54 protein-coding genes and 2 pseudogenes are annotated in these 57,671 nt (G+C 39.4%); 28 read left to right on the top strand and 28 right to left on the bottom strand.

Annotation, left to right across the window (positions count from 1 at the left end; translation table 11 throughout):
* Window positions 1-125: 125 nt before the first annotated feature.
* Window positions 126-812 carry a hydrolase gene (locus HMPREF0014_RS10460; RefSeq protein ID WP_004887601.1) on the bottom strand — a complete coding sequence of 229 codons (687 nt, stop codon included), beginning with the start codon at window positions 810-812 and terminating at the stop codon, window positions 126-128.
* A 195-nt stretch (window positions 813-1,007) separates the two neighbouring features.
* Between HMPREF0014_RS10460 and HMPREF0014_RS10455 the strand changes: the two genes are divergently transcribed.
* Entirely contained in the window at window positions 1,008-1,898 is an 891-nt protein-coding gene (locus HMPREF0014_RS10455; RefSeq protein WP_004887602.1) for a LysR family transcriptional regulator, read from the top strand.
* A gap of 39 nt (window positions 1,899-1,937) precedes the next feature.
* Here the strand turns inward: HMPREF0014_RS10455 and HMPREF0014_RS10450 are convergent, their stop codons facing one another.
* The gene (locus HMPREF0014_RS10450) at window positions 1,938-2,687 is read right to left on the bottom strand and encodes a GntR family transcriptional regulator (RefSeq protein ID WP_006580986.1); all 750 of its coding nucleotides are present in this window, start codon (window positions 2,685-2,687) and stop codon (window positions 1,938-1,940) included.
* 398 nt (window positions 2,688-3,085) lie between these two features.
* Here HMPREF0014_RS10450 and HMPREF0014_RS10445 point away from each other — a divergent pair, with 398 nt between their 5' ends.
* Window positions 3,086-4,555, top strand: coding sequence for an NCS1 family nucleobase:cation symporter-1 (locus HMPREF0014_RS10445; protein WP_004887604.1), 1,470 nt, complete (start codon window positions 3,086-3,088; stop codon window positions 4,553-4,555).
* Window positions 4,552-5,286: an aspartate/glutamate racemase family protein gene (locus HMPREF0014_RS10440; RefSeq protein WP_004887605.1), complete on the top strand. Its 735-nt coding sequence runs from the start codon at window positions 4,552-4,554 to the stop codon at window positions 5,284-5,286. The genes HMPREF0014_RS10445 and HMPREF0014_RS10440 overlap by 4 nt, the downstream gene beginning before the upstream one ends.
* 67 nt (window positions 5,287-5,353) lie before the next feature.
* Here HMPREF0014_RS10440 and tauD read toward each other — a convergent pair whose 3' ends face one another.
* Genes tauD through tauA form a run of 4 tightly spaced genes read right to left on the bottom strand, consistent with a single transcriptional unit; the run spans window position 5,354 to window position 8,954 of the window.
* Window positions 5,354-6,235 (bottom strand): taurine dioxygenase, encoded by an 882-nt coding sequence (tauD, locus tag HMPREF0014_RS10435; protein WP_004887606.1) that lies wholly within the window; start codon window positions 6,233-6,235, stop codon window positions 5,354-5,356.
* An 8-nt stretch (window positions 6,236-6,243) separates the two neighbouring features.
* Window positions 6,244-7,113, bottom strand: a complete 870-nt coding sequence (gene tauC, locus HMPREF0014_RS10430) for a taurine ABC transporter permease TauC (RefSeq protein WP_004887608.1) — start codon at window positions 7,111-7,113, stop codon at window positions 6,244-6,246.
* Window positions 7,110-7,904 (bottom strand): ATP-binding cassette domain-containing protein, encoded by a 795-nt coding sequence (locus HMPREF0014_RS10425; protein WP_000114465.1) that lies wholly within the window; start codon window positions 7,902-7,904, stop codon window positions 7,110-7,112. Before HMPREF0014_RS10425 ends, tauC begins: the two co-directional genes overlap by 4 nt.
* Window positions 7,905-7,913: 9 nt before the next feature.
* Entirely contained in the window at window positions 7,914-8,954 is a 1,041-nt protein-coding gene (gene tauA / locus HMPREF0014_RS10420; RefSeq protein ID WP_006580984.1) for a taurine ABC transporter substrate-binding protein, read from the bottom strand.
* A gap of 441 nt (window positions 8,955-9,395) precedes the next feature.
* Here tauA and HMPREF0014_RS10415 point away from each other — a divergent pair, with 441 nt between their 5' ends.
* Entirely contained in the window at window positions 9,396-10,580 is a 1,185-nt protein-coding gene (locus tag HMPREF0014_RS10415) for a hypothetical protein (RefSeq protein ID WP_004887613.1), read from the top strand.
* Between the two features lie 61 nt (window positions 10,581-10,641).
* Here HMPREF0014_RS10415 and HMPREF0014_RS10410 read toward each other — a convergent pair whose 3' ends face one another.
* The 4 genes from HMPREF0014_RS10410 to HMPREF0014_RS10395 form a co-directional block, all read right to left on the bottom strand.
* Window positions 10,642-12,108 (bottom strand): MFS transporter, encoded by a 1,467-nt coding sequence (locus HMPREF0014_RS10410; RefSeq protein ID WP_004887614.1) that lies wholly within the window; start codon window positions 12,106-12,108, stop codon window positions 10,642-10,644.
* Between the two features lie 194 nt (window positions 12,109-12,302).
* Complete coding sequence (locus tag HMPREF0014_RS10405; protein ID WP_004887616.1) at window positions 12,303-13,694, bottom strand: LLM class flavin-dependent oxidoreductase; 1,392 nt, start codon at window positions 13,692-13,694, stop codon at window positions 12,303-12,305.
* Window positions 13,695-13,873: 179 nt separating this feature from the next.
* Complete coding sequence (locus HMPREF0014_RS10400) at window positions 13,874-15,166, bottom strand: acyl-CoA dehydrogenase family protein (RefSeq protein ID WP_004887618.1); 1,293 nt, start codon at window positions 15,164-15,166, stop codon at window positions 13,874-13,876.
* 118 nt (window positions 15,167-15,284) lie between these two features.
* Complete coding sequence (locus HMPREF0014_RS10395; RefSeq protein ID WP_004887619.1) at window positions 15,285-16,103, bottom strand: hypothetical protein; 819 nt, start codon at window positions 16,101-16,103, stop codon at window positions 15,285-15,287.
* A gap of 654 nt (window positions 16,104-16,757) precedes the next feature.
* On the opposite strand from HMPREF0014_RS10395, the gene HMPREF0014_RS10390 reads away from it, so the two are divergent.
* From HMPREF0014_RS10390 to HMPREF0014_RS10360, 7 genes are all read left to right on the top strand, one after another.
* Complete coding sequence (locus tag HMPREF0014_RS10390) at window positions 16,758-18,203, top strand: cytochrome ubiquinol oxidase subunit I (RefSeq protein ID WP_004709299.1); 1,446 nt, start codon at window positions 16,758-16,760, stop codon at window positions 18,201-18,203.
* On the top strand, window positions 18,196-19,200 hold the full coding sequence (gene cydB, locus HMPREF0014_RS10385; RefSeq protein WP_006580981.1) for a cytochrome d ubiquinol oxidase subunit II: 1,005 nt from the start codon (window positions 18,196-18,198) through the stop codon (window positions 19,198-19,200). The genes HMPREF0014_RS10390 and cydB overlap by 8 nt, the downstream gene beginning before the upstream one ends.
* Window positions 19,201-19,214: 14 nt before the next feature.
* Window positions 19,215-19,349: a hypothetical protein gene (locus HMPREF0014_RS10380; RefSeq protein WP_000749814.1), complete on the top strand. Its 135-nt coding sequence runs from the start codon at window positions 19,215-19,217 to the stop codon at window positions 19,347-19,349.
* 98 nt (window positions 19,350-19,447) lie between these two features.
* A complete protein-coding gene (locus tag HMPREF0014_RS10375; RefSeq protein ID WP_004887624.1) occupies window positions 19,448-20,866 on the top strand; it encodes a PLP-dependent aminotransferase family protein in 1,419 nt (472 codons plus the stop codon).
* Between the two features lie 297 nt (window positions 20,867-21,163).
* Window positions 21,164-22,351 carry an MFS transporter gene (locus HMPREF0014_RS10370; protein WP_004887625.1) on the top strand — a complete coding sequence of 396 codons (1,188 nt, stop codon included), beginning with the start codon at window positions 21,164-21,166 and terminating at the stop codon, window positions 22,349-22,351.
* 160 nt (window positions 22,352-22,511) lie between these two features.
* The gene (locus tag HMPREF0014_RS10365) at window positions 22,512-23,342 is read left to right on the top strand and encodes an oxidoreductase (RefSeq protein WP_004887626.1); all 831 of its coding nucleotides are present in this window, start codon (window positions 22,512-22,514) and stop codon (window positions 23,340-23,342) included.
* Between the two features lie 39 nt (window positions 23,343-23,381).
* The gene (locus HMPREF0014_RS10360; protein WP_004887627.1) at window positions 23,382-24,374 is read left to right on the top strand and encodes an AraC family transcriptional regulator; all 993 of its coding nucleotides are present in this window, start codon (window positions 23,382-23,384) and stop codon (window positions 24,372-24,374) included.
* A 3-nt stretch (window positions 24,375-24,377) separates the two neighbouring features.
* Here HMPREF0014_RS10360 and HMPREF0014_RS10355 read toward each other — a convergent pair whose 3' ends face one another.
* Both HMPREF0014_RS10355 and HMPREF0014_RS10350 read right to left on the bottom strand, forming a co-directional pair.
* Complete coding sequence (locus HMPREF0014_RS10355) at window positions 24,378-24,971, bottom strand: GNAT family protein (RefSeq protein WP_004887628.1); 594 nt, start codon at window positions 24,969-24,971, stop codon at window positions 24,378-24,380.
* Window positions 24,972-25,013: 42 nt separating this feature from the next.
* Window positions 25,014-25,649, bottom strand: coding sequence for an FMN-binding negative transcriptional regulator (locus HMPREF0014_RS10350; RefSeq protein WP_004887629.1), 636 nt, complete (start codon window positions 25,647-25,649; stop codon window positions 25,014-25,016).
* A gap of 115 nt (window positions 25,650-25,764) precedes the next feature.
* On the opposite strand from HMPREF0014_RS10350, the gene HMPREF0014_RS10345 reads away from it, so the two are divergent.
* A complete protein-coding gene (locus tag HMPREF0014_RS10345; RefSeq protein ID WP_006580980.1) occupies window positions 25,765-27,255 on the top strand; it encodes a PLP-dependent aminotransferase family protein in 1,491 nt (496 codons plus the stop codon).
* Window positions 27,256-27,262: 7 nt separating this feature from the next.
* On the opposite strand, the gene HMPREF0014_RS10340 is transcribed toward HMPREF0014_RS10345, so the two are convergent.
* Entirely contained in the window at window positions 27,263-27,952 is a 690-nt protein-coding gene (locus HMPREF0014_RS10340) for an LrgB family protein (RefSeq protein WP_004887631.1), read from the bottom strand.
* Window positions 27,953-27,965: 13 nt separating this feature from the next.
* Window positions 27,966-28,397, bottom strand: coding sequence for a CidA/LrgA family protein (locus HMPREF0014_RS10335; RefSeq protein ID WP_004709330.1), 432 nt, complete (start codon window positions 28,395-28,397; stop codon window positions 27,966-27,968).
* Window positions 28,398-28,507: 110 nt separating this feature from the next.
* Between HMPREF0014_RS10335 and HMPREF0014_RS10330 the strand changes: the two genes are divergently transcribed.
* The 3 genes from HMPREF0014_RS10330 (at window position 28,508) to yghU (ending at window position 31,054) form a co-directional block, all read left to right on the top strand.
* Window positions 28,508-29,413 carry a LysR family transcriptional regulator gene (locus tag HMPREF0014_RS10330; protein WP_004887632.1) on the top strand — a complete coding sequence of 302 codons (906 nt, stop codon included), beginning with the start codon at window positions 28,508-28,510 and terminating at the stop codon, window positions 29,411-29,413.
* Between the two features lie 120 nt (window positions 29,414-29,533).
* Complete coding sequence (gene yfcF / locus HMPREF0014_RS10325) at window positions 29,534-30,160, top strand: glutathione transferase (protein ID WP_004887634.1); 627 nt, start codon at window positions 29,534-29,536, stop codon at window positions 30,158-30,160.
* A 33-nt stretch (window positions 30,161-30,193) separates the two neighbouring features.
* Complete coding sequence (yghU, locus tag HMPREF0014_RS10320; protein WP_004887637.1) at window positions 30,194-31,054, top strand: glutathione-dependent disulfide-bond oxidoreductase; 861 nt, start codon at window positions 30,194-30,196, stop codon at window positions 31,052-31,054.
* A gap of 37 nt (window positions 31,055-31,091) precedes the next feature.
* Here yghU and HMPREF0014_RS10315 read toward each other — a convergent pair whose 3' ends face one another.
* Window positions 31,092-32,012: a LysR family transcriptional regulator gene (locus HMPREF0014_RS10315; protein WP_006580979.1), complete on the bottom strand. Its 921-nt coding sequence runs from the start codon at window positions 32,010-32,012 to the stop codon at window positions 31,092-31,094.
* A 125-nt stretch (window positions 32,013-32,137) separates the two neighbouring features.
* Here HMPREF0014_RS10315 and HMPREF0014_RS10310 point away from each other — a divergent pair, with 125 nt between their 5' ends.
* The 5 genes from HMPREF0014_RS10310 to HMPREF0014_RS10290 all read left to right on the top strand — a co-directional run bounded on the left by HMPREF0014_RS10310 (window position 32,138) and on the right by HMPREF0014_RS10290 (window position 37,709).
* Window positions 32,138-32,875 (top strand): SDR family oxidoreductase, encoded by a 738-nt coding sequence (locus HMPREF0014_RS10310; protein WP_004887643.1) that lies wholly within the window; start codon window positions 32,138-32,140, stop codon window positions 32,873-32,875.
* A 238-nt stretch (window positions 32,876-33,113) separates the two neighbouring features.
* Window positions 33,114-33,623 (top strand): rhodanese-like domain-containing protein, encoded by a 510-nt coding sequence (locus HMPREF0014_RS10305; protein ID WP_004887645.1) that lies wholly within the window; start codon window positions 33,114-33,116, stop codon window positions 33,621-33,623.
* 18 nt (window positions 33,624-33,641) lie between these two features.
* Complete coding sequence (epsC, locus tag HMPREF0014_RS10300) at window positions 33,642-34,583, top strand: serine O-acetyltransferase EpsC (RefSeq protein WP_082187626.1); 942 nt, start codon at window positions 33,642-33,644, stop codon at window positions 34,581-34,583.
* A 257-nt stretch (window positions 34,584-34,840) separates the two neighbouring features.
* Window positions 34,841-35,773 carry a family 2A encapsulin nanocompartment shell protein gene (locus HMPREF0014_RS10295; RefSeq protein ID WP_004887649.1) on the top strand — a complete coding sequence of 311 codons (933 nt, stop codon included), beginning with the start codon at window positions 34,841-34,843 and terminating at the stop codon, window positions 35,771-35,773.
* A complete protein-coding gene (locus HMPREF0014_RS10290) occupies window positions 35,748-37,709 on the top strand; it encodes a family 2A encapsulin nanocompartment cargo protein cysteine desulfurase (protein WP_004887650.1) in 1,962 nt (653 codons plus the stop codon). Before HMPREF0014_RS10295 ends, HMPREF0014_RS10290 begins: the two co-directional genes overlap by 26 nt.
* A gap of 469 nt (window positions 37,710-38,178) precedes the next feature.
* Here the strand turns inward: HMPREF0014_RS10290 and HMPREF0014_RS10285 are convergent, their stop codons facing one another.
* Entirely contained in the window at window positions 38,179-38,817 is a 639-nt protein-coding gene (locus tag HMPREF0014_RS10285) for a LysE family translocator (protein ID WP_004887651.1), read from the bottom strand.
* Between the two features lie 91 nt (window positions 38,818-38,908).
* On the opposite strand from HMPREF0014_RS10285, the gene HMPREF0014_RS10280 reads away from it, so the two are divergent.
* Entirely contained in the window at window positions 38,909-39,838 is a 930-nt protein-coding gene (locus tag HMPREF0014_RS10280; RefSeq protein ID WP_004887652.1) for a LysR family transcriptional regulator, read from the top strand.
* 48 nt (window positions 39,839-39,886) lie between these two features.
* Here HMPREF0014_RS10280 and HMPREF0014_RS10275 read toward each other — a convergent pair whose 3' ends face one another.
* From HMPREF0014_RS10275 to HMPREF0014_RS10255, 5 genes are all read right to left on the bottom strand, one after another.
* A complete protein-coding gene (locus tag HMPREF0014_RS10275; protein ID WP_000209985.1) occupies window positions 39,887-40,753 on the bottom strand; it encodes a cysteine ABC transporter substrate-binding protein in 867 nt (288 codons plus the stop codon).
* Window positions 40,754-40,836: 83 nt separating this feature from the next.
* On the bottom strand, window positions 40,837-41,697 hold the full coding sequence (locus tag HMPREF0014_RS10270) for a transporter substrate-binding domain-containing protein (RefSeq protein WP_000476797.1): 861 nt from the start codon (window positions 41,695-41,697) through the stop codon (window positions 40,837-40,839).
* Between the two features lie 30 nt (window positions 41,698-41,727).
* Window positions 41,728-42,459 (bottom strand): amino acid ABC transporter ATP-binding protein, encoded by a 732-nt coding sequence (locus HMPREF0014_RS10265; protein WP_001130362.1) that lies wholly within the window; start codon window positions 42,457-42,459, stop codon window positions 41,728-41,730.
* A gap of 2 nt (window positions 42,460-42,461) precedes the next feature.
* A complete protein-coding gene (locus HMPREF0014_RS10260; protein ID WP_000418067.1) occupies window positions 42,462-43,127 on the bottom strand; it encodes an amino acid ABC transporter permease in 666 nt (221 codons plus the stop codon).
* Window positions 43,117-43,776, bottom strand: coding sequence for an amino acid ABC transporter permease (locus HMPREF0014_RS10255; RefSeq protein WP_001104469.1), 660 nt, complete (start codon window positions 43,774-43,776; stop codon window positions 43,117-43,119). The genes HMPREF0014_RS10260 and HMPREF0014_RS10255 overlap by 11 nt, the downstream gene beginning before the upstream one ends.
* A 63-nt stretch (window positions 43,777-43,839) precedes the next feature.
* On the opposite strand from HMPREF0014_RS10255, the gene HMPREF0014_RS25345 reads away from it, so the two are divergent.
* Window positions 43,840-43,953, top strand: coding sequence for a hypothetical protein (locus tag HMPREF0014_RS25345; RefSeq protein WP_078225548.1), 114 nt, complete (start codon window positions 43,840-43,842; stop codon window positions 43,951-43,953).
* A 106-nt stretch (window positions 43,954-44,059) separates the two neighbouring features.
* Here HMPREF0014_RS25345 and HMPREF0014_RS10250 read toward each other — a convergent pair whose 3' ends face one another.
* Window positions 44,060-44,344: a GNAT family N-acetyltransferase gene (locus HMPREF0014_RS10250; RefSeq protein WP_001025680.1), complete on the bottom strand. Its 285-nt coding sequence runs from the start codon at window positions 44,342-44,344 to the stop codon at window positions 44,060-44,062.
* A gap of 263 nt (window positions 44,345-44,607) precedes the next feature.
* On the opposite strand from HMPREF0014_RS10250, the pseudogene HMPREF0014_RS10245 reads away from it, so the two are divergent.
* Window positions 44,608-45,813 (top strand): annotated as a pseudogene (locus tag HMPREF0014_RS10245) (MFS transporter).
* Here HMPREF0014_RS10245 and HMPREF0014_RS10240 read toward each other — a convergent pair.
* Window positions 45,791-46,681: a LysR family transcriptional regulator gene (locus HMPREF0014_RS10240; protein ID WP_004887659.1), complete on the bottom strand. Its 891-nt coding sequence runs from the start codon at window positions 46,679-46,681 to the stop codon at window positions 45,791-45,793. The pseudogene HMPREF0014_RS10245 and the gene HMPREF0014_RS10240 overlap by 23 nt on opposite strands.
* A 286-nt stretch (window positions 46,682-46,967) precedes the next feature.
* Here HMPREF0014_RS10240 and HMPREF0014_RS10235 point away from each other — a divergent pair, with 286 nt between their 5' ends.
* A complete protein-coding gene (locus tag HMPREF0014_RS10235; RefSeq protein WP_004887661.1) occupies window positions 46,968-47,444 on the top strand; it encodes a cyclophilin-like fold protein in 477 nt (158 codons plus the stop codon).
* A 45-nt stretch (window positions 47,445-47,489) separates the two neighbouring features.
* A complete protein-coding gene (locus tag HMPREF0014_RS10230; protein WP_006580976.1) occupies window positions 47,490-48,560 on the top strand; it encodes an alpha/beta hydrolase in 1,071 nt (356 codons plus the stop codon).
* 46 nt (window positions 48,561-48,606) lie between these two features.
* Here HMPREF0014_RS10230 and HMPREF0014_RS10225 read toward each other — a convergent pair whose 3' ends face one another.
* The gene (locus tag HMPREF0014_RS10225) at window positions 48,607-49,566 is read right to left on the bottom strand and encodes a response regulator transcription factor (protein WP_004887665.1); all 960 of its coding nucleotides are present in this window, start codon (window positions 49,564-49,566) and stop codon (window positions 48,607-48,609) included.
* The gene (locus tag HMPREF0014_RS10220; RefSeq protein ID WP_006580975.1) at window positions 49,563-53,027 is read right to left on the bottom strand and encodes an ATP-binding protein; all 3,465 of its coding nucleotides are present in this window, start codon (window positions 53,025-53,027) and stop codon (window positions 49,563-49,565) included. The genes HMPREF0014_RS10225 and HMPREF0014_RS10220 overlap by 4 nt, the downstream gene beginning before the upstream one ends.
* A 195-nt stretch (window positions 53,028-53,222) precedes the next feature.
* Between HMPREF0014_RS10220 and HMPREF0014_RS10215 the strand changes: the two genes are divergently transcribed.
* Complete coding sequence (locus HMPREF0014_RS10215) at window positions 53,223-54,839, top strand: allantoin permease (RefSeq protein WP_004709366.1); 1,617 nt, start codon at window positions 53,223-53,225, stop codon at window positions 54,837-54,839.
* 58 nt (window positions 54,840-54,897) lie between these two features.
* On the opposite strand, the gene HMPREF0014_RS10210 is transcribed toward HMPREF0014_RS10215, so the two are convergent.
* Window positions 54,898-55,353, bottom strand: a complete 456-nt coding sequence (locus HMPREF0014_RS10210; protein WP_000376211.1) for an Lrp/AsnC family transcriptional regulator — start codon at window positions 55,351-55,353, stop codon at window positions 54,898-54,900.
* A gap of 156 nt (window positions 55,354-55,509) precedes the next feature.
* On the opposite strand from HMPREF0014_RS10210, the gene HMPREF0014_RS10205 reads away from it, so the two are divergent.
* Complete coding sequence (locus HMPREF0014_RS10205; protein ID WP_002048382.1) at window positions 55,510-56,121, top strand: LysE family translocator; 612 nt, start codon at window positions 55,510-55,512, stop codon at window positions 56,119-56,121.
* A gap of 72 nt (window positions 56,122-56,193) precedes the next feature.
* Here the strand turns inward: HMPREF0014_RS10205 and umuD are convergent, their stop codons facing one another.
* Window positions 56,194-56,805: a translesion error-prone DNA polymerase V autoproteolytic subunit gene (gene umuD, locus HMPREF0014_RS10200; protein WP_001124839.1), complete on the bottom strand. Its 612-nt coding sequence runs from the start codon at window positions 56,803-56,805 to the stop codon at window positions 56,194-56,196.
* 282 nt (window positions 56,806-57,087) lie between these two features.
* Between umuD and HMPREF0014_RS10195 the strand changes: the two genes are divergently transcribed.
* Window positions 57,088-57,324 carry a hypothetical protein gene (locus HMPREF0014_RS10195; protein WP_004709372.1) on the top strand — a complete coding sequence of 79 codons (237 nt, stop codon included), beginning with the start codon at window positions 57,088-57,090 and terminating at the stop codon, window positions 57,322-57,324.
* 62 nt (window positions 57,325-57,386) lie between these two features.
* On the opposite strand, the pseudogene HMPREF0014_RS25170 reads toward HMPREF0014_RS10195, so the two are convergent.
* Window positions 57,387-57,671, bottom strand: a pseudogene (locus HMPREF0014_RS25170) (stress-induced protein); the annotation flags it as partial.

Raw genomic sequence — 57,671 nt, 5'->3', positions numbered from 1 at the left:
ATTACAATCTTTTTCAGATTTTGTCCTGCCTCGAACAGTTGCAGATGGCTTTTCCGCTTATCCAATATAGTCAAAAATCGAATAAATCAACTTAAATATCGAAATACCCTTAACTCAACTATTTCTTATTTTGCAGGAACTGGTGCAAGTACTTCGTGTTTTGAAGTTGTACGTTCAGGTGCCTTATGTACCATGGTATAAGCATAGTCCACACCCATACCGTAAGCCCCTGAATGTTCGCGTACAATTGCCATGACTGCATCATAAGTATCGCGATTTGCCCAATCACGTTGCCACTCAAGTAATACTTGTTGCCAAGTTACTGGAACAACACCTGCTTGAATCATACGTTGCATGGCATAGTCATGTGCTTCTTTCGATGTACCACCAGAGGCATCTGCGACCATATAAATTTCATAATCACCTTCAAGCATGGCACCAAAAGCAAAGGTGTTATTGCACACTTCAGTCCACAAACCTGAAACGATTACTTTTTTACGATTATTTTTTGCAAGTGAATCACGTACTTTTTGGTCATCCCATGAATTCATTGAAGTACGTTCTAGTAATGGAGCATCTGGAAATACGTCTAAAAGTTCTGGATAGGTATGACCAGAGAAGCTTTCAGTTTCAACCGTGGTAATAGTGACAGGAATATTGAATGTTTTAGCTGCTTTTGCTAACCCGACCGTATTATTTTTTAATACTTGGCGATCTATTGACTGTACCCCAAAAGCCATTTGTGGCTGATGATCAATAAAAATAACCTGACAATTCGTTGCTGATAGTTGTTCTAAAAGTGATTTATTCATGGGTAAACTCCATTATTCCTTAATTGAGGCTTTTAAAACTGCCTTCTGCTTATTATCAAAACAGATAAAAATGTAAAAACATAGACAGCAAATCAGCTCGAATCTGTATGCTGTACGAATACAATCAAAACAATGATTGCTTTTTAATTTTTATAGTTTAATCATTGATATATATTTTTTACCTTTCGCTTATCCATGGATCGATTAGACTGTATTTCCACTTTTGTAAGTGTCGTAGAACATGGGAATTTTAGTAGCGCAGCCAGAGCACTCGACATCTCTCGTGACTTAGTGGCCAAACGTGTTTGCTACCTTGAAAATGACCTTAGAACTACACTATTAACCAGAACAACAAGACAGATGAACCTGACCTCTTGTGGGGAAAAATTTTATCAACATAGCAAAGTCATTTTAAGTGAGTTTGAATGGGCTGCATATGAAATTAGCTACAATCAGCAGTACCCTGAAGGCGAACTCAAGCTTAATACACCAATGTCTTTTAGCAATATTTTTCTTCAACATATTATTTCAGACTTTATAGAGAAATATCCCAGCATTAAAATTGATTTATTCATGACTGATCAGCTATTAGACACGAATAATAATAAATTTGATTTAACAATCCGTGTTGATGGTTCTCCTCCAAATTTGGCAAATAGTAAAATTTTGAATACCTATCAACGATATTTATATGCAACGCCTGAGTATTTTAATCAGCATGGATTACCAGGCTCATTAGAAGAACTTAAAGAACATAAGTTTCTGATTTACTATCAAGATAGCCGACATAAAAAATTGATTTTTCAAAAAGATCACAAAGAAGTGTCTTTTAATTGCTTCCCTGTGATGACCTGTAATAATGGTGAATTATTATTAGATATGTGTCTAAAGAATCACGGTATTGTTTTTCTTCCAGAGTTTATTGCAGAGCCTTACTACAAAGAAGGTAAATTACAGAAGTGTTTAGAGGATTACACTAGTCAGCCACTTCACTTATATGTGACATGGCCAAACCGTAAGATTTTATCGAAGAAAGTAAAACTATTTATTGATTTTTTAACACGTCAAATCATTCCCATAAAATAACCAATCTGGGCCTTTTCCATAGGAATTGGCCCATGATTTTTAGTTAGTTTGAGGCATTTCAATCTTCTTATTTTTAAATAAATTTAATAAATTTTGCTCTGCAGACACTGTGCTGTTTTCTTCAATAAATGTAGTTGCGTAGTGTTCTAAATGCTCTTCCATCAATTGAGTTGCGCGCTTTTCATCGCCTTGTTCAATGGCTTCTAAAATTGCACGGTGTTCATCTGCCGAACAGTTATTATGTTTTGGAATCTCATACAATCCAATTAATAACGAAGTTCTCGCAATAAGCGTCTGCAAATAACTGGACATGATCGAATTTTGATTAGCTTCAATCAGCTTTAAATGAAATTGACCTGATAGCTTAATCCACTCAGCCCAATTTCCAGCTAAACGCTCTTTAGACTCTTGATCGACCAAGCCTCGAAGCTCACTAAAATCTAAGTGATGAGACTTTTGAGCCAGCTTTTTTACAGTGGCAATTTCAAGCATGCTGCGCGCTTCAAAGACCTCTTTTGTTTCATGAGCACTATGTTTTGCGATGAGTGCCCCACGATTGGGCTGAATTTCAATAACCTTATCATGGGCAAGTTTGACAAAAACACGTCTTAACACGCCTCGTGTTACACCGAAAGCTTCACATAAAGGTGCTTCAACTAAACGTGCACCAGGGGCAAGTTGTCGATTTAAAATAGCATCTACAATAGCGTTATATATATGGTCATCAATTTCATCATTGCTCATTTCTACGGCTTTTTTTGGTGCACTCGATGACATTGATTTCTCCATTTTTATTAACGTCTCCTCTTTTTAGAACTTTATCTATTTTGAATAGTGTAAGTTTAACTTAAGCATTTGGAAATATTTCTCTAACTTTCACAATATCTATACTGAGCTGAATAATTCAATATTAGATCTCTAAATATCTACTTATACACCTAAATTTATTTACTTTTTATAAAAAATTAAGCACGTCTCAGTTTATAAATTTGTCTATTCATATCCCGAAATCGTATCAAGCTAAATCACTCATCAATACTACATCTCAAGTTTGGCATAACTTTTGCTCAATGAATTGTGCACAATCTAAATAAAACATTGTGCACAATTTTAATTTCATTCTTTTAGTCAGTATTTCAAGCTGCTGAAGAACGTGCCCGCCCAACATAGGGAAGTGAGTGTTCAAGATGAATAATACCGAAGCAATAATTAAACCTTCTTATGATGCAAAGCTAACAAATCAAGACTTAGCTCCTTTAAAAAAGCAAACTTGGGGTGCTTATAATATTTTTGCCTTCTGGATGTCTGATGTTCATAGTGTCGGCGGTTATGTTATGGCTGGAAGCCTTTTTGCACTAGGGCTAAATAGCTGGCAGGTACTTCTATCTTTACTGATCGGCATTGCAATTGTTCAGTTTTTTACAAATCTGATTGCTAAGTCTAGCCAACAAACTGGTACACCCTATCCTGTGATTTGCCGTGCCACTTTCGGTGTGCTTGGTGCAAATATTCCTGCTGTTATCCGCGGTCTTATTGCTGTGGCTTGGTATGGCATTCAAACCTATCTGGCCTCAAGTGCTTTCTTATTGGTCATTTTAAAATTCTTTCCAGAATGGACAGCTTATGCCGATGCTTCAACTTACGGCTTTCTCGGGCTTTCCTATTTAGGATGGGTTGGCTTCATGCTGCTTTGGCTACTGCAAGCGATTGTTTTCTGGTCTGGCATGGACAGTATTCGTAAGTTCATTGACTGGGCGGGTCCGGCTGTCTACGTTGTAATGTTTGCGATGGCAGTATGGCTCATTTGGAAAGCTGGTTGGCAAAATATTGATTTAAACTTGAGTGGTGTTCAATACGACGGGTTTGCGGTTGTACCAGTCATGATTGGTGCTATTGCGCTTGTTGTTTCATATTTTTCAGGGCCTATGCTGAACTTTGGTGACTTTTCTCGTTATGGCAAAAGTTTTAATGCCATTAAAATGGGGAACTTTCTTGGACTACCGATTAACTTCTTAGGCTTTTCGTTACTTACTGTGGTGTGTATTGCGGCAACGCTTCCAGTATATGGCAAGCTCATTACCGACCCTGTCGAGATGGTTGGAAAACTTGATAATACATTTGTAGTCATTTTAGGTAGTTTGACCTTAATGATTGCTACCATTGGGATTAATATTGTTGCGAACTTTGTCTCACCTGCCTTTGATTTTTCTAATGTTTCACCAAGCAAAATTAGCTGGCGTATGGGTGGAATGATTGCAGCAGTAGGTTCAATTTTCATTACCCCATGGAATTTGTTCAATAACCCTCAAGTGATCCATTACACCATTGATATTTTAGGTGCATTTATCGGTCCACTTTTTGGTGTATTGCTCGCCGATTTTTACCTCGTTAAAAAACAGAAAATCGTGGTAGATGATTTATATACTTTAGATACTCAAGGCTCGTATTGGTACAAAAATGGTTATAACCACTCTGCTTTTTATGCCTTAATTCCAGCTTCATTAATTCCTATTCTCTGCGTACTTTTACCACAACTATCGGGGCTAGCTAATTTCACATGGTTTATTGGTATGGGATTTGGTTTTGTTATTTACCGATTTCTTAACCAACCGCTTAGCCATGCTAAATCAGCAATGACTAAGGTAAAAGTACAATGAAAATTAAAATTATTAATCCCAATACTACTCAAAGCATGACAGACAAAATTGCAGCATCAGCAAATATAGTTGCAGGTTCTGGTACTCAAATTATTGCTGTGAGTCCTCAAATGGGCCCTGCAACGATTGAAAGTTATTATGATGAAGCACTAAGTGCCGTAGGTGTGTTAGAGGAAATCCGCCAAGGTGAACAGCTAAATGTAGATGCCTATATCATTGCCTGTTTTGGTGATCCCGCGCTTTATGCTGCCCGTGAAATGACGTCAGCACCGGTGATTGGGATTGCCGAAGCAGCTATGCGAACTGCAAGTTATGTAAGTACTGGTTTTAGTGTGATCACCACCTTACAACGTACAGTGAATATGAGCTGGCATCTGGCTCATCGCTATGGTGCTCACCCCTTTTGCAAAAATGTTCGGGCATGTGACATTGCAGTTGAAGAGTTGGAGCTTCCTAACTCAGACGCTTATCGGACCATACGAGATGAGTGCAAAAAAGCGCTCGTTGAAGATAAAAGCGATGCGATTGTTTTGGGCTGTGCAGGTATGAGTGATTTATGTCTAAAGCTACAAAACGAGTTGGGAGTAATCGTTATTGACGGCGTTGCAGCAGCCGTTAAACAAGCTGAAATGTTAGTCCAGTTAAATTTAAAAACCAGCAAAATTGGTGATTGGGCTTCACCTCCTGTAAAGAACTACACAGGCATATTGTCAGGATTTGGAATGCGCTAAAGAGTTATTGTTTCAATTCCAGCTCAAAATTCAGAGTTGGAATTGAAACAAAGAATAATTAAAAGAATTAAGCCTCTGCTAACTCTGGCTGTTGTTCTTCTTTATAAAATGGCACATCACCATTAATAGTTGCGCGGTGCATAATTCGATGGGCATCGCCATAATCAAATAATGCTTTATGTTGTGTGCAACGGTTATCCCAAATCGCGACGTCACCGTCTTGCCATTTCCAGCGTAAATGAAATTGCTCTTGGGTCGCATGTTCAAACAAGAAATTAAGTAATTGCTCACTTTCTTGTTCAGGTAACTCATTAATATGTGTGGTAAAACCCTCACTTACGAACAACAAAGGCTCACCTGTAACCGGATGAGTACGCACCACTGGGTGAACCACTGGCGGGTTACGCTTAAAGGTTTGCAAAAGCTTTTCACGTTCTTCTTCGTTATGGGCAAAACGTTCAAGTGGAAAAGACTTACGAATATCGTGTGTTGCAGTTAAGCCACGCAATTTTTGCTGTAACTCAAGCGGGAGTCCTTTAAAAGCTGCTGTGTTGCTCGACCATAATGTATCGCCGCCTACAGGTGGAATTTTAATGGCTTGCAACACACAACCTAAAGGTGGAGTTTTACTAAAAGTCACATCTGTGTGCCAAAGTTCATTATCACGCAAATCTTGTTTCCAACTGTCGAGCACCATCACCTCAGGTACATCTTCAATTGAAGGATAAATCGGGTGCACATGTAAGGTGCCAAAACTACGTGCCAAGTCTGCTTGTACTTGTGGTGCTAATTGTTGCTTTCGAAAAAAAATGACCTGATGATCAAGCAAAGCCTGCTGGATTTGTTGCGTTGTCTGTTCATTTAACGCATTCAAATCAATATCGTGAATAATTGCGCCAATGGTAGGCTTGATCACTTCTATATTTAAGTTTGCCACTACTGTATTCATCTTCTTTACTACAACTGCTGACCATACCAAGGAGAAAACTGTTTTTGTAACCAACGTAAAAACAGCTCAAAACTAACTGCGACAATCGCAATCACAATAATGCCCAGAATCACCGTATCGGTAATTAAGAACTGCGCTGCCGATTGCACCATAAAACCAATACCGCGGTCCGCTGCAACCAATTCTGCTGCAACTAATGTTGACCAGCCCACCCCAAGACCAATACGAATACCGGTAATAATATGAGGTAAAGCCGTTGGTAAAATGACATGCCAAAAGACTTGTGACTGACTTGCCCCTAACGACAATGCCGCACGTTCACGATTCAACTGATGGCTTAATACACCGTGCGCACTACTAATAATCACAGGCGCCAAAATCGAGAAGAAAATCAAAAGTACTTTTGTGGTTTCGCCAATACCGAACCAAATCACGAGTAACGGCAAATAAGCTAACGGTGGAATTGGACGTAATAATTCAACCAAAGGATCTAGAACAGCGCGAACCCATTTGTTCAGCCCCATCCATAGACCTAGTGGTACACCAATCACTACGGCTGCAATCAAAGCCAAAAATACACGTGAGATACTGGCTGCCAAGTGTTGCCACAAAGTTGCCTTCATAAAGCCTTCTTGGCTAACCGATATAAATTTTTGCCATACTGCCTGTGGACTCGGTAAAAATAGTTCAGGTACAACATGCAAAGCAGTAATGAGGAACCAGAGTGCAACCACACTTCCTACACTGATTATGCTAACTGCCAAAGTGTGGTGCTTTTCAAAAAATGACGATAAAAATGAAGCTTTTTCTGTTTGCACATCTGGCTTAATTTTTAGCTCTGCTTTGTCATATTCATAGACGTTATCTTTAGTGTTCATGTAGGTAACGCCTCCTTACCGCTTTGTTTTTGTGCCCTTAAACTTTCAAACAGCTGTTCTCTGAGCTGAATAAATTGAGGGTCCGATTTAATTGAGCGAATAGACTCGCCCTGACGATATCGATTAGCAAAATCGAGATGTAGAGTTTCTACAATTTTGCCCGGGTGCGCTGTCATTAGTACCAGCTGATTGCTGAGCAATAATGCTTCTTCAATGTCATGAGTAATTAAAAAGAAGCTTTTATTTTGTTGAATCCATAAATCGAGCACTAACTGCTGCATGTTTTCACGCGTAAAAGCATCTAATGCGGCGAAAGGTTCATCTAATAAAATAAACGGCGCGTGACTGATCAAAGCTCTAGCAATACCAACACGTTGTTTCATACCACCGGAAAGCTCCCAGATATTGGCTTTTTCAACGTGACTTAAACCCACAATTTTTAAAATTGCGCTCACTTGTTTCTCAATCTCTGCACGCTTTAAACCTTTTAACTGCAAAGCGAAGCCAACATTATCTGCAACATTCAACCAAGGGAGTAAGGCGTGATCCTGAAATACAACAGCACGAGTTACATCTGGTCCAGTTACGACTTCATGATTTACAAGCACATCACCAGAACTCGGCTTTTGAAACCCTGCCAAGATATTAAGCAAAGTTGTTTTGCCACAACCCGACTCACCTAAAATCACGGTTAAAGAACCTTCTTCAATGGTTAGGTTAATGTCTTGTAAAACTGGCTTTTGCTGTTTAGGAAAAGTCAGATGAATATGTTTGGCTTCTAATACGCTCATGACAACTCCTTAAGGCTGCAAAAATGAAGAATTCACATTGCCTTTATAATCGGCTTTAAGTTGATCGACTTTGCCCTGACCTTTTAAGAATTTCGCTGTATCAAAAATATTTTGTGCGAATTCACCATCTAACGTTTGTTTTTGCTGAGCATGGTCAAGGTAAATATTTCCACTTAATAAAAGCGGGATATCTTTTGAATCAGAACCTGTGAGCTGCGCAATTTTTTGCAAGTTATCGGTATCTTTAACGTAAGAAGCTGGGTCTTGGTTATATTTTTCGAGTTGCTCTAGTGTGGTTTTAACAAAAGCTTTTAAGAAGTCAGGATTTTTCTCTGCAAAATCTTTACGTACAACCCATAAGTCATAAGTTGGAGCACCCCATTCACCGACTTGTTTCGAGTCAGTTAAAACCGTACCAGATGCTTTGGCTTTACTTAAAGCAGGTTCCCAAACATATGCTGCATCAATATCACCACGTTCCCACGCCGCTGAAATTTCAGGTGGACGCAAGTTAATAATTTTTACTTTGTCTTCTGGAATGTTCCAATGTTTAAGTGCAGACAAAAGGCTGTAATGGGTTGTTGAAACAAAAGGTACAGCAATGGTTTTGCCAATTAAATCTTGAGGAGTTTTAATGCCTGATTTATTACTTACCACGAGTGCTTCAGACGCACCAAGTTTTGAAGTAATTAAGAATACTTCAATTGGTAAATCACGGCTTGCCGCAGCAGCAAGTGGGCTTGAACCAATATTACCAAGTACGACATCACCTGATGCCAGAGCGTTAACAACGTCTGAGCCTGCATCAAATTTTTTCCATTTAATATTACGTTGACTATTTTTTTCGTAGTCTCCGTTAGCCTGTGCAACTTTGCTTGGGTCAACCCCTGTTTGATAAGCAATCACGACAGGTTTGTTGTCACGAACTGAAGCACTTGTATTATTGTCTTTTTTATTTTGCCATACGATAAATGCAACTATTGCTACAACCACAATTGCCGTGATAATCAACGGTTTGGTCTTTGTGCTCATAATTTCATGATCTTTCAATAATATAAGCTCATGGTATGCAGCTGGCTTTATAATGAAAAATAAAAAAATATGAGTTGCTTATCTATTTTTGATAAATAACTTTTTCATATAAGTTTTTATCTTTTGGTAAAAAGCAAATATCAAGCAAACTTACAGATTAGCCATAAAATTAAAATACTTATATATCAATAATTAAAAAGGATATTCAAAAAACACATGATGAGAAAAACCTGACATACCTACTCTAATTATTTTATCCTACTCATTTCGTCATTTTTATTTTTTGCTTATCGCATCCAGAGTTTTGCATCTAATTAATTTTCATTCTTTTATATAAACTTAAGATTTTATTATCTTTTTATCTTAAAACTTCTGCAAATATTAAGATTTGGACAAATCTTTTTCTGGTTTATACATGACGCAAATTTAATTTTTATTTTTAAGAGGAGAAAAATTCTTTTGTTTAAACATTCTCAATTTTTGAAAAAAACATTAATTACAGCGTCTTTAATTACATTTAGCCTTTCAAGTCATGCGGCTCTCACCTTTGGTAATGCTGAAGAAGGTCAACTTAAAGTGAGTGGTACTGTTCGAGCTAAATATGTTTATGATTTTGACTCTGACCCCACTACCAGTAAATTTTCCTTTAATGACGCGGTATTATGGCTAGATTACAACTCCCCAAAATGGATTGGCCGCCTAGATTATCGGGTTTATGAATATTACGGGCGTTTAGGCGATGCCAATTGGCTTACCGATGCGTGGTTGGGTTATAAAATTAATGACAATAGTAAAATTATTGCTGGCTTAAACCCCGTTCCTTTTGGCTTGGGTCGCTTTTGGGGAAATACTTATTATTTAGGCATTGCCAATAGTGCTGGTTGGGAAGATGTACACAACCTTGGGGTGAAATATGATTTCAATGATGGAATCAATGAAGCACAACTCGCCTTTTATCCTACCGATGGTGGCACCTATAGAGGTAAAAGCAAAGACTCGAGTCGATTTAGTATCAACCCTGTCAATGCAGATGACTCAGTACCACAAGGTACCAATACCAAAGAAAAGAACTCCATTGTTGTTCGTGGTGCTCATACCTTTAAGAATGTATTAGGCCAAGAAAATTTCTCTACCCAACTGGGCGCCTCTGCATGGTATTCCACCATTGAAAATAAACGTTCAGGGCAAGATGGCGATCGCCAAGTCTATTCAGTTTTTAGCAATACCAATTATAACCAATGGAATTTACAGCTTTTGGCTGGTTATCAAGACATTGATAATGCCGACAATGAATATAAAGATCATCTGACTTTGGGCGGTTTCGATTATTCATTTAATTCGGCAACCAAAGGTCAGATTTATTCAGCCGAACTGAGCTATCTATTTCCTCAGCAGTTTGGACCAATTACTTCTGTTCGCCCGTATTTAAACTATAGTTCTTATCGAAAAGAGCAAGATGGCTTTAAAGATTCAACCCGTTTTATTCCCGGCATTGCCTTTAACTATCAAAAATTGACAGTACAAGCTGAGTTACTAATGGGTAAACATGATCCATATCTAGGAGACAGTGAAGGCCTTGCGGCTGGTGGAACTAATGATAAATGGAATAAAAAAGCATTTGTAATTTTTGCTTATTACTTCTAACTCGAAAAATAAAGGCCAACAGATGTTGGCCTTTGTTTTTATCTAGATATTTATTTTTACTCTAATCGATTACTGGTGAATTATTGAGAGGAAGTTCTGTTTTATCTTCATCTATAACATCGACATCTTGGGCGGTAGGCTCAAACTTAATCAGTAGCCCAATCACAATTAAAGGAATAAACGCAAAAATAGAAATAATCAGGTAAACATCAGTTTTATATCCCGCCATCCAGATTGGTAAAACAAACAAAGCAATTGCTTGAGCAACACCCGTTACTGCACGGTTAAAGCCAACACCAACACCACGAATCGAAGCTGGATAAGCCATAGTTGGATAAACCATCATTTGTGCACCTGGCCCAAAACCTTCAGCAAAAAGCCACAAACCGAGCATGCCAATTGCGGTGTAGAGTAAAAAGCTATTACCCGGTTCACCAATGAATGCTAAGGCAATGAGGGCTATAAACTGGAGTAAAAAGCCTGTAAGCAACACATGACGAGATTTAAATCTGCTAGCAACAAATACACCTAACAGCCCGCCCGTAAATGCAAACAGCAAATTGAGTCCGAGTGTTGTAGTAAGGGTCGTCAAGACATCTGTATGAAAGAATCGCGTTAAAATAGAAGGTAAAAAGAAGGCAATGGTCGTGTACTGAAATGCCACCGAAATATGAATCACAATGGCCACAATAGTTCTTGGCAAATAGGTTTTATTAAATAAAACCGCAAACCCCTCGCGCTTTTTCTTTTCAGCAGTTCTTTCTACTTTTTCAACTGTAGCGACTGCATTAATTGCATAGGAATCTTGTAGAACTTTAGCTGCATCTTTTAAATCGCCTTGATTTGCAAGCCAAATGGGTGATTCAGTTAAATATTTACCACGAATAAAAATAATGAGTAACGCTGGCACTGCTCCAAAAATTAAAGATGCTCGCCATAGCCAGTTGCTATGCTCAGGGGGTAAAAGAAAATAAAGCGCCAGAACTAGACCAAAACAGACCGAAGAAGCGGCATACCACATTGGGCACCATGCAGCTAAACGCGCTGCCTTGTTGCTACTCCCGTTAAATTTGGAAAACTCAGATAAGTATGACATTGCCACCGGCAAATCAATACCAACACTAATTCCCATAATAAATCTGGCTAAAATCAAAACCCAGACATTCGGTGCAAAACCAGCAACAATTGCAGCAATGACAAAGAGCACCATGTCCGCCATAAAGACCCGATAACGGCCAATTTTATCTGTCAGCCAACCACCAATCAGGTTACCAACAATGGTTCCGCAGACAATTGCTGAAGCCACCACACCAGTCATGACAGGGCTTAAAGAAAACTCTGAGATAACTTGCTCAATACCAAAGGACAGCGTTGTTAAATCATAGGCATCAATAAACACCCCAATCAGCGCCAACCAAATAACTTTATTCGATTTACCCTTCCCTGCAAATTTTGAAATTAATTGTGAAACATCATCGGGAGATTTAATTTCATAACGATGGTTATGATCGAGTTCTTGTGTGCTCACTTAATAATTCCTAAACTTTAATAACAGGAACAAAATAATGATTATTCACATAATACAAAAACAAATTAATCTGATGTTTTAATCTAAATTATAGAATTATCTTTTCATTATTAACTCAGCAGTAAAACCGATATAAAAAGACAAAATAAAAGCTGGTATTTAACCAGCTATTTATTTAAAGAATTTCCAAAATATTAACTCGCCTCAGCAAGTTTCAGCTCTTTTAGATTACGATATTTTGCACCGCGGTGATTTTCAGGCAAATATGGCCCAGCACCAAATAATTTTTCTCTTAATGTTCCTTGTGCATACGAAGTTTGATATACCCCTCGTTTTTGCAACTCCGGAACAATAAACTCAACCACATCGGCAAAGGTTTGATGAGCCAAAATATAGGCAAGGTTAAAGCCATCGACATCTGTATCTTCAACCCATTGCTGTAGAGCATCCGAAACGGTTTCTCCCGAACCCACTAACACAGGCCCATTACCGCCTAAGCTGTTCCAGTTTGCAATTTCTTCAATGGTCCAAACACGTTCTGGATCTGCATTTACATAAGAATCTAATAAAGATTGAATGGCGTTGGTTTGAATATATTCAACTTTATCGGTGGGTTGATATGGTGAAAAATCAACACCCGACCAGCCAGATAGCAATGTTAAAGCGCCATCGTAGCTTCCATAGCTTTGATATTCTTTAAACTTAGCCTGTGCTTTTGCATCGGTTTCATCAGTGACAATCGACAAAAGTGCATAAATTTTAACTGAGTACGGGTCGCGGCCTTCTTGAGCCAATTTTTGGCGAATGCCCTGTACCACTTTTTTAGTGGCAATTTTAGACGGCGCCGCTATGAATACGCACTCGGCATTTTGACTGGCAAACTTCTGCCCGCGTGAAGATGCACCTGCTTGGTAAAGTACTGGTGTTCTTTGCGGTGATGGTTCACAAATATGGATGCCCGGTACAGTAAAGTATTTACCTTCGTGCTGAATTGGATGCACTTTTTTATGGTCAGCAAAGATACCGCTTTCACGGTCACGAAGTACCGAACCTTCTTCCCAAGAACCTTCCCAAAGTTTGTAAAGGACTTCTAAGTATTCATCAGCAATATCATAACGATTGTCATGATTGACCTGAGTTTTCAGGCCCAAGTTTTTCGAACCACTTTCCAAATAAGACGTCACGATATTCCAACCCACTCGCCCTTTGGTTAAATGGTCTAGCGTGCTAATACGCCTAGCAAAAGGATAAGGATGTTCAAAGGAAATAGAGGTAGTGACACCAAAACCCAAGTGCTTTGTGACTGCTGCCATCGCAGGCACGATCTGTAGCGGATCATTGACTGGAACTTGTACTGCACCGGTTAAGGCATGTTCAGCACTTTGATGATAAACGTCATAAATACCAAGCACATCTGCAATAAAAATACCGTCAAAAAAACCACGCTCAAGAATTTGTGCTAAATCTGTCCAATATTCTAAATCTTTATATTCAACAGATCGATCTTGAGGATGTCGCCATAATCCAGGAGATTGGTGGGCAATACAATTCATTTCAAAAGCATTAAAACTAATTTTCTTAGTCATAAAATATCAACCAGCATTTTATTTAATTTTTATACTAAAGCAATTTTTACATTTTCTTTATAATATATACCCCAAACAAAATATGATTTTATTCTAATAGATTTTTATAATTTAATTTTAATAATCAAAATAATATTAAGCCGCTAAAAGTAGCAGCTTAATATCTATATTATCAATTATTATTTAGTGACATTGCCTATTCGCCATTGATACGGTGGTAATGTACCGTTCACACTAAAATCACCAATAATTCGATTTTTAAATACTCTCGGGTTATGTGAAGATAAAGTTCGTACGTTACGCCAATACCGATCTAGACCTAAATCTTTGTCTGTTGCAGAAGCACCCAAAGCATCAAATAAAATTGTAGAGGCATTTAAAATTAGATCGGTAATGACCGTTTGGGACTGCGCACTTTCAAGCTCGGCAAGTGCATTTTGCTCTTCTTCAAATTGCTCATTATTTTGAAATGCAGCTAAGTAAGCACGCTGTAAGCTTTGTGCAACTTTTTCAACAATCGCTCCTGCACTATAAGCTGCGCCACGAATTTGTCCTACGACTTGTAAAATTTGGGGATCTTGTTTTACAAATTGAGCATTTGCATGCGTGTAGTTTCGGGTACGTTTTGCTACAGCTTGAGAAACATCATAGGTTGCAGCACGCCCTAGACCTGTAATGATTGCCAGTTGGACCAGTTGATAATAAGCCGCCGAATATTTAAAACGGTCATCGTCAGGTAAAATTTCAGCTTCATCGACCAATACATCATGGAAATATGCCGTACCACTTGCAGTGAGCTGCTGTCCAAAGCCATTCCAGTCATCGACAATTTCGACGCCTTCATCTTCACGGCGAACAACAACTGAGCCAGACTCTCCTTTTAAATCTGTTACCCCAACATCCACCCAGTCTGCATATAGGCTCCCTGTGGTGTAGTATTTTTTGCCTTTAACGCGAATTTTTCCGTCACTGTCTCGATATAAATGTGTTTCAAACTGATCGATTGACTCTTTGCCGCCTTCAGACCATGCACTACCGACAGTTTCCCCATTGGCAATTCGGCTCAGCCAACGCTGTTGAAACGCTTTATCTTTACTTACCAAGACATCCTCAGTAAAACCAAAATGCACACGTAAAGCTTGCGGTAAGTTTGAGTCGGCCTCTGCAAGTTCAATAAGCAATGCAAATAGTTCAGGAATAGTTGCATCAAAACCACCATGAGCTTTTGGAAGTCGTAACCGTGTAAAGCCAATATCTTTGAGCCACTGAAGTTGCTCATACGGCAAAATATGCTGCTGTTCACGGATTAAAGCCCCTTCTTTAATACGGGCAAACGTCGGTCTGAAGTTACTTGCCAATTCATCATAACGTGGTGACGGCCCCTCACCCCATACCCGCGAAATGATTGAAGCCTGGCTCAGTGCAGCGTGAGTTAATGAACCGAGATGATGCTCAAAATTTAAATTTGTCATGTAAGTAAAACCAATATTGCTTTGCTTTTACCATAAAATATTTATTTCACATGAAAACGATTATTTTTTTATAACAGTATTCAATCTTGATATAACACCAATTAAAAGCATGACAGCCCTAAGCGATCTCTTTCTTGGTAAGACTATGCTGACTTTGCAATAAGGTTTGCATATATTCTGAATAGACAGAAAGTTTTTCGAAAATATGCTCTGAATAAAACATATCATCGATTAAGTGCGTCATTTGACTAGTAGTAAAGGTATCGCATAGCCCGACCAGTGCTGCATTCATTTGCGCAAAATGAGCACATAACTGTACATATGCTTCATCTTTATTTTTAAATAATAATTTTCGCATATCCAACTGATCTACACCTTTTAGACCCTCATCTTTTACGACTTTTACCCAATGAATTTTTATTTTTAAGAACTGTTCAAGTTGCTTTAAAGCCTCTAAATCAAGCTCTAAATGGGTGATTAAAAAAACTGTAGAGATATCACTTCGGCACAATGCTTTGATTAATTTTAAATAAATAAAGTCAGCTTCTCCCATCTCTATTAATTCTAAATCAAGATATATTTTTAGGCTTTCTAAAACTTCATCTATCTTAAATACGACCTTCTTGTCTGCTTGATAGTATTTATTCAGAATAGTAAGCACAGGTGGTGTTGCAGGTGTTGTATAAATAGCAGCCTTGTTTAAGTTCGCAAAAATAAATGGCGAGAATAGATAAGCCAGACTACTTTGCTGTGGCTCAATATGCGACTGAATTAAATACACGATTTGAGTTTTAGAAAAATCCCTGAGTACTTTCGCTCTAAGTAGGGTTGCTTCAAGATTCACATAAGACTGTTCCAACTGATCTACTACCGAAGTGGAAATAGACTGATTTTTAATAATTTTATGAATGATATTCAGTTGAGACGTGATAAACATTTTTTAACATCCAAGCTATTTTAGAAGCGCTACACTTACACTTAGGTCTTTAAGAAACACGCAGCAACCGGACCCTACGCAAAACAACAATGGAAATAGAAAAGAAGAACATAATCATGTGCTTAAATAAAATCTAAAGCAGCGTTCACATTGAGTCTTGAAAGTTGGTTTAGGTCGACGGTAAATCCTGTTCATTTTTATTCTGAACTTTAGAGGACTGAATATATAGCTACAGATGATTGAAAAAAAACTATAGCACACCTTCGAAACCATACTGAACTGTTATAGTTTTATAAAAAATTTCTGTATCTACATATACAAATAGAGCGAGTGCATGATTAAGAAAACTTCTTAAGGTAGGTAGTTTTCATGAGACGATCTATTGCATATCGCCAGATATTTCATCAATGTTTCAATGCAACATGCATTTTTACAAATGCAACATCAAGCATAAACTTTGCTAACAGATTGAAAACAATCAATCGCCCTATTCTATTGAAATATCAAGCAATTATATTGCTTTACCCTGTTGGCATTTTACTTGCTAAGAACATTTATCACAGAAGTAAGTTTAATCGCCAGAGTACTTTTTTGCCTGAAAATAAGTATTTAACTCATTCAATCATCATCAGCTAGTTCACAGGGGGAAAGTTTATGAGCCTCGGTCTAACCGCTCTAGAATTAGCGCGAATACAATTTGCTTTCACAGTATCCTTCCATATTATTTTTCCGGCCACATCCATCGGACTTGCCTGCTTTTTGGCAGTTTTAGAGTGGAAATGGTTAAGAACGCAAAACCCAATTTATAAAGATCTATTTAAATACTGGATTAAGATCTTTGCTGTTGCGTTTGGTATGGGAGTGGTTTCCGGTGTCGTAATGAGCTATCAGTTTGGTACCAACTGGAGTGAATTTTCACGAGTAGCCGGAAGTATTACTGGTCCTTTACTTACCTATGAAGTGTTAAGTGCCTTCTTCTTAGAAGCAGGTTTCTTAGGCATTATGCTGTTTGGCTGGGGCCGTGTTGGTCCTAGAGCCCATTTCTTTGCAACGCTTATGGTTGCCATCGGAACATGTATTTCAATGTTCTGGATTTTATCGTCCAATAGCTGGATGCAAACACCGCAAGGTTTTGCCATCGAAAATGGCATTATTGTGCCAAAAGACTGGCTAGCTATTGTCTTCAACCCGTCCTTCCCTTACCGCTTTGCACATATGGGTGCTGCTGCCTTCTTGGTTTCATCTTTATTGGTGGTGGGAACATCTGCTTGGCACTTGGTAAAAGGTCGTCGTGATGAATTGGTTAAAAAATCATTCTCGATGGGTCTTTGGATGGTGCTTGTGACTTCTTGTTTACAAGTGGTGATTGGCGATAACCACGGTTTAAATACTCGTGAGCATCAGCCTGCCAAACTTGCTGCAATGGAAGGTCACTGGGAAACCAATCATAACGAGCCTATGCCGTTACTGTTATTTGCCATTCCAGATATGAAAGAAGAACGAAATCACTTTGAAGTGGGTGTTCCATATTTGGGTAGTTTAATTTTGACTCACAGTTTAGATGGGCAAGTGACTGGCTTAAAAGAATTCGCACCTGAAGATCGTCCAAACTCGACCATTATTTTCTGGAGTTTCCGAGTCATGGTGGGACTTGGCGTTCTTATGGTCACCTTGTCACTTATTGCTCTTTGGCTGCGTAAAAGTGGAAAACTCTATGAAACATCATGGTTTCATAAATTTGCTGTAGTGATGGGGCCTGCAGGTTATGTCGCAATGCTGGCTGGGTGGATTACTACCGAAGTAGGCCGTCAACCTTGGGTGGTATACGGCATTATGCGCACCAAAGATGGTTTATCGCATACTGTTTCGGCAGATCAGGTGGGTCTAAGTCTTTTTATTTTTGTTGTGGTTTACACCATCGTTTTCGGTAGTGGTATCTACTACACCTTAAAACTCATTAATAAAGGCCCTGTATTTATCGACACACCAAATATGGAAACAGGTGGCGTAGGTCACTTCAAAACACCGATGCGTCCACTTAGTGCAGTCGATGAAAATATTGACAGCAAACAAAACTCTGGGGAGAACCGTCATGATTGATCTTTCTTTAATATGGGTCGGTATTATCGGTTTAGGTGTTTTAATTTACGTGGTCATGGATGGCTTTGACTTAGGAATCGGGATTATGTTTCCCTTCATTAAGAATAGCCAAGAACGTGACGTGATGATGAATACCGTTGCTCCTGTCTGGGATGGCAATGAAACCTGGATGGTACTTGGGGGTGCTGGCTTGTATGCAGCCTTCCCACTGGTCTATTCAACGGTTTTATCTGCGCTCTACCTGCCTATTATTTTCATGGTGATTGCCTTGATTTTCCGTGGAGTTGCTTTTGAATTCCGTTTTAAAGCTCATCGAACCAAACATCTTTGGGACCTAGCTTTTATTTGGGGTTCGGTTTTAACAAGCTTCCTCCAAGGGATTATTTTAGGTGCCTATATTCAAGGCATTAAAACCGAAAACGGTATTTTTGCCGGTGGTCCTTTTGACTGGCTTACTGCATTCTCCATTTTCACAGGTATTGGTGTAGTTGCGATGTATGCCACTTTAGGCTGCGGTTGGCTCATTTTGAAAACTGAAAAAGGCTTGCAGCAACGTATGTATGAGCTTATGCCAAAGTTAATTATTGCGCTGCTCATTATCTTTGGTGCCGTTAGCTTATATACACCTTTAACACACCCTGAAATTGCAGATCGCTGGTTCTCTTTACCAAATCTGTTCTATTTTAGTCCTGTGCCTATTTTGGTCTTATTGTTTGTTGGCCTGATTTTATCAGCATGTAAAGAGCAGCAGGACCATAAACCATTTATATATACCTTGGCATTGGTCTTCCTTGCCTTTACTGGTTTTGTAATTAGCTTATGGCCAAATATCATTCCACCATCAGTTACGATTTGGCAGGCGGCAGCGCCTCATTCCAGCCAGATGTTTGCTTTAGTGGGTGCACTTATTCTGATTCCAATCATTATTACTTATACGGTTGTGTCTTACTGGGTATTCCGTGACAAAGTTCGTGTAGGTGATGAAGGTTATCATTAAGGTCCGGGGGTGTTATGAAAAAGTCGTCAGTTAAACTCAGTCAAACCCAATGGTTTATTCTGTTATGGCTTGGTGGTTTTTTAGCCTTAGCTGTGATTGCAGGTTTGTTTAAAGTGATATTGATTTATGCTGCCCCTTACTTAAAGTAAACCCATCCTTATAAAAAAATGCCGTTTGTAGATTCTACAAGCGGCATTTATTATGGGTTCAGTGCATCTTTTATTTTATTCTTTCGTGCAGCTCATACATGTATAAATCAGAACAACTCGCGCATAGCATTCGCCAACTTATTGAAAGTGGTACTTTAAGTGCACATGAGAAATTACCTTCATTAAGAGATCAGGTCCAACGTTCTGGGTTTAGCTTAATGACTGTGATGAATGCTTACCAAGAACTTGAATCACAAGGGCTGATCTATTCAAAGGAAAAGTCTGGCTACTTCGTTGCCGAGCAAATTGCACTAAAGCCACTCGAGCAATATTCAGTTGTTTCACTAAACTCTAAAATCGAAATTAACTCATTAGTTTTTAAATACCTTAAGTCAATTCAACATGAATCTGTCGTAGCTTTTGGTTCAGCTTTTCCAGATAGTCAGCTTTTAGCTGCTCCCAAACTTATTCAAATTATGGGACAACTTGCTCGGCAAAGACAAAGCTATGACCAGACAGCAAGCCTACCTCCCGGTAATTTAGCGTTAAGAAAACTGATTGCTCAACGCTACTGTATGCAAGGCATACAGACCGATCCAGATGACATTGTCATTACATCTGGAGGATTAGATGCACTCAATCTTTCTTTACAAGCAGTTGCTAAACCGGGTGACTATATTTTATTGCAACAAACCGTGTTTTACGGTGCTTGGCAGGCTGCTGAACGTTTAGGACTTAAGGTCATTACCATTCCCGAACATCCTCAATATGGTTTTGACTTAGAAGCTTTTGAGCAAGTTATTCAAACATATCCTATCAAGGTGTGTTGGCTCATGCTGAATACCCATAACCCGATTGGATTTACGGTCAGTGATGAGATTAAATATAAAATTGCCAAACTACTTCATGAACACCAGATTTACTTAATTGAAGATGATGTGTATGAAGAGCTTTATTATGGCGGGCAAAAACCACTTTCGATGAAGTATTTTGACCAACAAAATCTGGTACTGCACTGCTCTTCATTTTCTAAAACTTTAGGGGCAGGTTTTCGGGTAGGTTGGGTCTATGCGGGTAAATTTTCGGACCATATCCAACACTTGCAGCTCATGAGTACTATTTCAGTGAATGCACTCATCCAAAATGCCTTGGTTGAGTTCTTGTCTCATCATCATTATGAAAAGCATTTGCGCACACTTAGACTTTCACTTGAACGTTATAAAAAGCAGTTTTACCACTATTTGAAGCAACATCTGCCACCGAGTTGCGAGATTTATTATTATCCAAGCGGTTATTTTCTATGGGTTAAATTGCCTTATAAGCTTGATAGCATGCAAATTTATGAAGAACTCATCCAACGAGACATTGGCGTTGCCCCAAGCCCACTCTTTAGTGTTTTACCCGCACAGCAACATTATTTAAGAATCAATTGTTCATTTGAGTGGAACGAAAAAATTCAAGTTGCTTTAGATCAAGTCATCAAAACTATTCAACAAAGAGTTGAAGCAGGTTTATAAGAAGGTACGACGCCTTAATGAAATCGAGAGAATACAAACAACATCCCCTATGTAAATGGACTTATTTAGGGAAATTGGGGCTTCGACTGTTTTGTATCAAACTATCAGATGATAGAATATTAAGTCTGATAATTCAGCTGCAATTACTTGATAAAAAATAGTTTAGGCCAAAGAAATATTGTTATCTCTACCGCCAAGAACGCCTCAACATTTTCAAGCTGAGCTGTTGATACTTTCTTCCTATGTAAAAACGCAGCATCCAGACTCATCGATTAACACATATAATTAAAGGCTCTCATGCTTCAAAATACGATGCACCGCCAAGTTCTTATTTTGGCGAGTTCTCAGTCACTTTATCAAACCGTATCGATCATGGTCATGACGATTGGTGGTTTGGCTGGGGCAAATATTTCTAATACACCGATACTTGCAACTTTACCCATCGCATCTATGTTTTTGGGTACAGCCTTAATGATGTTCCCTGCATCAATGTTGATGGCACATGTAGGACGGCGTAAGGGTTTTCTTTTCGGCGCTTTTTTAGGTGTAATTGGCGGTATTATTGCCGCCATTGGTATCTTTTATAGTTCACTTACTCTCTTAGCCTTAGGCACGTTATGTGTCGGAGCCTACCAATCCTTTGCCCAGTTTTATCGTTTCGCTGCCAGTGAAGTAGCAGATGATGCATTCCGTTCACGTGCTATTTCTTGGGTTATGGCAGGTGGAATTGTTGCCGCACTGATTGGTCCGACTTTGGCGCGCTTTGGTGGCCCATTATTTCAACATTTAGAATATATCGGTTCATTTTTAATTATTAGTATCATTTCACTTGTGGCAATGGGCATTTTATCTAGCCTACATATTGCCAATACAGTTGAGCAAAAATCTAATTTTACTGCTGGTCGCCCATGGCAAAAGATTGTTTTTCAGCCTACCTATTTAGTTGCTTTGTTTGGTGCCGTAACAGGCTACGGCATCATGATTTTAGGTATGACCGCAACACCCATTGCTATGCGACATTCACACCATGAACTAGGCACGATTACAACTGTCATTCAGCTTCATGTGCTTGGTATGTTCCTACCTTCATTCTTTACTGGACATTTAATCGCCCGATTTGGTGTGCTTAAAATCATGTTTGCAGGTCTTTTATTATTTGCCTGCTATATCGGATTTGCTCTCTCCGGTATTCAGTTCGCATCGTTTGCAATCTCACTCATTTTATTAGGTGTGGGATGGAACTTTTTATTTATTGGTAGTACTTCTTTGCTTACCGGAACGTATACAGCGGCTGAAAAAGCCAAGGCCCAAGCCATTAACGACATGACTGTTTTTGTTGTCGGTTTAATCTGCTCTTTTAGCGCTGGTGCTTTACTTGATTTATTTGGCTGGGAAGCAATGAATATGGCTTTAATACCGTGGCTGGCAATTGCAGCATGCTCATTACTATGGTTAAGCAAAAGACGACCAAAAGCTTTAATTTAACTTTGTGTATCTGCTCTTATGTCCAGAAAATGATATTTTAAAAATTTGGCGTACTTTGATTAAACATTGTCGCCATTCGATTTGGGTAAATATCGTTCAAATTTCTATGATGTCTCTATCGAAAAGCAAGTTCCTTAAAACTTTAGTTGAGAGACAGAATATGAACACAGTTAAAGAAAAAATCGTTCTCATCACAGGCGCATCATCTGGTATGGGAAAAGCATTTACCAAAGCATTACTCAAAGAAGGTGCAACTGTTTATGCCGTTGCTCGTCGCGTTGATGCTATGCAAGAACTAAAAGCACTTGGTGCTCATACATTAAAAATGGATATTACCAATCAGGATGATATCGACCAAGTTGTGAAGACTATTGAAAAAGAAACCCATGGTGTTGATATTTTAGTTAACTGCGCAGGCTTTGGTATGTATGGTGCTATGGAAGATACCACCCTTGCCGATGCACGCTATCAATTTGAAGTGAATCTGTTTGGTATGGCCTATTTAACTCAAAAGGTTCTACCTAGTATGCGTAAAAAAATGCAGGGTAGAATTATCAATATTTCATCAATGGGCGGGAAAATTTATACACCACTTGGTAGTTGGTATCATGCGAGTAAACATGCTGTTGAAGGTTGGTCTGACTGTCTACGTTTAGAGTTAAAATCATTTAATATTGATGTTGTCGTCATTGAACCCGGTGCTATCGCAACTGAATTTGCAGATGTAATGGTCCAACCTATGCTGGAACGTTCAGGACAAAGTGCGTATAGCCATATGGCAGCCGCGGTTGCTAATGCAACACATACCTCTGTTGAAAAAGGTGAGCTTTCAAACGTGCAAGTTGTCGTTGATATGCTGATGAAAGCCGTCCATGCATCCTCACCTAAAACACGTTATGTGGGTGGCAAATATGCCAAACTGATGATATTTGTACGTAAATGGTTTGGTGACCGTGTGTTTGATCGTATGGTGATGTCAGTTATTAAATAAATTAAGTGCCCCTTATAAGTTTAATGTTGAGATGCTCAAATGAAATATGCTTCAAATTTTGCCCTAAATACCAACTGGAAATTATTACTGAATGACCTAGGCATAAATGTTGAAGATGCATTACGTTTGGCATCTCTACCGTTTGATTTATTCAACCGTAAAGATGCAAGCCTTACGCCTGTTCAATATTTCAATTTTTGGCACGCAATTGAACAACTTGCTGGAATAAATGACTTACCTTTAAAAATTGGTCAAATGATTACAGTTGAACTGTTTGACCCAGCGATTTTTGCTTGTATTTGTAGCCCTAACTTTAATATTGCGATACAGCGTCTATCTGAATTTAAAAGACTCGTTGGGCCAATGCAGTTACAAGTAGCAATTGATAACGACACCACAACGCTAGAACTCAAATTTTATAATGTATCTACGCCAACGCCACAAAGTCTTGCCATGTCAGAACTGGTCTTTTTTGCTCAATTAGCAAGAATATGTACAAGGCATCAGGTTATACCTTTGAAAGTTACACTGCCCGATTTACCTAATAATCTGGCAGAATACAAAACATTTTTTGGCGTACTTCCACAAAAAAGTGAACACATTTCGATTGTCTTTTCACGCCAAGATGCTGAACGTCCTTTTTTAACAGTCAACCCAACCATGTGGTCTTTTTTCGAGCCAAACTTGCAACGTAGTCTTATACAACTTGATGAAGATGCAACAGTTAGTGAAAAAGTTAAAGCAATACTTTTAGAAAACCTACCTGCTGGACTATGTACGATAGAAGATGTTGCTCAACGACTCGCGATGAGCAAACGTACACTACAACGGCTACTTTTAGAAGAGCGAACTAATTTTAAAACGCTTTTGGATGCGACACGTCAATCTCTTGCCCAACATTATTTAGAAAAATCATCAATGAGCACGGGTGAAATTTCATTTCTATTGGGCTTTCAAGAGCACAACTCATTCAGCCGAGCATTTAAAAACTGGACGGGTAATACTCCGCAAGAATATAGACTTATGCATTAATTCCTAACGCGGCTTGTTCAACATCCATTCCAGATTTTGGCGAACCGCAGGCCACTCATGTTTTAAAATGCTATAAACGTGAGTGTCCCGTAAAATATCATCTTTCACAATTTGATGGCTTCTTAGCACACCATCGAGCTTTGCACCTAAGCGTACAATCGCGGCTTGACTTTGAACATTTAAAGAAGATGTGCGTAACTCAACCGCAATACAGTTTAAAGTCTCAAATGCATGAGCTAACAGTAGTTTTTTACATTCAGTATTGACAGGTGTACGCTGTGCAGATTTGCGGTACCACGTCGAACCAATTTCGACACGGCGATGCGCTTCTTCAATATGCATTAAAGTTGTCATGCCCAGCGCTCGTCCCGTTTTTCGGTCTTCAATATAAAAAGGCAACATAGAACCAGATTTTTGTAAACCAAGACGTCTTTCAATTTCAGCAGTCATCTGTTCAGGTCTTGACACACGGGTATACCAAAGATTATAGAGTTCCCCATCGCAAACGGCCTCTGCCAGTGATTCAGCTTGAGTGACATCTAGCGGCTTTAAAATAACGTGTTCGCCTACCAACTCAACAGGTGTAATCCAAGCCATCTTTATCTCCTCCATTAATATTAAGCTTTTATATTTCCAAAGTTATTTATTTAAATCAGCCACACTATACATAGCGTCTGCTATGGTTTGATGACCAGATTTTGATAGGCCATCTGCCGCACCTAAAATGTCTCGACGTTCTTTGTTTTGCCCCAATTTTAATTGGCCTTGCAGCTTAGTAATTTCAATTTCTATTCCCACAATCGCCTTTAACATCGGTTCAAGATAGTCCTTTGGTGCATCTGACATTTTCCAGGGTTCAGGTTGAGAAGCTTCATGGCTACGGGTTAAACGAGCCACCACACCGCGAACATAACGTTCATCATCGTGAACTGTTACTTTGCCATGAGCATGCACAACCCTATAATTCCACGTCGGCACTTGTCTGTGCTGTTCATGTTTGGATGGGTACCAGTTTGGTGAAATATAAGCATCACCGGCTTGGAACACGACCAACACCTCATCTCCATTTTTAATGTTATGCCAGACAGGATTCACTCGAGACACATGCGCATGTAGAGCGCCAAACTTCCCTTCATTTTTCTGAAGTTCAAAAGGAAGATGATTTGCATCTAATCCATTACTTCCATGCGTAAAAAGCACACCAAACGGATATTCTGTAATAAGAGAATGCAATACATCCAAACGGTTTTCTGCATAATCATCGGGGATATACATGGCTCAAAACCTCACTGTAAATCTCAGGGTTATTTATATTTTGTGTTGTAAATTTTCTGGTTTATGTGGTTTATTAAAAAGAACCACTTTGTATTTTTTTAAGTAGACCAGAATTATGGCAAGAATGGCAAAAGTTGTTGAACTTCCGTCGATTGCAAAGATTGATAAAAGCAAAGGAAAGATAAGTGCTCAACTGACCCAAGCCTTGCGTGAAGCTGTACAAAGTGGTGATTTACAACCCGGCGACCCTTTACCATCCTCGCGTGAGCTGGCTCAAACACTTGAAGTCGCTCGCGGAACCGTTATTGAAGCTTATGATCAACTTCTCGCTGAAGGTGTTTTTTCTTCACAAGCCCGAACTGGCACTTATGTATCTCATGCTTTAACTAAAAAAACTGTATTGGAATCTTCCCAGAAAGAAACAATTTCTAGCTCAATCCCTTTAACCAAATCAGCTCTTTGTTATGCCGAGGTACTCAAAGAGTTTAAACCCCTTCCTCATGCCCCTTTTGCAGTGTCTGTTCCGATTGCTCGTACTCAACCGAGTGATATTTGGCGTAAGTTTGGTAATAAATTTAGATCTCGGGGTGCTGGTGCTCCATCAGGTTATGGTGAACCTCAAGGGGTATTATCATTAAGAATCGCTATAGCAGATTATGTACGTCGATCCCGCTCTGTACACTGTGAACCTGAACAAATCGTGATTACACCTGGTATTCAACAGGCACTTTATATTTGCAGCCAGATTTTATTTGAAGCGAAAGATGAAGTCTGGATAGAAGATCCAGCTTATCGTGGTACTACAGCCATTTTTGAACATGCCGTAAAAAATATCCGTACGGTGCGTGTTCCTGTCGATGAAGAAGGTATTCAAGTTGAAATTGGGATTAAACTTTCAAAACATGCGCGTGCTGCTTTTGTGACACCATCTCACCAATATCCACTTGGCATGCCAATGAGTCTAGCAAGACGCACGGCTTTATTGGCTTGGGCAAAACAGCAAAATGCATGGATCATTGAAGATGACTATGACAGTGAACTTCGTTATAACGGTCAGCCCTTTCCATCTTTACAAGGTATGGCACCCAACCAAGTCATTTATCTTGGAACTTTCAGCAAAGTCTTATTTCCATCGCTTAGGCTTGGCTATGCCGTATTGCCTAAAGAACTGGTGGCACCTTTTTGTGGGCTAAGAGTATTAATTGATAGACACCCACCTGCTGCTGACCAACATGTTTTAGCTGCTTTTATTCAAGAGGGTTATTTGGAACGACATATTCGACGTACTCGACATGTTTATGCGGAAGTTCGGCAATACATTATTGGCTTGACTGAAAAACATATACCTCAAGAACTGGCTTGGTTACAGCCGGGTGATCAAGGCATGCATATGGTGTTATGGCTTGCTCATCATATTAATGATATTGACGTTGCAAGCTCGGCAGTCGATGCAGGTATTGCCGTTAAAGCAATTTCACCAACATTTTCAAAAGAGCAACAACGTCCGGGTTTAATTGTTGGCTTAGGTGATTTTGAACCCGAACAGATGCAACAAGCCATTAAAAAACTATCAAAAATTATTCAACAACATGGCAAACCGTCTTAATCCAAGCTTACAACATCAACCATAGATGAATCGCAAATGGCCCAATCAGCACCATTAAAATACCAGCGATGACCATAGTTAAACTGGCAATTACACCTTCTTCACTATTTCTTTGCTGTGCTCTGACTGTACCAAAACCATGCGCTGCATTACCAAAGGCAGCTCCATTTGCTACATTAGAACGGATTTTAGTAATCGCTAAAATCGCATCGCCGCAAATCATACCAACCAAACCGGTAATAACGGTAAATAGTGAAACCAATGCTGCCGAACCATGAATATCTTCCGCTAGAATCATGGCAAATGGTGTTGAAATAGAACGTGCCATCAAACTGTTGGTCACTTCAGGGCTAAAATGGAACCACTGTGCCATCTCATAGGCAGACATCACACCTACACTCATACCCACAATAATCGCAATCGAAAGAACCCCAAGGTTTTTACGAATTGTTTCCCGATAGCGATAAATTGGTACAGCAAAAGCAACCGTTGCTGGTCCTAACAAATTAACAATCCACTGCGTATCTTCTGCATAAGTTTGATATGAAATTCCAAAAATCGTCATCAAAATAATGGTGAGTACAGGCACACTAATTGCGGGTGATAACCAAAGTTTTGGATTTTTCTGATAGATTCGCTTTGCCACCACATAGGCAACCAAAGTCCAGATGAGACAAAGAATTGACCAAATATTCATGTCGTTTTGCTCTCTAGATATGCTTATGTTGAAGACGTTTTCGAGCTTGTAAATAAGCTTTTAAACGATTGTAATAGTGAATAGTCAGCGAAGTACTTAGCATGACTAAAATAGTCCCAATGGCAATACTCAAGACAATTTGCCATCCTTCGGTCATAAACAGGGTTTTATACTGGACAACGGCGACTACTACAGGGACAAAGAACAGTAATAGCTCACCTAAAACCACAGTTGCTCCCATTGCCACCTGATCCATTTTGATAATTTTAAAGAACAGACATAAAAGCAATAAAAACATACCTAAAATACCCGCCGAGACAGGGACGCCGAGTTTTTGATGTAAGAGATATCCGACCCACCAAAATCCAGCCAAAATCAAAATTTGTTTAACTAAAACTAAAAGTGATGGTTGTGAGGGTGTTCCAGAAGCAGATTCAGTACTCATTTTTTGAAATTAAATGGTTAACTACATCATTATGCTATCTTGGTTAAACCAGCCAAATATGAATTATTCATGTTAATATTATTCTAAAATGGAATAATCTATTCTTTATTATGCTTTCTCTAAAATCATTACAGTGCTTCGTTACACTGGTAAAAACTAAAAGTTTTACCCGTACTGCTGAAGAGTTGTATCTGACTCAGCCCACTATTAGTAAAATATTACAACAACTCGAAGAACAGCTTCAGGTACAACTTTTTGTCAAACCCGATCATGGACGAAAAAGACAAATTGAATTAACTGAAATTGGAGAGCGTATTTATCAACATGCAATTGAGCTTCTTCAGGCAGAACAAAACATCTTTTTGGAGATAGAAAACTATCAACAATTAAAAACAGGTACTTTAAAACTTGGCGTTCCACCTTTAGGTTCCCAGCTCCTAACAACAGCCCTGTTTGACTTTCATCGCCAATGGCCAGCTATTGAATTAGCTTTTATGGAAGTAGGTTCACGCGGTATTGAACAAGCTTTACTCAATAACGAGTTAGACGTTGGCGTTTTATTGCAGCCTTTTGATGAGCAAATCTTTAATAGCATTGAGCTATGTAACTACCCTTTAATGGTACTTTTACGTCGTGATGCAACTTGGGCAACCCGCAAAAAAATAAATCTAGAAGAATTACAACACCAATCATTTTTAATGTTTCCTGAAAATTTTTCTTTGAACAGTATTATTCTCGATGCTTGTAAGCAGCATGGTTTTTATCCAACTATTGCTTGCCGTACCAGCCAATGGCATCTTTTGGCAGACATGGTGTTACAACGTATGGGGATTGCGCTTCTCCCTCAATATTATACCGACATGCTTGACCCTACTTTATTTGCAGCAGTACCACTTGAAAAACCAAATATTCAGTGGCACTTAGTCATGGCTTGGAAAAAAAATCTTCCTGTCTCACCAGCGGTACAAGCGTGGCTGAACATTGTTCGTGAGCATTTCCAGCACGTTAAGCCTTAACGTTGAATATTAAAATGGCTTAATTCAAAAACCAATAAAGCTTTTCCACAAAAAAGCTACCCAATCTTGGCTTAGCTCACTTAGACTAGATCCGATTGTTTTATGACATGGACAATAACAATGAATAATGAACATTTTAAGCTGTACACAGATTCACAATTTCTAAGCCCTTATGCGTTTACAGTTTTTGTAGGGCTACATGAAAAACAAATTCCATTTGAAATTGCGACCATCAACTTAGGCCAGCAAGGCCAATTTGAAAAATCTTATGTAGCAAAGTCATTAACTGCCAAAGTGCCTGTACTTGAGCACAATGATTTTGCCTTATCAGAATCTTCTGCCATTTTGGAATATCTTGAAGAACTTTATCCAAACACATCTATTTATCCAAAAGATATTCAAGCACGCGCAAGAGCAAGACAAATTCAGGCATGGCTCCGATCAGACTTAGTAGCACTAAGAACTGAACGACCAACCGATGTTATTTTTATTCAGCCCAAGTCCACTCCACTTTCAGAAGAAGGTCTAAAAGCTGCGGAGAAACTTTTCTTTGTTGCAGAAAAACTTCTCGCATCTGATGCCGAATTTCTTTTTGGTTCATGGAGCATTGTAGATGCTGAACTTGCCCTGATGTTGCAACGCCTTATCCAAAATGGTGATGCTGTACCAGAACGCTTAAAAACCTATGCACTACAGCAATGGCAAAGACCGACCGTACAAAAATGGCTTGCCTTGCGACATAACTAAACCCTTATATTTACACCAAACATGAGATAAAAAATGAGTGATTCAAACTATATTCCTCCACAAGTTTGGCAATGGACTGGAGAAAAAACCGATTTAAACCAACCTACCTCAGGTGCTCGTTACGAACATACACTTCCAGTAGGAAAACATCCGCTCCAGCTCTACTCTTTAGCAACGCCTAATGGTCAAAAAGTCACTATTTTGCTTGAAGAGCTTTTAGCGTTGGGACATAAAGATGCTGAATATGATGCTTGGCTGATTAAAATCGGAGAAGGACAGCAATTTGGCAGTGGCTTTGTAGACATTAATCCAAACTCTAAAATTCCGGCATTGGTTGACCATAGCCAAAACCCGCCATTAAGAGTGTTTGAGTCTGGCTCAATTTTGCTTTACTTGGCTGAAAAGTTTAAAGCGTTTATTCCGACTGATATTGCTGCACGTACTGAATGCCTCAATTGGTTATTCTGGCAAATGGGCAGTGCACCTTACTTAGGTGGCGGTTTTGGGCATTTTTATGCTTATGCACCCGTTAAAATTGAATATGCGATTAACCGCTTTGCCATGGAAACAAAGCGTTTACTTGATGTTTTAGATCAGCATCTGGCAAAAAACGAATATTTGGCTGGTTCTGAATATTCGATTGCTGATATTGCGGCATTCCCTTGGTATGGTGGTCTTGTTAAAAACTGGGTGTATAACGGCGCGGAGTTTTTAGGTGTCGATCAATATAAAAATGTTCAGCGTTGGGCAGATGCGATTTTAGCGCGCCCTGCGGTTCAACGCGGGCGTATGGTTAACCGTACTTTTGGTGATTTAGCTACGCAGTTGCATGAACGCCATGATGCGAGTGATTTTGAGACCAAGACTCAAGATAAATTGCAGAACCAGTCTTAAAAATATCATTCAGTTTTTGACTTACCCGCAAGATATTTCATTTTTGCGGGTATTCAAAGGTGGCAAAATAGCCCGTATATAACTCACTCAGCCAAGCGACAAAAACTCGTACGCGTGGCGAGAGCTGCCTGTGCTGCGGATATAAAGCAGAAACAGACATCTTCGGGATTTCCCACGCAGATAAAACCTCAACCAACTGCCCGTCTTTTAACTCATTCGCCACATGGTAGCGCGGGACCTGAATTAAACCTGCCCCACGTAAAGCAGATAATACATAGTTTTCAGCATCATTTACCGCGATCCAGCTTTTTAAAAAATAATCTTGTTTTTTACCGTTCACCATCAATTCAAATGGATAATTTCGCCCGGCTGTTGTCGAGAAGAAATTAACACAATAATGTGATAACAAATCTTCTGGTTGCTGTGGCGTTCCATTTTTATTTAAATAGTCAGGACTTGCACAAATGACTTGTGGCATATCAACCAAATGTCTAGCAATTAAAGTGGAATCATCCAAACGCCCCGCTCTCACCACACAATCTATCCCTTCTCTAATCAGATCAACCAAGCGATCACCTGTACTAATTACCAGTTCAATGTCGGGGTACAACTCGTGAAATTGATCAATATTAGGTAAAACAATTTTGGTCGCATGCGCACCGGATAAATCGACACGTAGCAAACCACGGGGCTGTGCAATTACATTGCGTAAAGACGATTCGGCATCATCAAGTTCCGATAATATTTGTGTGCAGCGTTCATAAAATGCCTGTCCATCTAGTGATGGTCTTACATGCCGAGTCGTCCGTTCTAGCAAACGGCACTGTAAATTACTCTCTAACTCCTTAATGGCATTACTTGCAGTAGCACGTGGGATATTCAGCTGATCGGCTGCCTGACTAAAACTACCTAGCTCTACGATGCGGGTAAAAAGTTGCAAGGTATCAAATTTATCCATGGTGCTATCTTTTAACCCTATCCATTATTAATGTATACGGAATTATCTTATCCAATTCTGATGATTTATCCCATATTTCTATATTATTAAAATAAGCCATACTTACTCAAACAGGCAATCTAAAAATGAATATTTCAAGAAAAACAGCTCTGGTTACTGGCGCATCACGTGGTATTGGTCGTGCTATTGCTGAACGCTTAGCACAAGATGGCTTTTATGTCATTGTTAACTATGCTGGCAATAAGGTTCATGCCCAAGCAACTGTAGATCATATTATTGAGCAAGGTGGTCAAGCCTCAGCTATTAAAGCGGACGTTGCAAATGAACATGAGGTGAACCGTTTATTTCAAGAGGCAAAGGCCATTAATGGTCAATTAGACGTTGTGGTTCATAGTGCCGGTATTATGCCTATGGCAAAAATTACACCTGAAAGCCTGCCAGATTTCGATAAAGTGATTCATACTAATTTACGTGGCTCGTTTTTAATATTGGCGCATGCGGCCGAAACAGTGCCAGATGGTAGTCGGATTATTGCGCTTTCAACCAGTGTAATTGCCAAATCTTTTCCAGCATATGGTCCTTATATTGCTTCAAAAGCAGGTGTCGAAGGTTTGGTACATGTGTTAGCAAATGAGTTACGCGGACGGAATATTACTGTAAATGCCGTTGCGCCCGGCCCGACAGGTACTGACCTTTTTTATAATAGAAAAACTGACGAGCAAGTGGAAGCTATTGCAAAACTTGCTCCATTGGAAAGAATCGGGACACCTGACGAAATTGCTGGCGTAGTTGCCATGCTGGCTAGTCCAGATGGACGTTGGGTAAATTCACAAGTCATTCGAGTAAATGGTGGATTTGCTTAATGTTTAAAACCGTGTGGATTATTTTAATTCACACGGTTTTTTACTAACTATTAAAATTTCTTAAATCTATTTTATTTTAATAAGTTTATAAGATTAACTAATACTATTTTTATAAAAATATCCCTCATTCTTATTTATCAAAATAATATATATAAATAGATATTCCTTATTTTTGCTTATATTTAAAAACGCGTAAATTGAACCTTAACAATCTGAATCAAAGATAAGGATATATTCAATGAACGCTAAATTAAATACAGAAGCTCCGCAAAGCTTTATCTCAAATGATTCAAATACATCCTTTTCAGCCGAAGAAATTCTTTATAAAGCACAGCAATACACACAGGACCATGAACTTAATTTTAGTGGCAGTTTATCACCTACTGATGCATGGCAACTCGTACAACAGGGCGAAGCTGTTTTAGTTGATGTGCGTACCAATGAAGAACGCAAATTTGTGGGTTATGTCCCTGAAAGTGTTCATGTCGCTTGGGCAACAGGCACGTCATTTAACCGTAATCCACGCTTTTTAAAAGAACTTGAATCAAAAGTTGGCAAAGATAAAACCATTCTTTTGTTATGTCGTAGTGGCAACCGTTCAGCACAAGCTGCCGAGGCCGCATTTAATGCAGGTTTTGAGCACATTTATAACGTTCTTGAAGGCTTCGAAGGCGATCTAAATGATCAGCAACAGCGTAATCAGAAAAATGGCTGGCGCATCCATCAACTTCCTTGGCAACAAGACTAATATTTTAATCAATTTTCAGTGAATCAAGGAAAGCTTGTGACTCAATGGAACATTAATGCGGTTGTACAAGGTTTACAACAAGCAAGGCATGACTGGCGTCAACAACAGCACCGGACCAAAGAATTTGGGGGTCGTGAACTTCCATCTAAAGAGGCTTTAAAAGCCATTTTAGATGATCTGTGCGGAATTTTATTTCCAATGCGTTTAGGCCCTGCCGACTTACGTCAGGAAACTGAGGATTCTTATATTGCCTATACTTTAAATCGGGTACTCACAGCCTTACATGCTCAAGTACAACTGGCTTTAAACTATGAAGCAAAACGTCATTTGAGTCATTCGAACACAGTCCAACAGCCAGACGAACTTGCTCAAAATATTGTGCAGGATTTTGCCAACACCTTGCCCTCTATACGACGTCTTTTAGACGGCGATGTGCGTGCTGCTTATGAAGGCGATCCGGCGGCGCATAGTGTGGATGAGGTATTACTTTGCTATCCGGGTATATTTGCGATTATTCATCATCGAATAGCGCATCAACTCTATGCCCAAGTGCCTTTATTGTCTCGCATTATTTCCGAGTTGGCGCATTCTGCAACTGGTATTGATATTCATCCGGGTGCAAAAATCGGTAAAGGATTCTTCATCGATCATGGTACGGGTGTGGTGATTGGTGAAACTAGCGTTATTGGAGAGCGTGTTCGTATTTATCAGGCAGTGACCCTTGGAGCGAAACGATTTGAAACGAATGATGATGGTGGTTTGAAAAAAGACTATACACGCCATCCAATTGTTGAAGATGACGTGGTGATCTATGCAGGTGCCACTATTTTAGGTCGTATTACGATTGGTCGAGGGTCCATTATTGGGGGAAATGTCTGGCTTACACATAGTATTCCCGCAGGAAGCCAGATTTTACAGTCACCACTGGAGGATTATCAAAAAAATCCAGAATTTAAATAAATCGTACTCACAATTTTATATATAAGAGTTTTAACCAATATATTAAAAATATGAATTTGGTATATATAAATCAGTTTATTACTTATTTATATTAAATTTTCATAAATATATGCTTATTAATAATAAGTGACCTGTATTCATTTATTTATACCTTATTCATATTTTGAAAATCGAATATTTAATTCTAATCTGTTAACACGATAATTTAAAAATTTAACATTTTATAACCAAGCCACTGTAATAAGGAAAAATGATTCATGGCGAAAAATACTGACAAAGCCCAACTTGCGCTGGGGGACCACGCAGCCCGTCAACTGGCCAATGCAACCAAAACTGCTCCCCAACTTTCTACAATTACTCCCAGATGGCTGACTCACTTACTTCAATGGCTTCCTGTTGAAGCAGGTATCTACCGCTTAAACCGTGTAAGTAATACCGATGATATTCAAGTCGCTTGCACACAACGCGATGAAGCAACTTTACCTCAAACTTTTGTTGATTATGACCCAGAGCCACGCGAATACTTTTTAAATGGTGTATCTACTGTTTTAGATGTACATACACGTGTTGCTGACCTTTACAGCAGCCCACACGACCAAATTAAAGAACAGCTCCGTTTAACCATTGAAACCATTAAAGAACGTCAAGAAAGTGAGCTTATCAATAACCCTGAATATGGTTTACTGGCAAGTGTGACAGATGACCAACGTATTTCGACTTTAAATGGCCCACCTACTCCAGATGATCTTGATGATTTGCTACGTAAAGTCTGGAAAGAACCGGGATTTTTCCTAGCACACCCTGATGCGATTGCAGCATTTGGACGTGAATGTACACGCCGTGGTGTGCCACCTCCAACGGTTAGCTTATTTGGTTCGCAATTCATTACATGGCGCGGTATTCCAATCATTCCATCAAATAAAATTCCTGTAGAAGATGGCAAAACTAAAATCTTGCTGCTTCGTGTTGGTGAAAAGCGTCAAGGGATTGTTGGTTTGTTCCAACCTGGTCTTGCTGGTGAACAGTCACCAGGGCTTTCAGTACGCTTTATGGGAATCAACCGTAACGCGATTGCGTCGTATCTAATCTCGTTATATTGCTCACTTGCAGTACTCACTGATGATGCGTTGGCAGTATTAGATGATGTGGAGGTGGACAAATATCATGACTACCCAGTTAACTACAAGTAATCTGCAAGGTAGTCCAACGGGGCCTGAAGTGACTGGTGTTAATCCACCAGCCAACTTCCCTGATGAGTCCACCATTGCTCGACTTGCTAATGAGTTTTTTTCAGCATTACCAAGCTCAAGCAGTTCAACTTCTCCATCGGGCCTAAACTTGGACTTACCTGTCGGAGCGCCACCACACCCACCACAACCGGGTGAACCATTTTCTGCACTCAGTGGTCGTGCGCCCAATATCGCCTTTCAGAAAAGTCTTAATCCGGAATATCCTGAACATATTCCAAATTTGCCAGACTACCCTGAACGTCGAATTGTAGCGTCTGCGCCTGTGGTTGGTGGAGCTAATTTGCCGCGCCCACCATTTGAGCCACATTTGCCACAAGCTGCTCATAGTGAACCCAATGTGCCACGCATTGAACCAAACTTACCCACTGGTGCAGGTGAATCACCTTATTATTTTTTAAATGATTTTTCTGCTCCCAATACAGCAGAACCGTCTGTTAAAGGTGTTGAAGATAATTATTCAGTTGCACAGTCTTTTCAGTTGCCACATGGTGACCAGCTGAAGTCATTACTGACGGAAGATCGTTTTGCAACGAACACGCCCACCCAAAGTTCGGCAAGCTCTGCATTTTATTTTTTAGACTTGCCTCAAAGTGGACAAAGTTATAGTCACTATCAACCATCGCAACCCACTTTTGTAGCAAGCAGTGCTCAACCACTCGATGTGCATGCCATACGTCGCGATTTCCCAATTTTACAGGAACGCGTCAATGGTCGACCTTTGGTCTGGTTTGATAATGCAGCCACTACACAAAAACCGCAGCGCGTGATTGATCGGATTGCTTATTTTTATCAGCATGAAAACTCAAATATTCACCGTGCTGCCCATGAGTTAGCAGCTCGTGCAACCGATGCCTATGAGCATGCAAGAAATGTAGTGGCCCGATTTATTGGTGCACCCTCTTCTAAAGAAATTATCTTTGTTCGAGGAACAACCGAAGGCATTAATCTGATTGCAAAAACATGGGGTGAGCAAAATATTGGTGAAGGTGATGAAATTATCGTTTCTCACTTAGAACACCATGCCAATATTGTGCCTTGGTATCAACTCACTAAAAAAACTGGAGCGAAATTACGAGTCATTCCTGTGGATGACACTGGGCAAATTATTTTAGAAGAATTGCCAAAACTGATTAATGAGCGCACCAAACTGCTGTCGATTACTCAAGTTTCAAATGCTTTGGGTACAGTCACACCTGTTGCTGAAGTCATTAAAATTGCGCATGCCAAAGGTGTTCGTGTTTTAGTTGATGGTGCTCAATCTGTTTCGCACATCCCTACCGATGTACAAGCTCTTGATGCAGACTTTTTTGTGTTTTCTGGACATAAAGTGTTTGGTCCAACAGGTATTGGTGCGGTCTATGCAAAACCAGAATTGCTAGAAAGTATGCCTGTTTGGGAAGGCGGCGGTAACATGATTCAGGATGTTACCTTCGAACAAGTAGTTTACCAACCTGCACCAAACAAGTTTGAAGCTGGAACTGGAAACATTGCCGATGCTGTTGGTTTAGGCGCTGCACTTGAATATGTCGAAAGTCTAGGCATTCATAACATTGCTCGCTATGAACATGATCTACTCGAATATGGTCAAAATGCGCTGAGTAGTGTGTCAGGTTTACGCCTGATCGGAACCGCACATCACAAAGCCAGTGTTATGTCCTTTACCTTACAAGGCTATTCAACCGAACAAGTGGGTAAAGCTTTAAATCAACATGGTATTGCTGTACGTTCTGGGCACCATTGTGCACAGCCAATTTTACGTCGTTTTGGTGTAGAACAGACCGTGCGTCCGTCTTTGGCTTTTTATAACACGACGGAAGAAATTGATTTATTGGTGTCAGTGTTACATCAACTGACACGTAATAGGCGTAGCAATTAAATCTATTTTTAGACTAGAAAAGACTGCTTTTGAGCGGTCTTTTTTATGGATTATTTATTAAAACTACTTGAACTCAACTTCATATATAGGAATAAGACAAAATAGCTATCACAGTTGAGTCTTATTATTTGAAATTCGATTTCTAAGTTAGCCTTCGGCTCGAGCTAAAAATTATTAGTACTATAGATAATTTAAAGTGCTTATCACGGCGGAGTCTTACCGTTTTCAAATCCAAAGAAAGTAGCTAATTCCGTTACTTTTTTAAAAAAGTAACCAAAAACTTTCTCATCCACAGAACCTGTTCTCTGTTTTCATTTTTCAAATAATATTGCAAATACATTATCTTTATAAATTATGGGCAGGCTGTGGATGAAATTTAGCACTAGCAAATGCAAGTATGGGCTCCGTTGTGCTAGTCTAAAAACTTGCAGATGACTTTAACCTGAGGAAATATCAATAGATATCCAACTTAATTAAACAATCCCCAAATCAATCTCAACGCAATCCCAATCAACAACACTCCCATCACCCGCTCAAAATAAACTCCAAATTCTAAAAACCGTTTACGTACAATAGGCTGTGCAAACAGTACACTCACCACCATAAACCAAATAGCATTGACCATACACATCCATATTCCATAAAAGACCTGAACTTTCATTGGTGTAGTTGTACTTACAATCGTCGTAAAAATTGCCAGAAAAAAGATAGTGGCTTTTGGGTTTAACGCATTGGTAAGAAAACCCATTGTAAAAGCTTTAAATAAACTCGGCTTATCACTGCCTGCTTGGCCATTAATTTCAATATTGGTATTCGGCTGGCTACGTAAACACTGCCACCCCAAATAAATTAAATAGACTGCTCCCGCTGTTCTAATAAGCGACATGAGCCATTCACTTTGTTGAATCAAAAAACCAATCCCAACCAAGGTATAAAAGACATGAACCGAAATCCCAACACCAATACCAATTGCGGTTAGACATCCAATCAAATAACCATAACGTACACTTTGTCTGACCGTAATCACAAAATCTGGTCCCGGTAAAATCACCGCCATAAAATGAATAAGAGCTAGCGTTAAAAACTCATGTCCATACAACTGCCACATAACAATTTAGTTTCCTGAAAATCACCTAAAAGATTGTATTGCGATTTTTTAGACGCGATAATCTAATCAAAATCCAAATAATTTTTGCCTCATGAGCACAAATCAAAATCTGGTTCTGTTAAATGAAATGGCGACTTTCGTTAAGGTTGTCGAGTCGGAAAGCTTTTCTGAAACTGCCCGCCAGCTTGGTACAACACCTTCTGCTGTGAGCCGCGCGATTGCTCGTTTAGAACGTGCTTTAGGCACCCGCTTACTCTATCGGACTACACGGAAACTTCGTTTAAGTGAAAGTGGACAACAGGTCTATCAACGCTGTTTAGATATGGTGAATGCGGCACAAGCAGTCATGGAAAGTTCGGGTCAATTTCATGTTGAACCAGAAGGTATTATTCGTATGAGTGTTCCAAAAGCTGTGGGACATTTTATGATTCATCCGCATTTACCCGAATTTTTAGAACGCTACCCTAAAATTGATATACAGATGCTTTTAGAAGATCGCTATGTAGATCTCATTGATGATGGCGTCGATTTAGCACTTCGAATTACAGAGCAACCACCAGGTGGTCTTATGGGCCGAAAACTCATTGATATTGATCACTTGGTTTGTGCTACGCCTGAGTATTTGGCCAAGCATGGCATACCGAACCACCCTCATGATTTAAAGCAGCATGAATGTATTTACTTGGGTGAACAAGCCAGTGACTCAAAGTGGAAATTTCAGCAAGGAAATAAATCGATCAGTGTTGCCGTGCGTGGTCGTTATGCAGCAAACCATACAGGTGTGCGTTTGAGTGCCGCATTACAGCATTTAGGTATTGCGAGCTTGCCATACTTCGTTGCACGCCATGCACTACAACAAGGTACCTTAGTGCAGGTTTTACCAGATTGGTATTTTAAGACCTATTATAGTGGTGGGCTGTGGTTACTTTATCCACCGACACGGCATGTCCCGCCTAAATTGAGTGTGTTGATTCAATATTTGGCAGATAAATTAGCAGCAGAGCCGACTTTAAAAATCTAGTCGGCTCTTAACTCGAGCAAATCCTATCTAGAGTCCTCTTTATTAGAATTACTCAACCAATAAATCTTTTGGATTAATCGTATCGCCATAGACAGGTTTTAAAGTCTTTTCATAAGCCTGATGAATCACACCTTCTTTAGCCAGTTTCTCTAAATCTTGATTCAACCAGTCCAATAACTCTTTATCACCCTTTTTCACTGCTGGTGCAATTAAGTCCTGCTCACCTAAATTGGTAATGCCAACAGTGTAATTTGGATTTTCTTTAGCCCAAGCTAAAACCAGCAAGTTATCATGTGCAAGCGCAGCACCACGACCATCTTTTAAAGCATCAAAAGTTTCAGTGTTTTGCTCATACTTTTGTAGTTTAATTTCAGGATGAGTCTTGGTGAAGAATGAATCAGCTGTCGTCCCTTTGTTCACCAACAAAGTTTTATCTTTAAGTTGAGCCACATCAGTAATCGGATGACTTTTAGGAGAAACCACACCGAGCGCCACTTTTAAATAAGGTTTAGCAAAATCGACAACTTCTTTACGTTCTGGTGTAACAGTAAAGTTGGCAAAAATAATATCCACTTTATTGGCTTTTAAGTATTCGACACGGTTAGCCGCTTCAGTTAAAACAAACTCAACTTTGTTTTCATCACCCAGCAAATCTTTAGCGACATGCTTAGCAATTTCTACATCAAAACCTTGATTTTTACCTTGAGCATCTAAATATCCAAATGGCGGTTTATCACTAAATACACCAATTCGTACCACACCATTCTTTTTGATCTGTTCAATACTCGACACAGTTTGTGTAGTATCTGCCGTTTTTTCAGTAGACTGAGTTCCTTTGTCACATGCAACTAAACCTAAACTCAGTAAAGACGCAGCTAAAATATGCTTCACGTTTTGAAATGTTAATGTTGTCATTATTTCACCCTATCGTTCTTGTAAAAGTCTTATTTAAAAATAGCAGCGCCTACTTTCAGACACTGCTCTAGCGATATCGAAAATTATTGGCCTACATCTAAAAACACATTCGGATTGACCGAGTCACCGTAAATTGGTTTCAAGGTTTCATCATAAATTTTCTTAATTTCACCACTAGTTCTTAGCTGCTTAATTTCAGTATTGAGCCAATTCAATAGTTGGGTATTGCCCTTTTTCACTGCTGGTGCAATAAACTCTTGATCACCAATAGATTGAATACCCGCCACATAACTTGGGTTCTTCGCGGCCCATGCCAAAGCATACGTACTATCTTGTGAAATTGCGTCACCACGACCGTCGGTTAAAGCTTTGAAGGCATCCGAATTTCTTTCAAACTTGAGTAAATTCACTTTCGGATAATGCTTGGTAAAGTAAGTATCCGAACTTGTGCCTTTATTGACAATTAAGGTTTTACCTTCTAATTGGGCAATGTCGGTAATCGGCTTGGCTTTAGGCGAGACAATACCAAACGCACCTTTTAAATAAGGCTCAGCAAAATCGACAACCTCTTTACGTTCAGGCGTTACCGTAAATGTCGCGAATACAACATCAGCTCGATTTGATTTTAAAAACTCCACCCGATTTGAAGCTTCAGTCACAATAAACTCAACTTTCTTTTCATCACCGAGCAAATCTTTAGTAACCCGTTTTGCTAAAGCCACATCAAAGCCCTGATTATTTCCAGCACTGTCTACATAACCAAACGGCGGATCATCAGCAAAAACCGCAACTCGTAGAACTCCATTTTTTTTGACTTGCTCTAAAGAATGGTCTTCTTGAGAATTACTTGCCTGTTCAGTTGATGGCGTTTTACTACATGCAGTTAACAACACCCCAGCAACAGCAAGACTGCTTAATATTTTTATTGAATTACGTTTAAACATTCACTTCCTCATGATTCAAATAATAAAAATTTAGTACGACAAAATATTTAGAAAGGCTTTCGCTCGTTCTGTTTTCGGCTGTTCAAAAAATTCTTCTGGTGAAGCCTGTTCAATAATCTTGCCCTTATCCATAAAAATAATGCGGTCGGCAACCTTACGGGCAAAGGACATCTCATGTGTCACAATCAACATGGTCATTCCTTCGTTCGCTAACTTAAGTACTACATCGAGCACTTCCCTAACCATTTCCGGATCAAGCGCAGCGGTAATTTCATCAAGTAAAATCACTTGAGGTTGCATGACCAGTGAACGAACAATGGCAATACGCTGTTTTTGTCCGCCAGAAAGTTGTCGTGGATAATCAAGTTTTCGCTCATATAGCCCGACTCGCTTTAGCAATTCATCTGCGACTTGTTCAGCTTCATCGCGGTGGCGTTTTTGTACTTTGAGTGGTCCAAGCAAAATATTGTCAATAACATTCATATGCCCAAATAGCTCATAGTTTTGAAAAACCATGCCAATTTTTTGACGAGCATTAGTCCAGTCCACATCTTTACCGAGCACGCCTGAACCAGTTAAACGAATCTCACCACCCTGAATCGGTTCTAAGCCATTAATACAGCGCAATAAAGTACTTTTACCGCAGCCCGATGGACCTAAAATAACAACCACCTCTCCTTGTTCTACATCCAGATCAATGCCCTGTAAAATATGACTTTGTGCAAATGATTTCTGTAATTGTTGTATCGATAACAAAGGCATAATTACTCCCAGACCTTTTCTAAATGTGCCGCCAAACGAGATAAGGGATAGCAAATTAGAAAATACAAAATAAAAATAAAGCCATAAATCCAAAGAGAAGCACTCGGCACGGTTAACAGCGAATTTTCAATAATTTGCTGGCCAACTTTAATGACCTCAACTACACCAATCAGGACTGCCAAGGAACTAGTTTTCACCATTCGGGTAAATAAATTAATCGCGCCAGGAGTTACTCGTTTTAAACTTTGCGGAAAAATGACATAGACCAAAGCTTGAACATGGGTAAGTCCGAGCGCATAGGCCGAATCACGTTGATGCTGATCAATCGAAGTAATGGCAGCACGAACCAAATCGCCCATTTCAGCCGTACCCCATAAAACAAACACAACAACGCAAACCCACATTGCAGAAAACTGCCAGTTAAACCATGTCGCAAAGCCGAAATAAAACACAAACAGCAAAACTAAAATTGGAATGATTCGAATCGCTTCTAAATACAGACGGCACAATGCTTTAACGACTATGTTTTTAGAAGTCATAATGACGCCGAAAACTGTGCCGAAAATTGCAGAGAAAAAGACCGAAATAAAAGCAATTTTTGCAGTTGCCCAAAGTCCCCACATTAAACGTTCGAGGTGACTCGCTTGAAATAGATAATCAAGTTCCATGGCTCACCTTCCGACTTCTGTGCTCCAGATAACTGGTTAAAATAGACACGGGCAATAAAATAATCAGATAAGCCATGATGAGTAAAAACAGAGCTTCCGTAGTTTTATAGTCCATGCCAATTAAGTCTTTGGTCACAAAAAGCAGTTCAACGACAGCAATGGCACTCACCACAGAACTTTCTTTAATTAGAAATAGGCAATTTGCCCCTATTGCCGGAATTGAAATAGCCAGTGCTTGAGGAAAAATGACATATCTAAAAATTTGAATCGGTTGCAGACCAATACTTTTTGCTGAGTCAATTTGCCCTTTTGCCACAGACTGCAAACCTGCTCGAAAAGCTTCAGCCATATAGCTTCCGCCTAAAAAGGTCAGTCCGATTACACCGCAAGTAAAACCATCGATTTTGATGCCCAGTTTTGGCAAACCGTAATACAAAAAGAACAGTTGAATTAATAAAGGGGTATTTCGAGATAACTCAATATAGAACTGGGCAATTCTATTTAGTACCCGCACGCGATATGTGATTAAAATGCTGCAAATCAGTCCTACAATAATCGCCAAAATAATGCTGATAATTGAAATTTTCAGCGTGGTCAAAGTTGCAGAGAAAAATTGCGGCAACACACTATGGATATACTGCCAGTTCAAGGAAAATTCCAAAAATAATATTAAAACGTTATAAATATTTAGCTTTCATCAGCCATTAAATATTTGTGCAACGAGTTTATTTTTTTCCCAATTGGTCTAAAACTATTTTTATTAGATAAGCTTTTCTATAAGTTTGATAAATTCGATCTGGCAATCGAAAATCTTCGAATCAGTTGAATACAATCGCTCAAAACATATTCACTAAAATAAAGATGAATAATAAAACCAATAAAAAATCGGACACCAAGGCCCGATTTCTATTAAATGATTTTTAATCTATTGCTTACTTTCTAAGTACATCGCCAATGCTTGGGTCTTTATCAAAAACCGATTTAGCATATGGGCAAAGCGGAATTACTTTTACGTCTTTTTCACGAACAAAAGCCACTAAAGCATCAAGTAATTGGCGACCTACGCCTTGTCCACGATAATTTTCATTCACATCTGTGGCATCAATAATTAGCATGCTTTCGCCTGCCCATGTATAAGTCATTTCGCCTGCAACGGTTTCACCATCAAGTAAGCTAAAGCTGCCGTGTTTTGTATCATCTTTTTGTTGAATATTCACAATGAATTCCTCGTATTACGACTCATATTTATTTAGAAATGACTTTGTATAATCTTTATCTATAAGAACAAATCTAAGTGTAAAAAAATAGCCTGTTTTTAGCAGCGAGTCTGTATGCTTTTTAAATACAATTCATGCATAAAATTCATAATTCTATTCGTAATTCAGCGTCTAATCCTCTCAAATCATTGTTGTTAAGCTCTGCGACCAGATTTTATTCATTTCATTTATGAAAATTCAATGGTTTTGAGATTGGAACTTTTATGCCTTCTTTTCATCAAATTGAGCAAAGCACATATGAACATTCAACACCTGCTTGGGGTGCCGTCTTTGTAATGTCGCTCTGCTGCGCAGTATTAATTGCATCTGAGTTCATGCCCGTAAGTTTACTTACCCCCATCTCTTTAGATTTAAATATGAGTGAAGGCCAAGTGGGTCAAGCAATCGCAATTTCTGGTATTTTTGCTGTGATGACCAGCTTATCGATTAGCCGTGTATTTAAGGCATGGGACCGACGACATATCATTTTATTACTCACCCTACTGATGATTTTCTCTGGCATAGTCATTACATTTGCCCATTCTGCGGCTTTGTTTATGTTGGGTCGTGCAATCTTAGGCGTAGTTATTGGTGGTTTTTGGGCCATGTCGACATCAATTGTTATGCGACTCGTTCCTCCGCTTTCAGTACCTAAAGCACTCGGTTTATTAAATGGTGGAAATGCGCTAGCCACCACAATTGCAGCACCATTAGGAAGTTTTTTGGGTTCAATTATTGGCTGGCGTGGTGCTTTTTTCTGTATTGTCCCCATCGCGATTGTTGCACTTATTTGGCAATTTAAAAGTATGCCCTCTCTTCCTGCAATATTGTCAGTTGAGAAATCTAAAAATCCATTTGGTTTACTAAAACGCCCAATTGTACTTTATGGGATGACCGGAATTTTATTACTCTTTATGGGCCAATTTGCGCTATTTACCTATTTACGCCCATTTCTAGAAAACGTTACTCATGTCGATGCGACAATGCTATCCATTTTATTATTAATATTGGGTTTAGCAGGTTTAGTGGGTACATTTATAATTAGTTTAATCCTCCACCAACATGTTTATCGTTATCTGATTCTTATTCCATTCATTATGGCAGTGATTGCTGGAGCTTTTGTGTTTGGTGGTGAACATTTATAGTTTGTTGCCATATTGATGGGGTTATGGGGCTTTATTGGAACGTCGGCACCTGTTGCATGGAACACGTGGCTTGCCCAAACACTACATCAAGATGCCGAAATTGGTGGTGGTTTGATGGTTGCGATTATTCAATTTGCAATTACTCTAGGCGCAACTATAGGCGGATTGTTATATGACTCACATGGCTATAGCGTCACGTTCTATATGAGCGCAACTATTTTGCTATTAGGCGCGCTGACTGCCTATATTACATGGCGGAATGCTACTCACGTAACACATCAATAACCAACCGTAATGCAGGTGAAAGTTGTCTGCGATGTGGATAGTACAAATGGTATCCAGGAAACTGGATACTGTACTCTTCCAAAACTTGAATCAGCTTCCCTTCTTTTAGATCTTCTCGAATCAAATCTTCTGGAATATAAGCCAGTCCAAATCCAGCTCTAACCGCCTCGACGATATCGTAGCTTTCATTAAATATCCATTGCCCCTGAATTTTGATTTTTGTCTCTTGACCATCTTTCACAAATTCCCACGCATACACACTGCCTTGGGTCGTTAGACGAAATCCAATACATTGATGACTCACTAAATCTTTAGGTGTTTGTGGAATTCCATATTTTTCAAAATATGCTGGTGTTGCTATTACCGCCATTTTGACATCTGGACTAATACGTACCGCAATCATGCCATCAGCTACGCGGCTTCCGAAACGAACGCCTGCATCAAAGCGCTCTGCCACAATATCGACCATCCCACTATTGGCAGTTAGTTCAACTTGCACATCTGGGTAATCACCCGCAATCTTTTTAAGTTTTGGAATCAGCACTTCCCGTATCGCATGGCTACTAGCATTAATCCGAACCGTACCAGCGGGTTGGTCTCGAAATGAAGTCAAAAGTGATAATTCATTATCGATTTGGTCAAAACTAGCACTAATCGTTTGTTTCAACCTTTCGCCTGCTGCTGTAGGTGAAACACTACGTGTAGTTCTGGTCAGGAGTAACATTCCCAAACGTTCTTCTAAACCCCGAATGGTATGGCTTAGCGCAGATTGTGAAATTCCCATTTTCCCTGCGGCTTTAGTAAAACTACCCTCTCTTGCCACCATTAAAAAAGCATAAAGATCATTATAGTTTTCTTTATTTATCATCTGCTTTTATCTCTGTTCAAGGTTCAATATCATTATAGAGTATAAAACTATTCATGAATATTACTCATAAGTCCATGTTTGTTTTTTAGACTAATTATTAAAAAGAAGATTCGTTAAAATCCATATCAAGCAGTAAACATGAAGATTTAAATAAACTGAGGCGATTATTATGAGGCATTTTATTATTGTAAAAAATTAATGAATTCCACTCATATCTTTACGTTAAAGAATAAATAGCTTCATTGTATTTATATGCTTTTTTCTTAAAGAAGTGAGGTGATTTGATATGGCTAATCATAGGTTTTTTAAAGGCTTAGTCAGCCTATGTGCTTTGTTCTCAGTTACTTTCGCTTCTTATGCAATAAAGCCTCAAGATAAAAATCAACAAAGGGTATCGATGATGAAAATCCGTATTGATATTGATGGAACACAGCAACCGCTATTTGCCACATTAGCCATGTCACCTACTGTTGAAGATTTTGCCAAGCAGCTTCCACTGACATTAACACTTAAAGATTATGACTCCACTGAAAAAATAGCTGATCTACCCACCAAGCTAACTACACAAAACGCGCCTCATGGATATGCCGGAAAAGCGGGTGATCTTACCTATTATGCTCCTTGGGGTAATCTGGCTTTTTTCTATAAAGATTCTCATGTTGGTTATGCCAATGGCCTTATTTTTCTTGGAAAACTAGATGCTATTCCCCAAGCATTCAAGCAAAACCAACCGATCAAAATTTCAATTTCACAAATCAAATAAGCATGCACCTACTCACCCATTCACATTGTTTAAATTGAGGTATTTATGACTACATCTCCCTTTTTTAAAAAGCTTAAAACACATACAGCGGCGGCAGTTTGTGCAGCAACAATTGGATTATTTTCTTCAACTTCAGCTATGGCAGCAGACATGAGTAACGGCGCGAATAATTTTTATCAAAGTCAGCAAGTGACTATTCAAAAAGTGACTTTTAAAAATCAATACAATATGGATATTGTCGGCAATATGATTATTCCCAAAAATTTGAATAAAAAGACTAAAGCCTCTGCAATTGTAATCGGTCACCCGATGGGGGCTGTAAAAGAGCAAAGCTCTATGCTTTATGCACAAAAACTGGCTGAACAAGGTTTTGTGACGTTAGCAATTGATCAATCATTTTGGGGCGAAAGCGCGGGCCAACCAAGAAATGTGGTTGCACCAGACATTTATGCAGAAGCGTTTAGTGCCGCTGTAGATTATTTGGGAACACAATCTTTCATTGACCCTAATAATATTGGTGTACTGGGTATTTGTGGAAGCGGGAGCTTTGTCATTAGTGCAGCAAAAATTGATCCGCGTATGAAAGCGATAGCAACTGTCAGCATGTATGATATGGGTGCAGCAAACCGCAATGGTTTACGTCACTCACAAACCTTAGAGCAAAGAAAGCAAATTATTGCAGAAGCCGCTGCACAGCGTTATGTTGAATTTAAAGGTGGTGAAACCAAATATACCAGCGGAACCACGCATGAGCTAACAGTAGATACACACCCTATTCAACGTGAATTTTACGACTTTTATCGTACTCCACGCGGAGAATATACGCCTAAAGGCTCATCGAGAGAGCTTACGACTCACCCAACGCTCACAAGTAATGTCAAATTTTTAAACTTCTATCCTTTTAATGACATTGAAACGATTTCACCACGTCCAATGCTATTTATTACTGGTGATCAGGCCCACTCAAAAGAGTTTAGTGAAGAGGCTTACAAACGCGCAGGCCAACCAAAAGAACTTTACTACGTTAAAGGCGCTGGACATGTTGATTTATATGATCGAGTCGATCTCATTCCATTTAATAAATTAACCAGTTTCTTTAAACAGAGCTTGAAGTAAGAAAAATGATAGAGGCTCTCTAAGGGCCTCTAGCTTTTTAATTAAGTTAATGAAACTCTTGTACCAAGCTATTAATATGCGCCACCGCAGCAGTTCGGTTTTCAACACAAAGTTTTTCAAAAACATGCTCTAAATGTTTGTTCACCGTCCGTGGACTAAGCTCTAAAATTTCTGCAATATCTTTATTGGTTTTCCCTAACAACAACCAGTGCATGACTTCTGCCTCACGTTGAGTCAACTGTGGGCAATATTTCAAAATATCAGCCATTTCCAAAGCTGGTGTAGAAGTTTTTATCTGGATAAGATAATTTTTAGCCACACTTGGCTCACTCTCCCACGGCGTGAGCAATAAAAGCTGTAATTGCTGAGATGGTGTTGAATAAGAACAGCTGGTTAATTTTTTGGGGTCTTTTTCTTGCTCTAAATCTGAAAACCAAGCTTTTAAACCTGCTTCAAAACCCTCTAATTCAGGTAAATATTGATTCAGTAAATCGCTGGCTTTTTGAGTTTTCCACACAATTTTACCGTGAACATCTAGCGCGAGAATGGCTGTTTCCGTTGCATCAATCACCTGTTTTTGCTGTTGCAATAGTTTGGCATGTGCCAAATGTGTTTTTACCCTTGCTAATACTTCTTCAATATTTAGAGGCTTGGTTACATAGTCCACTCCACCGACCTGAAAACCACGCACGATATGTTCTGTCTCAGACAAACCTGTCATAAAAATGACGGGAATAAACTGCGTAATTGGGCTCGCTTTAAGCTGTATACAACTTTCAAAACCATCCATATGTGGCATATTGCCATCAAGTAAAATCATATCCGGTAAGCATCGGTGTGCAATTTCAATAGCACTTAATCCATCCGTTGTAACAAGCACGCGATAGCCTGCATGATCCAGACTTTCATGTAACAAGCCCAGATTTTCCGGCACATCATCCACAATCAGAATAACAGCCTGCTCGTTTGGCGAAGCTTGCTGAAAAGAAACATGTTGCGTACTCATTGCTTATCCTGAATCAATCGTTGCGCGTGTTTTAAATCAAACTTTCGAATAGCCTGTTCAAGCTGTTCCCATAATTCGTTATGCTCCGGAAAATTTTGCCGGCATTGCATTAAAGTCTGTTGAATTCCTCGAATATAGCCCTGCCCAATTAAATCATTTAATTGTTGCAAGCTTTGCGGTAAATCAAGCAGGTCTTTATTTTCAGGTTGTGTAATTGATGTATGAACAGCAGCTTGCTCCTGCTTAAACACCTTTACATCAAGTGCTTGAACTTCATCATTTTCAAGGAATGTCTCTGATTTGGAATCAATCCAAACTAAGCCTAACTTGTCTCCAATTTTACTCAACAACAAATTCAGGTCGATTGGTTTTAGCATAAAGTCTTCACTTAAGACTGCATCTTGTGGATTGACTTCGCGCTCGCCTGCATTGGCGGAAATAATTAAGATCGGCACATTGGTAATATTATTCTGACGTAATAATCGTGCTGTTTCCCACCCGCCCATCAAAGGCATATTTAAATCCATCAAAATCAGATTAGGTTGGAAAATAGGTACTCGTCTTAAACAGTCAATGCCTGACTCGGCTTCTTCAATTATAAACCCTAATGGTTTTAGAAAATTAGCAACCAAACCTCGGTCCACCGCTTCATTATCGACAACTAAAATTCGTTTTCGCTCGCCTTGATAGCCTGTAATCTGGTTGGAGTAAACATTAGAAATTGGATGAACCACTTCTTTTGAAGGTAAATAAAACTTAATCTTAAACTGAGAACCCTGATTGAGCTGACTAGCCACCGATAACTGCCCGCCGAGTAAATCGACTAATAATTTTACAATTGGTAGTCCGAGTCCTGTTCCGGTAAATCCGCCTTGTACTACATTACTGCCCCGTTCAAACGGGTTAAAGATTCGCTCTAAATCTGCTTCTGCAATACCACAGCCCGTATCTCTAATTTCAAAATACGCCGTTTGAAAACGGTACTCGACTTTCAAAGTAATTGTACCGCTCGTTGTAAACTTTAAAGCATTGCCCAGCAAATTGATGAGCACTTGCTCTAAGCGTTTTTTGTCGGTACGGACGTAATGCGGTAGGTTATCTCCAATTTCATAAACAAACTGTAAATTCTTCTGTTCAAACTGCGGCTGAAACATTTGAATAATCTGTCCAATAAAATTGGGGAAATGGACATCCACTACATTTAAAGAAATTTTACCTGTTTCGATTCGTGCTAAATCTAGTAAACCGTCAATCAGTGAAGTCAGATGTTGACCACTGCGGCTAATCACACCGAGCGCCATTTTTCCTTGTTCAGAGAGTTGCTCTTGTTTTTGAAGTAATTGGCTATAACCCAAAATACTATTTAGAGGTGTCCGTAGTTCGTGGCTAATGCCAATGACATAACGGCTTTTTGCATCATTGGCCCGTTCTGCTGCTATTCTGGCATCTTGTAAGTCTTTTGAAGTGACTTCATGGGCAGCAATTTCATCAATCAATAATGCTGTTTGTTGATGTGTCTCAATTTCAGCATTACGACGACTTTCATCGTTTAACACTAACCACCATGCAGCAACGCTCATCAATAAAAATAAAATCGTGTAAATTTTGACAAACAGCGTAAATAACTGCGGAACGGCTGCGGCATTAATGGCTTCTAAGTAGGTTTTTTCTTGGATATAAACCAGACTTAAACTCACTGCCAGAACAATAGACAACCCCAGAGTCAGTAATAAATACAAACTGACCCTGCTATTTAAACGGCTGGCCCAACGTTCTGGTAAACAGTGCCAAATGGCTTTTTTGAGTTGTACTGACCAACGTGCATCGGGTTTACATAAATCGTGACAGCGTGCTTCAAGTGAACAGCATAGAGAGCAAATCGTACCGTTATAGGCTGGGCAACCCGCCATATCGGCAAGTTCATAGTCCCGTTCACACACAACACAATTTGCAACCGAAGTCGCTTGAATTTTTTCAGGCTGGCGTGCAATGTAATATTTACCTTTGGTTAAGTAAGCAATAACAGGCACGCATAACACCGCACTCCCCAAAGCAATAAAACTCGCCAAGCCTTTCGCCATCAATCCGAAAAAGCCCAAGTAACTCAGCATCGATAACACTGAAGCAATCAGTAAGGCGCCCACGCCTACGGGATTAATGTCATATAAGTAAGCACGGCGAAATTCAATTCCTTTCGGGCTTAGACCTAAAGGCTTACAGATAATTAAATCGGCAACAACGGCGCCAATCCATGCCAAAGCAATATTGCTATATAGTCCCAAAATACGTTCAACCGCATGGCTAATCCCCATTTCCATCAAAACAATGGCAATAAACACATTAAAAAGAAGCCAAACAATTCGCCCTGGATGGCTATGAGTCAAGCGGGCAAAAAAATTGGACCATGCTAATGAACCAGCGTAGGCGTTGGTCATATTAATTTTAATTTGCGCCAAGCAAACCAGTGCTAAAGTTAATATTAAAGCTAGCTGAGGATTTGGAATAAACTGTTGATAAGCAACCCAATATAAATAAGTCGGATTGTCTAGTTCAGAGACAGGAATAAACAGCTGAAAAGCCAACACCATCAGCAGCATGCCCATTAGAACTTTTAGAAAACCAAAAATAATCCAGGATGGGCCACCTAAAAAAACGGCAAAACGCCATGCGGTTCTGTTTTTTTCTTGTTGGGGTAAAAAGCGTAAATAGTCGGCTTGCTCACCAATTTGGATCACAAATGAAAAAATAAGAGTGCACGCCGCACCAAAGTAATACAGATTAAAATCAGTCGAGTTTGAAACCGCACCAACAAAATGTAGGCTACTACTTAAAATTTGTGGCTGTTTCCAAAGTACAAAAAACCACGGTAATAACAGCAATAAGAGCCAGATTGGCTGAGTGACTGCCTGAACTTTATTAATAAAACCAATGCCTTTAACCACTAAAGGCAAAATCACTAAGGCAGAAATTAAGTAACCAATAACTTGTGGGATACCTAAAGCAAGCTCAAGTGCCATCGCCATAATGGCGGCTTCAAACGCAAGTAAAATAAAGGTAAAGCTGGCATAAATGAGAGATGTAATGGTCGAGCCAATGTAGCCAAAACCTGCACCACGAGTAAGCAAATCGACGTCTACATTATATTTTGCAGCGTAGTAACTAATCGGCCAACTGGTTAAGAATATGATGGTACATACGACAATTGCTGCCCAGACTGCATTGCTAAAGCCATACTGCCAAAGCATGGTTGCCCCAATGGCTTCCATAGCCAAAAAGCTAACGGTCGAAATTGCGGTATTGGTAACAGTCCAAGGTGACCATTTTCGTACTGAGGTGGGTGCGTAGCGGAGCGCATAATCTTCGATACTTTCATCTGCCACCCAAATATTATATTCACGGCGTGTTTTGATCACACGTTGTGGCGCTTGTTGGGGGTGTGAAGTATCTGGCATAACACTCATGTTTGGCATGTGGCTGCATTAAACCCAGCAATCCTTATGCCAAAAGTCATTTATCATGGCGATTTTTTCTAATACGCACATATACGCAAAATAACGTATTTTCAATTTTTCCCAAAAATCACACACTCAAATCCATCAAAAAACAATGATCAATATTTGTGTTGATTGACCGAAAATGATTGGGAGATTGATGTTATGAGTGTATCTGAACATCCAAATCTGGACACTGTGCAAGGTACAGATTCACAAAAAGCAGTGAATGAAACCTTAGAAGATTATACTTTACGTTATGCTCCACACAGCTTTCGGCGCTGGAGTCCCAAAGTTGTCGCTATTACTGCACTTGGTGGTATTGCCTATCTTGCTGACTTTTCTATTGGTGCCAGTATTGGTATGTCTTACGGAACAACCAATGCTGTTTTCTCCATTTTATTTGCAGCGATTATTATCTTCTTAACCGGCATTCCTTTAGCCTATTACGCAGCGCGCTATAACATCGACCTTGACTTGATTACCCGCGGCGCAGGTTTCGGTTACATCGGTTCGGTTCTTACCAGTATCATTTTCGCCAGTTTCACATTTATTTTCTTTGCCCTTGAAGGTTCAATCATGGCGCAAGGGTTATTGCTCGGTTTAGGTATTCCGCTTTGGGCAGGTTATCTCATCTCAACCATTATGGTCATTCCACTCGTCATTTACGGCATGAAAGCTTTAAGTAAATTACAAGTCTGGACTACCCCACTTTGGCTCGTTCTAATGATTGGTCCTGTAGCCTATCTGATTTACCAAGAACCTACCTTAGTTAGCCAGTTTGCAACGTTTACAGGTCATGAAGGTTTTGCACCTGTAGATATGGCAGCGATTATGCTCGGTGCGGGTATATGCTTATCTTTAATCATGCAAATTGGTGAACAAATTGACTACCTACGCTTCATGCCTGCAAAAACAAAAGAAAATAGCAAAGCATGGTGGGCAGCAGTTATTTCAGCAGGTCCGGGTTGGGTGATTTTAGGGGCAATCAAACAAATTATTGGAGCATTTTTAGGATTCTATTTACTTACTAAAATACCGGGCGTAAACAGCACTGAACCTGTTCAACAGTTTAATGCAGCGTTTCATGACATGCTTCCGGGTTGGGCTGCTTTAACACTCGCGGTTATTTTAGTGGTTATTTCTCAAATTAAAATTAATGTGACCAATGCTTACTCTGGTTCCCTTGCATGGACAAGTGCCTACACTCGTATTAGCAAACATTATCCGGGGCGTATTGTCTTTGTGATCGTAAACTTGGCAATTGCGCTTGCTTTGATGGAAGGCAACATGTTTGCGGTATTGGGTAAAATCTTAGGATTCTATTCAAACTTTGCGATTGCTTGGGTGGTGGTGGTTGCAACAGATATTTCGATCAACAAATATGTTTTAAAACTTTCACCAAAAGAACCGGAATACCGCCGTGACATGCTCTACAACGTAAACCCTGTTGGTATGGTTGCGTTCCTTGTATCAGCAGGCTTATCAATTGCAGCATTCTTCGGCTTACTGGGTAGTTTCCTAGCGCCTTACTCTCCAATTATTGCGCTTGTACTTGCCTTTGTATTAACACCAATCATGGGCCTACTAACCAAAGGAAAATACTACATCAAGTCACACGATGATGGCGTTAAAGAACCACGTTACGATGCTGAAGGTACACCAGTAGCAACTGTTTATCACTGCCGCGTATGTGAGCAAGGCTATGAGCGTCCAGATATTATGTTCTCTCACAAACATAACGGTACAATTTGTTCTTTGTGTAAAACACTCGATGCTTAACTCCCTTACCAATTAAAAAAAGAAGCTTTAAAGCTTCTTTTTTTATATCTGATGATTCTTAGCCAATCGGAAATAAACGTTCAGGCACTACATCTTTCATCACAATGGTTGAGATGAGCCTTTGCACACTTGGAATAGCAGATAATTTTTCATCGTACAAACGCTGAAAAGCCGGCAAATCTTTAGCGACCACATGTAGCAAATAATCTGGTTCACCAAATAAGCGTTGGGCCTGAATAATTTGCGGGATATCAATTACGGCATTTTCAAACTTCTCTACTGCCTGTTTATCACCTTCTTTAAGCGTAATAAAAACAATCGCTGAAAACTCAAAACCGACTAAGTTTGGGTCGAGTTCTGCCCGATAGCCTTTGATAGCTCCCGACTCTTCTAAAGCCTTCACTCGTCTGTGACAAGGTGAAATGCTCAAACCAACTTTTTCTGCCAATTCAGTGATAGATAATCGGCCATTTAATTGCAATTCAGCAAGAATCTTTTTATCTGTGCGATCCATTTAGAAAAATTTACCCCAAATGTATGTGATATGAGCAAACATTTAAAAGCACATTCTAAATACATGAGCATATTATTTTCAACAAGCTCGAATAAATAGGGATTTTTTCTAAACCACGGGCGAAACCTTTGGAAAATAGTTTGCCGAGATAAGTATATGGCTTTTAATATTTTTATTGCATTTTGGAGTGTCTCTATTCTTTTTATTATTACACCAGGGGCAGACTGGGCCTATGCCATTTCGGCAGGTATTAAGGGTAAAGTCGTCGTACCCGCTGTTGCAGGTATGCTATTTGGGCACTTTATTACGATTTTATTGGTAGCGGCTGGTGTTGGTCTGCTTGTAGCAAATAACCCAACTGCTTTGATGATTCTTACTGTGGCGGGTTCTGCTTATTTGTTATGGATGGGAATAAACTTATTACTTACCCCTCCTACTCCAAATCAGTCTGGTTCTGAAAAGGCTCAGTCATGGTTGAGCTGGGCAACTAAAGGTGTTTATGTGAGTGGCTTAAACCCGAAAGTTTTTTTACTCTTTTTAGCCTTGCTTCCTCAATTCATTGACACCACTGCTTCATGGTCAGTGACAACTCAAATTCTTGCCTTTGGTGTTGTCCACATGATTAGCTGCGCCATTATTTACTTAATGGTGGGTTATGGTTCAGAGGCCATTTTGAAAACCAGACCGCAGGCAGCACAGTTAGTCGGCCGTTTTTCAGGTGGTTTGATGGTCGTTATCGCTACATGTTTATTGATTGGGCAAATTTAAAAAGATATTCAGCAAAAAGTTACTGGCCTCCATTTCAGGTCAGTAACATGAATAATAAAATATAAGAAAAATTTATCTCATACGTTTGAGGTTATACGTCACAACGCCCCAAATCACCAGTTCTTGCCCCTCTTCAATATAAATATTTTGATAATCAGGATTTTCTGCTTTTAGCCACACTTTAGGAGGTTGAAATTGGGTATCAATCATTAAGCGCTTAACAGTGAAATCATTGTCGATAAGTGCAATCACAATATCGCCCGATTTAGCAGGAATACTACGGTCCACAATAAGCGGATCATCAATATCAATTCCGGCATCTAACATGGACAACGAATTGGCTTTGACAATAAAGGTGGCATTTTCATTTCTAATTAAGTACTCATTTAAGTCGAGTGCTTGTTCAATATCATCTTGTGCTGGCGATGGAAAACCCGCAGCCACGCGTTCTGTCGCCAAAGGGATATGGTAAATTTTATCGTTGTTCGGATGCACCTGCTGTATTTTTAGTTTTGAGGTGAAATCTGTCTGGTTATCGGTTTTGACATTATTCAGTAACCAATTTTTGATAAAGTTGACTTGAGACTCAGGAACACGAATCACTTTGGTGGGTTCATTGAACTGTGCTTTACGGCCGGCGTTTTCCCGTGCACCGCCATGCTCGAATTCTTTCTTCTTTGGCATATCGCCTCCATTTCACCGTTCAAATCCTACACAAACAATGTAACTTGAAAAAGTTACATTTTCAAGTTGACGAAATATTTTTTTTGCATAACAATAAATTTCATGATCAGATTTTAATCCATTTTGCTTTTAACAGGGATGTTAAAACAAAAATGGTAATTTGAAGAGAATCAAAACCTATTGTGAAATAGTCCTTATTACTGACTGTTTTGATTTTTATCAATGAAATTCTGAACACTTAAATATGAGTTAGATTCAGTTTTTGGTATGGAGACATGCGAAATGAAAAATCAACGTGATGCAGTTTTAGGTTATGCGAATGAACAACATGCCTACTATATCCGTCTTATTGAAAATGATGCGGTATTAGGCGAAAGCTATGGAATTTTCTGTGAAAATCCGGAAAGTGAAGCAGCCGAAAGTATTATGACGACATTATTTTTAAAGAAATCTTTTTGGATAAACGGCTCAGAATTTACAGATATTGTAAAAGGCCTACACCCTCTTACTCATTCATAAGTTTAAAAATAATAAAAAATAAAGGAGGCATAATGCCTCCTTTATTCTCAAAAACTGGTTGCTTAAGACGTAAAGCGTCCATAAGCATCGCGTTTTTGATTACGAGAGTTTTGTCCACGGCCATCTGAACGACCACGTCGATCATCATCGTCATCGTCATCGTCATCATAACGGCTACGGCCACGACCTCGGCTACTTGAACGACCACGATCATCGTCGTCATCGTCGTCATCACGGCTGCGACCACGGCCTCGGCCACTTGAACGGCCACGATCATCATCTTCGTCGTCGTCATAACGGCTGCGACCACGACCTCGGCCACTTGAACGACCGCGATCATCATCTTC

This window comes from Acinetobacter sp. RUH 2624 (genome assembly GCF_000162375.2).
Taxonomy (GTDB): domain Bacteria; phylum Pseudomonadota; class Gammaproteobacteria; order Pseudomonadales; family Moraxellaceae; genus Acinetobacter; species Acinetobacter nosocomialis.
Note: the sequence above shows the minus strand (reverse complement) of the source record. Positions and strands in the feature narration are given on the sequence as shown.

Excerpts from the sequence above, each read along its gene's own strand:
- HMPREF0014_RS10460 (WP_004887601.1), bottom strand. The coding sequence starts at position 812 with ATGAATAAATCACTTTTAGAACAACTATCAGCAACGAATTGTCAGGTT.
- HMPREF0014_RS10455 (WP_004887602.1), top strand. The coding sequence starts at position 1,008 with ATGGATCGATTAGACTGTATTTCCACTTTTGTAAGTGTCGTAGAACAT.
- HMPREF0014_RS10450 (WP_006580986.1), bottom strand. The coding sequence starts at position 2,687 with ATGGAGAAATCAATGTCATCGAGTGCACCAAAAAAAGCCGTAGAAATG.
- HMPREF0014_RS10445 (WP_004887604.1), top strand. The coding sequence starts at position 3,086 with ATGAATAATACCGAAGCAATAATTAAACCTTCTTATGATGCAAAGCTA.
- HMPREF0014_RS10440 (WP_004887605.1), top strand. The coding sequence starts at position 4,552 with ATGAAAATTAAAATTATTAATCCCAATACTACTCAAAGCATGACAGAC.
- tauD (WP_004887606.1), bottom strand. The coding sequence starts at position 6,235 with ATGAATACAGTAGTGGCAAACTTAAATATAGAAGTGATCAAGCCTACC.
- tauC (WP_004887608.1), bottom strand. The coding sequence starts at position 7,113 with ATGAACACTAAAGATAACGTCTATGAATATGACAAAGCAGAGCTAAAA.
- HMPREF0014_RS10425 (WP_000114465.1), bottom strand. The coding sequence starts at position 7,904 with ATGAGCGTATTAGAAGCCAAACATATTCATCTGACTTTTCCTAAACAG.
- HMPREF0014_RS10405 (WP_004887616.1), bottom strand. The coding sequence starts at position 13,694 with ATGACTAAGAAAATTAGTTTTAATGCTTTTGAAATGAATTGTATTGCC.
- HMPREF0014_RS10400 (WP_004887618.1), bottom strand. The coding sequence starts at position 15,166 with ATGACAAATTTAAATTTTGAGCATCATCTCGGTTCATTAACTCACGCT.
- HMPREF0014_RS10395 (WP_004887619.1), bottom strand. The coding sequence starts at position 16,103 with ATGTTTATCACGTCTCAACTGAATATCATTCATAAAATTATTAAAAAT.
- HMPREF0014_RS10390 (WP_004709299.1), top strand. The coding sequence starts at position 16,758 with ATGAGCCTCGGTCTAACCGCTCTAGAATTAGCGCGAATACAATTTGCT.
- cydB (WP_006580981.1), top strand. The coding sequence starts at position 18,196 with ATGATTGATCTTTCTTTAATATGGGTCGGTATTATCGGTTTAGGTGTT.
- HMPREF0014_RS10380 (WP_000749814.1), top strand. The coding sequence starts at position 19,215 with ATGAAAAAGTCGTCAGTTAAACTCAGTCAAACCCAATGGTTTATTCTG.
- HMPREF0014_RS10375 (WP_004887624.1), top strand. The coding sequence starts at position 19,448 with ATGTATAAATCAGAACAACTCGCGCATAGCATTCGCCAACTTATTGAA.
- HMPREF0014_RS10370 (WP_004887625.1), top strand. The coding sequence starts at position 21,164 with ATGCTTCAAAATACGATGCACCGCCAAGTTCTTATTTTGGCGAGTTCT.
- HMPREF0014_RS10365 (WP_004887626.1), top strand. The coding sequence starts at position 22,512 with ATGAACACAGTTAAAGAAAAAATCGTTCTCATCACAGGCGCATCATCT.
- HMPREF0014_RS10360 (WP_004887627.1), top strand. The coding sequence starts at position 23,382 with ATGAAATATGCTTCAAATTTTGCCCTAAATACCAACTGGAAATTATTA.
- HMPREF0014_RS10355 (WP_004887628.1), bottom strand. The coding sequence starts at position 24,971 with ATGGCTTGGATTACACCTGTTGAGTTGGTAGGCGAACACGTTATTTTA.
- HMPREF0014_RS10350 (WP_004887629.1), bottom strand. The coding sequence starts at position 25,649 with ATGTATATCCCCGATGATTATGCAGAAAACCGTTTGGATGTATTGCAT.
- HMPREF0014_RS10345 (WP_006580980.1), top strand. The coding sequence starts at position 25,765 with ATGGCAAGAATGGCAAAAGTTGTTGAACTTCCGTCGATTGCAAAGATT.
- HMPREF0014_RS10340 (WP_004887631.1), bottom strand. The coding sequence starts at position 27,952 with ATGAATATTTGGTCAATTCTTTGTCTCATCTGGACTTTGGTTGCCTAT.
- HMPREF0014_RS10335 (WP_004709330.1), bottom strand. The coding sequence starts at position 28,397 with ATGAGTACTGAATCTGCTTCTGGAACACCCTCACAACCATCACTTTTA.
- HMPREF0014_RS10330 (WP_004887632.1), top strand. The coding sequence starts at position 28,508 with ATGCTTTCTCTAAAATCATTACAGTGCTTCGTTACACTGGTAAAAACT.
- yfcF (WP_004887634.1), top strand. The coding sequence starts at position 29,534 with ATGAATAATGAACATTTTAAGCTGTACACAGATTCACAATTTCTAAGC.
- yghU (WP_004887637.1), top strand. The coding sequence starts at position 30,194 with ATGAGTGATTCAAACTATATTCCTCCACAAGTTTGGCAATGGACTGGA.
- HMPREF0014_RS10315 (WP_006580979.1), bottom strand. The coding sequence starts at position 32,012 with ATGGATAAATTTGATACCTTGCAACTTTTTACCCGCATCGTAGAGCTA.
- HMPREF0014_RS10310 (WP_004887643.1), top strand. The coding sequence starts at position 32,138 with ATGAATATTTCAAGAAAAACAGCTCTGGTTACTGGCGCATCACGTGGT.
- HMPREF0014_RS10305 (WP_004887645.1), top strand. The coding sequence starts at position 33,114 with ATGAACGCTAAATTAAATACAGAAGCTCCGCAAAGCTTTATCTCAAAT.
- HMPREF0014_RS10295 (WP_004887649.1), top strand. The coding sequence starts at position 34,841 with ATGGCGAAAAATACTGACAAAGCCCAACTTGCGCTGGGGGACCACGCA.
- HMPREF0014_RS10290 (WP_004887650.1), top strand. The coding sequence starts at position 35,748 with ATGACTACCCAGTTAACTACAAGTAATCTGCAAGGTAGTCCAACGGGG.
- HMPREF0014_RS10285 (WP_004887651.1), bottom strand. The coding sequence starts at position 38,817 with ATGTGGCAGTTGTATGGACATGAGTTTTTAACGCTAGCTCTTATTCAT.
- HMPREF0014_RS10280 (WP_004887652.1), top strand. The coding sequence starts at position 38,909 with ATGAGCACAAATCAAAATCTGGTTCTGTTAAATGAAATGGCGACTTTC.
- HMPREF0014_RS10275 (WP_000209985.1), bottom strand. The coding sequence starts at position 40,753 with ATGACAACATTAACATTTCAAAACGTGAAGCATATTTTAGCTGCGTCT.
- HMPREF0014_RS10270 (WP_000476797.1), bottom strand. The coding sequence starts at position 41,697 with ATGTTTAAACGTAATTCAATAAAAATATTAAGCAGTCTTGCTGTTGCT.
- HMPREF0014_RS10265 (WP_001130362.1), bottom strand. The coding sequence starts at position 42,459 with ATGCCTTTGTTATCGATACAACAATTACAGAAATCATTTGCACAAAGT.
- HMPREF0014_RS10260 (WP_000418067.1), bottom strand. The coding sequence starts at position 43,127 with ATGGAACTTGATTATCTATTTCAAGCGAGTCACCTCGAACGTTTAATG.
- HMPREF0014_RS10240 (WP_004887659.1), bottom strand. The coding sequence starts at position 46,681 with ATGATAAATAAAGAAAACTATAATGATCTTTATGCTTTTTTAATGGTG.
- HMPREF0014_RS10235 (WP_004887661.1), top strand. The coding sequence starts at position 46,968 with ATGGCTAATCATAGGTTTTTTAAAGGCTTAGTCAGCCTATGTGCTTTG.
- HMPREF0014_RS10230 (WP_006580976.1), top strand. The coding sequence starts at position 47,490 with ATGACTACATCTCCCTTTTTTAAAAAGCTTAAAACACATACAGCGGCG.
- HMPREF0014_RS10225 (WP_004887665.1), bottom strand. The coding sequence starts at position 49,566 with ATGAGTACGCAACATGTTTCTTTTCAGCAAGCTTCGCCAAACGAGCAG.
- HMPREF0014_RS10220 (WP_006580975.1), bottom strand. The coding sequence starts at position 53,027 with ATGAGTGTTATGCCAGATACTTCACACCCCCAACAAGCGCCACAACGT.
- HMPREF0014_RS10215 (WP_004709366.1), top strand. The coding sequence starts at position 53,223 with ATGAGTGTATCTGAACATCCAAATCTGGACACTGTGCAAGGTACAGAT.
- HMPREF0014_RS10210 (WP_000376211.1), bottom strand. The coding sequence starts at position 55,353 with ATGGATCGCACAGATAAAAAGATTCTTGCTGAATTGCAATTAAATGGC.
- HMPREF0014_RS10205 (WP_002048382.1), top strand. The coding sequence starts at position 55,510 with ATGGCTTTTAATATTTTTATTGCATTTTGGAGTGTCTCTATTCTTTTT.
- umuD (WP_001124839.1), bottom strand. The coding sequence starts at position 56,805 with ATGCCAAAGAAGAAAGAATTCGAGCATGGCGGTGCACGGGAAAACGCC.
- HMPREF0014_RS10195 (WP_004709372.1), top strand. The coding sequence starts at position 57,088 with ATGAAAAATCAACGTGATGCAGTTTTAGGTTATGCGAATGAACAACAT.